Below are 53938 nucleotides of genomic sequence, written 5' to 3' on the forward strand. Positions count from 1 at the left end.
CCCACATGGCTGCCGGCCAGCGGCCGGCACTACCGATCGGCGCCACCGTCTCCACGAGGTCGCGCCGCTCCTGCATAATCGGGGCATGAGTGTCCTGCGCTTCGACAATGTCAGCAAACAGTACGCCGGTGGCCACGAGGCGCTGATCGATGTCAGCTTCGAGGTCGCGCCGGGCGAGATGCTGTTCGTCACCGGCCATTCCGGTGCGGGCAAGAGCACCCTGCTCAAGTTGATCCACCTCGACGAGCGGCCCAGCCGCGGCGCGGTGGTGTTCGACGAGCGCAACCTGCTGAAGGTGCGCGGCGGCGACGTGCCCCGCCACCGACGCGCGGTGGGCGCGGTCTACCAGGACCACCGGCTGCTGATGGACCGCTCGATCGCCGAGAACGTGGCGCTGCCGCTGATCCTGCGCGGCACCCGCCGTGGCGACATCAGCAAGCGCGTGCGCTCGGTGCTGGAGCGGATGGGCCTGGGCCATCGCGAGAAGGCGCTGCCCTCGCAGCTGTCGGCCGGCGAGCAGCAGCGCGTGGGCATCGCCCGCGCCATCGTCGGCGAGCCCAAGCTGCTGGTGGCCGATGAGCCGACCGGCAACCTCGACCCGACCCTGGCGGCGGAGATCATGGCCCTGTTCGCCGAGCTGCCCTCGCGCGGCACCAGCGTGCTGGTGGTCAGCCACGACCTGCCGCTGCTGCGCCGCATGCGCAAGCGCGTGCTGATCCTCGACCATGGCCGGCTGGTGGATGACATCTCGCCGCAGGACCTGGCGGAGTAACCGATGGCGAAGAACGAAAACAGCGAAGCCGCCGCCCCCTCGCGCGTGGGCGTCTGGTTCCAGCACCACGTGCACAGCGTGGTGTTCAGCCTGGGCCGCGCCTGCCGCAAGCCATGGGCGACCCTGCTGACGGTGATGGTCATGGCGCTGGCGCTGGCGCTGCCGCTGGGCCTGTCGATCGCGCTGGACAACCTCAAGCAGTTCGCCGGCAGCGTGCAGCAGTCGCGCGACATCAACGTGTTCCTGAAGGGCAACGTCGATGCACCCGGCGCGCTGCGCCTGGCCGGCCAGCTGCGCGACCGCGACGACGTGGCCGAAGTGAACGTGCGCACGCCCGAGCAGGGCCTGCAGGAACTGCGCGATGCCGGCCTGGGTGAGGCGATCGACGCACTCAACGACAATCCGCTGCCTTCGCTGCTGGTGATCACTCCCGGCCAGGGCAAGGACGACGCACGCCTGGCGCGCGCGCTGGAAAGCCTGCCCGAGGCCGACCTGGTGCAGCACGATGCGCTGTGGCGCCAGCGCCTGGATGCCTGGCTTGCCTTCGGTGCGCGGCTGGTGCAGGTGCTGTCGGTCCTGCTCGGCGCAGGTGCCGCGCTGGTGGTCGGCAACACGGTGCGCCTGGACATCCAGGCCCGCCGCGAAGAGATCGGCGTGCTGCAGCTGCTCGGCGCCAGCGATGGCTTCATCCGCCGCCCGTTCCTGTACCTGGGCGCGTGGTACGGCCTGGGCGCCGGCGCGGTGGCGCTGGCCCTGATCGGCGCTGCGGGTGCCGCCCTGCGCATGCCGCTGGCCGAACTCTCGCGCAGCTACGGCAGCCCGTTCGTACTGCACGGCCTGGACCTGCTGCACGGCGGCCTGGTCCTGCTCGGCACGCTGCTGCTGGGTTGGCTGGGCGCCTGGCTGGTCACCGGCCACTTCCTCCGCCAGACCCGCCCGACCGACACCTGAGACCGGCATGCAACCGCAAGCGCTGAAACACCTTGAAGGGCCCGCGACGCGGGTGATGGTGGTCGATGGCTCGAAGCTGGTGCGCAAGCTGATCGCCGACGTCCTGCAGCGTGACCTGCCGGGCGTGGAGGTGATCGGCTGCGACAGCATCGAGGACGCACAGCAGGCGCTGGCACAGGGGCCGGTGGACCTGGTGACGACCTCGCTGACCCTGCGCGATGGCGACGGCCTGGCGCTGGCGCGGATGGTGCGCGAAGCGGCCGGCCAGGCCTATGTGCCGGTGATCGTGGTCTCCGGCGATGCCCAGCAGCACCTTGAGCAGCGCCGCTTCACCGAGTACGTCACCGACTATTTCGACAAATCGCTCGGCCATGAAGCACTGGCGACCTTCATCCGCGGCTACGTGCAGCCGCAGACCATCCCCGGTGCCACCATCCTCTATATCGAGGACAGCCGCGTGGTGGCCGAGGCCACCAAGCGCATGCTGGAACGCCAGCAGTTGAACGTGCTGCACGTGGTCAGCGCCGAAGAAGCGTTCACCCTGCTCACCGCCGAGTCGCTGGGCCGCAGTCGCCACCGCATCGACCTGGTGCTGACCGACGTCACCCTGAAGGGCGAACTGAGCGGTCGCGACGTGGTGCAGCGCGTGCGCGTGGATTTCGGCTACGGCAAGCGACGCCTGCCGGTGCTGGTGATGACCGGCGATGGCAACCCGCACAACCAGACCGGGCTGCTGCAGTCCGGTGCCAACGACCTGGTGCTCAAGCCGATCGAAGAACGGCTGCTGGTCACCAAGGTGCTGTTCCAGCTGAGGCTGGCCCGATTGAACGATGGACCTCTGTTGCGATGATGGATGAAGTAGCCGACACCCCGACGATCCAGCTGGAACCGAGCTGGAAGCAGCATGTCGGCGATTATCTGTTGCAGCCGCAGATGCGCGAGCTGTCCAGCTTCCTGCGCCAGCGCAAGGCCAGTGGCGCGGCGGTGTTCCCGCCCGGCCCGCAGATCTTCGCCGCGTTCGACGCCACGCCGTTCGAGCAGGTGAAGGTGGTGATCCTCGGGCAGGACCCGTACCACGGTCGCGGCCAGGCACATGGCCTGAGTTTCTCGGTGCCGCCGGGCGTGCCGGTGCCGCCGTCGCTGCTGAACATCTACAAGGAGATCGAGAGCGATCTCGGTATCCCGCGTCCGGACCACGGCTGCCTGATTCCGTGGGCGCAGCGTGGCGTGCTGCTGCTCAATGCGGTACTGACGGTGGAAGAGGGCAAGGCCGGTGCGCACCAGGGTCGTGGCTGGGAAGGCTTCACCGACCACGTGGTGGATGTGCTCAACCGCGAGCGCGAAGGGCTGGTGTTCATGCTCTGGGGCGCCTATGCGCAGCAGAAGGGCAAGGTGATCGACACCCGCCGCCATCGCGTGCTGAAGTCGCCGCATCCGTCGCCGCTTTCGGCCCATCGGGGCTTCCTCGGCTGTCGTCATTTCTCGATGGCCAACGAGTACCTGCAGCGCCGCGGCCAGGCCCCGATCGACTGGTCGCTGCCGCCGCGCTCGGCACTCTGAGGGCCGGCGGGCCGCTGGGCCTGAACAGCGGGCAACGTTCCCGGGCCTGAATGGGCCTTCAGAACGGCCCGTTCAGCTCCGCTTGACCGGAATCGGCCGCTTTACGGCAGGTAATTGCTTGAATTCCAAGGGATTGTGAATCCCGAAAACCATGCTCGCCACTGTCATCAAATCGCGCTACGGTAGGGCTCTGTTTGGGACCAGTGTTGCATCAATGGGATGCTGGAACTTTTTCCTCCTTTAGCAGTCCAAATCCCGGACTGCTAAGATGGGTGCCTATGAGCCAGAACACCTCTACTGCCCTTGTGGCAAACAATCTCCCGATTCCCAGTGCGCTCGGTTCGCTGGACGCCTACATCGGTGCCGTGCACCAGATCCCGGTGCTGTCGGTCGATGACGAACAGGACCTGGCCCGTCGCTTCCGCGACGGCAACGATCTGGACGCTGCCCGCGAGCTGGTGCATTCGCACCTGCGCTTCGTGGTGCACGTGGCCCGCGGCTACAACGGCTACGGCCTTGCCCTGGGCGACCTGATCCAGGAAGGCAACATCGGCCTGATGAAGGCGGTCAAGCGCTTCGACCCGGACATGGGCGTGCGCCTGGTTTCCTTCGCGGTGCACTGGATCCGTGCCGAGATGCACGAGTTCATCCTGAAGAACTGGCGCATCGTGAAGGTCGCCACCACCAAGGCGCAGCGCAAGCTGTTCTTCAACCTGCGCAAGTCGAAGACGCGCCTGGGCTGGATGAACGCGGCGGAAGTGAGCGCGGTGGCCAAGGACCTGAACGTGTCCGAGCGCGAGGTCATGGAAATGGAGTCGCGCCTGTCGGGTCGCGATATCGGGTTCGATGCGCCGACCGACGAGGACAACGAGCACGCGCCGCCGTCGCCGGCTGCGTTCCTGGTTGCCGATGACGAAGACCCGTCGATGGCCTACGAGCGCGAGGACAGCGAAGACAACCAGATGCAGCTGCTGCGCGAAGGCCTGGCGGAACTGGATGCCCGCTCGCGCGACATCATCCGCCGCCGCTGGCTGGACGCGGACAGCAAGGTGACGCTGCAGGAACTGGCCGACGAGTACGGCGTGTCGGCCGAGCGCATCCGCCAGGTTGAAGCGAACGCGCTGAAGAAGATGAAGGCGCTGTTCACCGCGTAAGCGGGGTGGCGTTGGATTGAAGAAAGGCCCGGCGGAGATGCCGGGCCTTTTTGTTTCTGGAGCGCATCCACGCATGGCGTGGATCAATCCTGGCGCCAGGGCGGCAGCTGCGCCGACCGGAGCATGCGCTGGACGCTGATTTTCGCGCCGTACCACTCGGTGGCACGGTATGATCATGTCACGTGTCTTCCGCACTCGAAGCTTCAACCGCAGTACACGACGTTCTTCACTGACCGATAGAGCCTTGTGCCGCGCAGCGGTGGAAATGCGTCAAGGACTGATTGATGCAGATATAGGGGCGGCCTTCTCAAAAAGCGGGTTGCGCTGCCGGGCCGCGGAAAGCGCGGTGGCGCCCGCGTTATTGTCGCAACTAGGGTGGGGCACTACTGGTTCTTTCTCTTCTGCTACGAGAAGAACGCGCGCGCGACCATCAGTATTGCGGAACGGGACGCCCTTCAGCTGTATGCGTCTGAGTTCTCGAGAATGAGCACTGAACAGTTGGACAGGGCAGTTATCTGCGGAGAACTGCAGGAGATTTGCCATGACAAAGACGGTTGAACATGGACGTGCAAAGAGTGCGATCCTCGATGCGGTGCATGAAGGCGCGGCGGGCCTTTACGCCAGCGGCTTCATCGACAAGCGGCGCATGAGCATGTACGAGGCGCTTTGTCTGAGGCCTGTGCCCGAATACAGCAGCGCCCAGATCCGTGCACTTCGCACGTCGTTGGAACTTAGCCAGCCGGTGTTCGCAGGTGTGCTCAACACCAGCGTTTCGACGGTCCGTAGCTGGGAACAGGGCGGGAAGAAGCCGAGCGGGCCGTCGCTGAAGCTTTTGAACCTGATTGATCGGAAGGGTCTCGAAGCAGTCCTGTAAAGCAAAGGCCCGGCAATGCCGGGCCTTTGCTTTACTGTGGTATTCAATCCGCGCCATGCATGGAAGCGGGGGTGTGCCTCACCCCTCGCGTGCGATCGCGCGCCAACCGATGTCGTTGCGGTGGAACGCGTTGGCCCAGCTCACCTTGGCCACGCCGGCATAGGCATTGGCCTGCGCGTCGCGCACGCTGTCGCCCAGTGCGGCCACGCACAGCACGCGACCGCCCGCACTGACCACGTGGCCCTGCGCATCCAATGCCGTACCGGCATGGAACACCTTGGCACTGGCCGGCACGTCGTCCAGGCCGGAAATCACGTCACCGGTGATCGGCGCTTCCGGGTACGGCCTGGCCGCCAGCACCACGCCCAGCGACGGGCGCGCGTCCCACTGCGCTTCGACCTCATCCAGGCGGCCATCGATAGCCGCTTCCACCAGCTCGACCAGGTCCGACTGCAGGCGCAGCATCACTGGCTGGGTTTCCGGGTCGCCAAAGCGCACGTTGAATTCGATCACCTTCGGTGCGCCGCTGGCATCGATCATCAGGCCGGCGTAGAGGAAACCGGTGAACGGGATGCCGTCGGCGATCATGCCCTGCACGGTGGGGTTCACCACCTCGCGCATCACCCGTGCATGCACCTCCGGCGTCACCACCGGGGCCGGCGAATAGGCGCCCATGCCGCCGGTGTTCGGGCCGGTGTCGCCGTCGCCGACGCGCTTGTGGTCCTGCGAGGTGGCCATCGGCAGCGCATGCACGCCGTCCACCATCGAAATGAAGCTGGCTTCCTCACCGTCGAGGAATTCCTCGATGACCACGCGCGCACCGGCATCGCCAAACGCGTTGCCGGACAGCATGTCACGCACCGCGTCCTCGGCCTCGGTCAGGCTCATCGCCACGATCACGCCCTTGCCGGCGGCCAGGCCATCGGCCTTGACCACGATCGGTGCGCCCTTCTCGCGTACATACGCCAGCGCGGCGTCCACGTCGCTGTGCACGGCGTAGTACGCGGTGGGGATGTTGTGGCGGGCCAGGAAGTCCTTGGCGTAGGCCTTGCTGCCTTCCAGCTGCGCGGCGGCGGCGGTCGGCCCGAAGATGCGCAGGCCGGCGGCGCGGAAGCGGTCGACCACGCCGGCCACCAGCGGTACTTCCGGGCCGACCACGGTCAGCGCTACGCCTTCGGCCTGGGCCAGCGCCAGCAGGCCGTCGATATCGGTGACCTTGACTGCCACGTTGCGGCACGTGTCTTCGCTGGCGGTACCGGCGTTGCCGGGCGCCACGATCACTTCGGTGACACGGGAGGACTGGGCCAGCTTCCATGCCAGGGCGTGTTCGCGGCCGCCAGAGCCGATGACGAGGATCTTCATGGGACAGGGTTCTCGGGTACGGAAGAGAAAAGCCGGGCAGGGCCCGGCTTGGTGATGCGGATCAGTGGCGGAAGTGGCGCACGCCGGTGAACACCATGGCCAGGCCATGTTCGTCGGCGGCGGCGATCACTTCGGCATCGCGCATCGAACCGCCCGGCTGGATGACCGCCTTGATGCCGGCGGCTGCAGCGGCATCAATGCCATCGCGGAACGGGAAGAAGGCGTCGGAGGCCATCACCGAGCCCTCGACCACCAGGTTCGCATCGGCGGCCTTGATGCCGGCGATGCGGGCCGAGTACACGCGGCTCATCTGGCCGGCACCGACACCGATGGTGCGGTTGTCCTTGGCGTAGACGATCGCGTTGGACTTCACGAACTTGGCCACGTTCCAGGCGAACAGCAGGTCGGTGAACTGCTTGTCGGTCGGCGCCAGCCTGCTGACCACCTTCAGTTCGTCGCGGGTCATGCCGCGGTTGTCCGAGGACTGCAGCAGCAGGCCCGAGCCGACGCGCTTGCTGTCGAAGTTGTTCAGCCCGTCGCCGTGCGGGATGCGCAGTACGCGCACGTTGGCCTTCTTCTGCGCGTACTCCAGCGCGGCCGGCTCGTAGTCCGGGGCGATCAGCACTTCGACGAACTGGCGGTCGAGGATCACCTTGGCGGTGGCGGCATCCAGCGGCTTGTTGAAGGCGATGATGCCGCCGAAGGCGCTGGTCGGGTCGGTGGCGTAGGCCAGCTCGTAGGCATCGCCGTTGCCGGCACCGACGGCCACGCCGCACGGGTTGGCGTGCTTGACGATGACGCAGGCCGGCGCATCGAACTGGCGCACGCATTCCCACGCCGCATCGGCGTCGGCCAGGTTGTTGTAGCTCAGCTCCTTGCCCTGCAGCTGCTGGAAGGTGGCCAGCGTGCCCGGCACCGGGTACAGGTCGCGGTAGAACGCGCCGCTCTGGTGCGGGTTCTCGCCATAGCGCAGGTCCATCACCTTCACGAAGGTGGAGTTCATCTGCGCCGGGTACTCGGCACGGGCCGGCACGGCGGCGTCAGTGGCGGTGACCGCCGACAGGTAGTTGCTGATCGCCGCATCGTACTGGGCGACGCGGTTGAACGCGGCCACCGAGAATGCGAAGCGGGTGGCCGCCGTCATCTGGCCGTTGTTGGCCTCCAGCGAGGCCAGCAGCTCGGCGTACTGCGACGGATCGGTGGCCACCGCCACGCGGGCGAAGTTCTTGGCCGCCGAGCGCAGCATGGCCGGGCCGCCGATGTCGATGTTCTCGACCGCGTCGGCCAGGGTGCAGTCGGCCTGGGCGGTGACCGATTCGAACGGGTACAGGTTCAGCACCAGCAGGTCGATGGCACCGATACCGTGCTCGGCCATCACTGCGTCATCCAGGCCGGAGCGGCCCAGCAGGCCGCCGTGCACCATCGGGTGCAGGGTCTTGACCCGGCCGTCCATCATTTCCGGGAAGCCGGTGACCTCGGCCACGTCCTTCACGGCCAGGCCCGCATCGCGGATCGCCTTGGCGGTGCCGCCGGTGGACAACAGCTCCACGCCGCGTGCCGCCAGCGCAGTGGCCAGCTCGACCAGGCCGGTCTTGTCGGAAACGGAGAGGAGGGCCCGGCGGACGGGCAACAGATCAGCAGTCATGGGACAGAATCGGCAGCGGAGCGGGGCCGATATTGTAGGCGGTGGGGGCCGGTGGCGGGCGCCGGCGGGGAAAATCGACCCGCACCCACGGCCTGTGGCCGCCTTCAGCACAGCCTGGCCGGGGACGGTCCGCCAGCAATTCGATGGGGCGCGCTGCTCCAATCGGGTAGGCTGTGCCGGAACTGCCAAGGATCAGCGGGTTCGGATCGTGTCGATCTATGCATTGAAAGGACGTTTTCAGGACCTGTTGCGTCCGGCCGTACGCGGTCTGTACCGCATGGGGATCACCGCCAATGCGGTGACCGTGACCGCGGCCGTGGTCTCGCTGCTGGTCGCTGCCGCCGTCTGGTGCTGCGCGCCGGCCCAGCCCCTGCTGTACCTGCTGCTGCCGCTGTGGATGCTGCTGCGCATGGCGCTCAACGCCGTGGACGGCATGTTGGCCCGCGAGTTCGGCCAGCAGTCGCGGCTAGGCGCCTATCTGAACGAGCTGTGCGATGTGATCGCCGACGCGGCGCTGTACCTGAGCCTGCTCAGCGTGCCGGGCGTGCGCCCGGAAGTGCTGTGGCTGCTGGCCTGGACGGCGGCGCTGAGCGAGTACGCCGGGGTGCTGGGGCTGATGGTCGGTGCCAGCCGCCGCTATGACGGCCCGATGGGCAAGAGTGACCGCGCCTTCGTCGTCGGCGTGCTGGGTCTGCTGCTGGCGTCTGAGTGGGTTGGCGCGATGACGGTCACTGGCGTGGCTGCGGCCATGGCGGTGCTGTGCATGCTGACCATGATCAACCGCGTCCGTCGCGGACTGCGGGAAACGGCGGTTTCGTCGAATTAATCAAGCAGATACAAAAAGACAATCAGGAGATTGCATGCGTCAGGCGCAGGAACGGGAATTCCACAGCTTCGACCAGGTACCGCTGTTCTACCGGTACTGGGCGGGCACCACCGCCACCCCGGCCACCCGGGCCATCGTGCTGCTGCACCGCGGCCACGAGCACTCCGGGCGTGTCACCCACCTGGTCGATGAGCTGGACCTGCCCGACACCGCCTTCTTCGCCTGGGATGCGCGCGGCAATGGCCGTTCGCCGGGTGCGCGTGGCGATGCACCGGGCTTCCCGGCGCTGGTGCGCGACCTGGACAGCTTCATCGCCCACATCGGCGCCGAGCACGGCATTGCGGTGGAAGACATCGTGGTGATCGCGCAGAGCGTAGGGGCGGTGGTCGCCGCGACCTGGGTGCACGATTACGCGCCACGCCTGCGTGCGCTGGTGATGGCTTCACCGGCGTTCAAGGTGAAGCTGTACGTGCCGTTCGCGCGGCCGGGCCTGGCCTTGATGCAGAAGCTGCGCGGCAACTTCTTCGTCAACAGCTACGTCAAGCCGCAGTGGCTGACCCATGACCCGGCGCGGGTGGAAAGCTACCGTACCGATCCGCTGATCACCCGGCCGATCTCGGTGCGCGTGCTGCTGGGCCTGTACGAAGCGGCCGACCGCATCGTGGCCGATGCGCAGGCGATCAGCGTGCCGGTGCAGCTGCTGGTGTCCGGCTCGGATTTCGTGGTGCACCGTGGCCCGCAGGATCGCTTCTATGAGCGCCTGTCCAGCCCGATCAAGGAGCGGGTGCACCTGCCGGGCTTCTTCCACGACACGCTGGGCGAGCGCGATCGGGCACCGGCACTGGCGCGCATCCGCAGCTTCATCCAGGCGCGTTTCGCCGAACCGTTGCGCGAGCTGTCACGGCGCGACGCGCACCGCCATGGGCCGACCTTCGAAGAGTCGGAGATACTGGCCTGGCCACCGGAACGCAACAGCCTGGCCGACCTGCGCTGGCGCGTGGTACGTGGCGGCCTGCGCTTCGGCGGCACGCTGTCCGAAGGCATCGCGCTGGGCCTGCAGACCGGTTTCGATTCCGGTAGCACGCTGGACTACATCTACCGGAATGAGGCGCGCGGCAAGGGCCCATTGGGGCGGATGGTCGACCGCAACTACCTGGATGCGATCGGCTGGCGTGGCATCCGCGTGCGTGGCCAGCACCTGCAGGAACTGCTGCGCGACGCCGCACAGCGCCTGCGCGGGCAGGGCACGCCGGTGCGGGTGCTGGACGTGGCCGCCGGCCATGGCCGCTATGTGCTGGAAGCACTGGGCCAGGGCGAGCAGCGCGCCGACCGCATCGTGCTGCGCGACTTCAGCGATCTGAACGTGACCCAGGGCCAGGCGTTGATCCAGCGCCTGGGCGCGGCCGACATCGCGCGCTTCGAGCAGGGTGATGCGTTCGACCCGGCACAGCTGGCCAAGGTCGATCCAGCGCCGACGCTGGCGGTAGTCTCGGGCCTGTACGAACTGTTCCCCGACAACGACGCCGTGCTGCGCTCGCTGCAGGGCATTGCCGCAGCGGTGCCGGTGGGTGGCTACCTGGCCTATACCGGCCAGCCCTGGCACCCGCAGCTGGAATTCATTGCCCGTGCCTTGACCAGCCACCGCGGTGGCGCGGCGTGGGTGATGCGCCGCCGTACCCAGCAGGAGATGGACGAACTGGTGCGCCTGGCCGGGTTCGAGAAGGTGGCGCAGCGTATCGACGACTTCGGCATCTTCACCGTATCGCTGGCGCGCCGGACCGCGTGATGGCGACGCTCGCCGCATCCCCACTGGCCGCAGAGGGGCGCCCCTGGCGGCGCGCCCTGTTGTGGCTGGCCCTGCTGGGTCCGTTCTTCTTCGCCAGTTATGGCTTCGCCAACTGGATGGCCGGCCGCCACGCCACCCTGCCGGTGATGGCGTTCGGCTGGGAGACCCGCATCCCGTTCGTGCCATGGACGATCGTGCCGTACTGGTCGATCGACCTGTTCTACGCGGTCTCGTTCTTCCTGTGCCGGCAACGGCTGGAGCTGGACCGGCACGCATTGCGGCTGTTCAGCGCACAGCTGATCGCCGTGAGCTGCTTCCTGCTGTGGCCGCTGCGCTTCAGCTTCGAGCGTCCGCAGATCGGCGGTGTGTTCGGCTGGCTGTTCGATGTGCTGCTGGGCTTCGACAAGCCGTTCAACCAGGCACCGTCGCTGCACATCGTGTTGCTGATCGTGCTGTGGGTGAAGTTCGCACAGTACCTGCACGGCGTGTGGCGCTGGGTGCTGCATGTGTGGGCGCTGCTGATCGGCGTATCGGTGCTGACCACGTTCCAGCATCATTTCATCGATATCCCGACCGGCCTGCTGGCCGGCTGGTTGTGCGTCTGGCTGTGGCCGGAGCAGGGCACGCCACCGCTGCGTGCATGGCGCACGGCACGTGATGCCAAGCGCTGGCGCCTGGCGGGGGTGTACCTGCTGGGGGCCGCTGTGCTGCTGGTGCCGGTGGTGCTTCTGCGTGGCGCCGCGTTGTGGCTGCTGTGGCCGGTGGTGTCGCTGCTGCTGGTGGCGCTGGCCTATGCCGGGCTGGGTACCGCGGTGTTCCAGAAGCGCGCCGATGGTCGCCTGACAATGGCGGCACGCTGGCTGCTGGCGCCGTACCTGGGCGCAGCCTGGGTCAATTCGCGGCTGTGGACGCGGCGTGCGCCGCATCCGGTGCCGGTGATGGATGACGTGTGGCTGGGACGCATTCCCTGTGCTGCGTTGCCAACACCGCTGGTCGGCGTGGTCGATACCTCTGCTGAACTGTCCTGCCGCGCGCCGGGCGCGGTGTATGCCAGCGTGCCGATGCTGGACCTGGTGGTGCCCACGCCGGAACAGCTGCGCGAGGCGGCCGATGCCATCGAGCGTCTGCGCGTGCAGGGGCCGCTGCTGGCGTGCTGCGCGCTGGGCTATTCGCGCAGCGCCGCCAGCGTCGCCACCTGGCTGCTGCGCAGTGGTCGTGCCGCCGATGCGAACGCGGCAGTGGCGATCGTTCGGGCTGCACGCCCCGGCATCGTGCTGCACGCGGCGCATCTGCATGCCATCACTGCTGCGGCAGGAGCGCGCGCATGAGCACGGTTCCCGATCTGGTGACCATGCAGCTGCTGCTGCGCCAGGGGCGTTGGCCGGCGCTGCTGTCGCTGGGCCTGTTGCTGGTGGCACTGCTGCTGCTCGGCACCGAGCCGGGGCTGGCGATGATCGCTGCCGGCCTGTTGCTGCTCAGTGTTGCCGCGGGCATCGCACAGGCCTACCACGCGTGGCGGGTGGGGCTGGATGCCAGCCTGCTGCAGCTGCTGCGCGATGAAGGACTGGAGGGCGAAGCCGCCGCACGCCGCATCGATCAGCTGCTGCACGACAGTGGCCTGCGCCGCGCGTCGCCCGATGCGCCACTGCGTGGCTGGGATGCGCGCTGGTCCGGCATGCGCCGCCTGCTGCTGCGCCAGTACCTGCTGACCGCAGTGCAGTTCGCACTGCTGGTGCTGGCCGTGGTTTGGCCGCAGACGTGAATGGGAGTGACCGATGTTTGCCGAACTGATTGCCCGCGCCTGCAGTGGCGCGATCCATGTGGTGACCGGCGCACGCGCGCTGTGGACCGGTTGCGCGCCGTCCAGCGAGCGCCGCGTGTACTACGGCAACCACGCCAGCCATGGTGACTTCGTGCTGATCTGGTCATCGATGCCACCGGCACTGCGGCGCCAGGTGCGCCCGGTGGCCGCGGCCGAGTACTGGCAGCGTGATGGCCTGCGTCGCTACCTGATCGATGCGGTGTTCAACGGTGTTCTGGTCGAGCGCGAGGCCGGCCATCGCCAGCAGGACCCGTTGCAGGTACTGCGCGATGCGGTGGACGAAGACTGCTCGCTGATCCTGTTCCCGGAAGGCACGCGCAATATCGGCGATGAACCGCTGTTGCCGTTCAAGAGCGGCATCTACCATCTGGCGCGGCAACGGCCGGAGCTGGAGTTCGTGCCGGTATGGATCGACAACCTGAAGCGGGTGATGCCGAAGGGGCGGTTCCTGCCGTTGCCGCTGCTGTGCACGGCCACCTTCGGCACGCCGCTGCGGCTGCAGGCCGACGAGGACAAGGCCGCATTCCTGGCCCGCAGCCGGCAGGCGCTGCTGGACCTGGCGCCGAATGGAGGTCGTGCATGAGTTTCGTGCTGGATGTATCTGGCGATCTGGCAACGCAGAGTGTCGGCCAGCAGACCGGCCTGCTGTTTGCCGGCGTCGGCGCGGTGCTGGTGCTGGCCACGCTGGTGGCCGAGACCCTGCGCTGGCGCCAGCGCGGTCAGCCCAGCGCGGTGATCGCCAACCTGGTGTCGCGTATCCGTGCATGGTGGGTGATGGCGATCGTGGTCGGGCTGGCGCTGTTCTTCGGCCGCGCCGGGGTGATCGTGCTGTTCGCGATCATTTCGTTGTTCGCGCTGCGCGAGTTCATCACCCTGGCGCCGACCCGTTCAGGCGACTACTACGCGCTGCTGGCTGCGTTCTACATCGTGCTGCCGTGGCAGTACTACCTGGTGTGGATCGACTGGTACGGCATGTACACGCTGCTGATCCCGGTCTATGCGTTCCTGTTCCTGCCGATCCTGTCGACCATCGGTGGCGATACCACGCACTACCTGGAGCGCACCGCGAAGGTGCAGTGGGGGTTGATGATCTGCGTGTTCTGCATCTCGCACGTGCCGCTGCTGCTGAACCTGCACGTGCCCGGTCACGACCCCTCGCGCAACGTGCTGCTGTTCGCCTTCCTGGTGATCGTGGTGCAGTCCTCGGACGTGTTGCAGTACATCTGGGGCAAGCTGCTGGGCCGGCACCTGATCGCGCCGAAGCTGTCGCCGTCGAAGACGGTGGAGGGCTTCGTGGGTGGCGTGCTGAGCGCCAGCGCGCTTGGGGCGGCGCTGTGGTGGATCACCCCGTTCACGCCGCTGCAGGCGTTCGGCCTGTCGCTGCTGATCAACCTGATGGGATTCTGGGGCGGCCTGGTGATGTCGGCGATCAAGCGCGACCGTGGGATCAAGGACTGGGGCCACATGATCGAGGGCCATGGCGGCATGCTCGACCGGCTAGATTCGGTGTGCTTCGCCGCGCCGGTGTTCTTCCATGTGGTGCGGTACTACTGGAAGGCGGGCGGCGGCGGGTGATCCCGCCGGGGCTGCATCCACGCATGGCGTGGATCTACCGGTAGTGCCGGCCGCGGGCCGGCAACTGCGACATCCTGCCATCGTTCATGGGGTTGCCGGCGAGCGGCCGGCACTACCCGCGCGCGCTCAGGCGCTGATGCCGTATTCCTTCAGTTTCTTGCGCAGGGTGGCGCGGTGGATACCCAGCATCGCGGCGGCGCGGCTCTGGTTGCCTTCGCAGTGGTTGAGCACTTCCACGAACAGCGGGATTTCCATCTCGCGCAGCACGATCTCGTAGACATCGTCCGCGTCGCAGCCATCAAGATCACGCAGGTAGCGGCGCACGGACTGGGCGACGTGTTCACGCAGCGGTGGCCGGGGAGCGCCACGACTGTTGTCAGGACGAGAGAGGACAGCGTTCAAGGGGGTTCCCGATTCGGTTGGCCCGTGCGCGCGGAGCGCGCGGCCGGACGAGGTGGTGGCGGCCAGTCTAGCGCGAGCGTGCCCGACCTGCCACGGCTGGTCGCCTCTACCCTGGTCAGAGGAAGTCGAAGGTGAATGCGACGGTGGACGCGGCGGGTTCCTGCACGCGGAACGCGATGCGCGCACTCTGGCCCGGTTCCAGCACGGTCGTGGCCGGGCTTTCGCCAAGGTATTGCGCGGGCGTGAACACGCCGCTGCCGATCACCCGGCCATCGGCATCGGACAGTGACAGGCGCAGGTCCGGCCAGGCCTGTGCCCAGCGCGCATCGTTGCGGATGCTGGCCTGCACCTGCAGCACACCGGCCTGGCCGGGCAGGGGGCGGATCTCGCGGCTGGTCATGGTGAACGCGGTCGGATCGTGCCAGGCCGGCAGGCTGCAGCGCAGCACGCCGCACAGTGCGCCCAGCCAGGTGCGGTTGTCGGCGTCGGCGGCCAGTCGCGCACGATCGGCCAGCACGCTCTGCAGTACCAGCAGCAGTGCCAGCCCGGCGACCAGCACCCAGTGCCAGCGCGGCGTCGGCAGCGCGCGCGGCCGCGAAGTGCCCAGGAAGCTCGGCGCATCGCCGGCCACCGCCTGCGCGGCCGGGCCGGCAAGGACGGGTTCGATCACGGTCGCTTCGTCGAGGATGACGGTGTCATCGAGCTGTCGCGTCTCCGCCATCGGCGGCAGCGCCGCGTCGACCGGGTCCCCGGACTTCGCGGCAGGGATGTCATGCGCCGACGGGTCGGGCGTGCGCGCGTCGGTCGCAGGTGCGGCCTCGCCTTCCGACGCGGGGCGCAGGAAGGTGGCCAAAGGGCGGCGCGGCGGGTTCGGCTCGGACATGCTCAGGGCGCGGACTCGGATCCAGCGGTCATTCAATCACGATCAGGCGCGGCGCGTGCCGGTGATGCGCATCCAGTCGCCATCCTGGGTGGCCTGCAGATCGTCGAACCACGCGGCATAACGCTGCAGCAGTTCGCCTTCCTGACCCTGCAGGATGCCCGACAGGGCGATGCGACCGCCGGCGGCGACGCGTGCGGCCAGCAGCTCGGCCAGCGCATCCAGCGCCGAGGCAAGGATGTTGGCGACCACGATCGGGTAGGTGGCGACCGGTTCGTCCTGCGGCAGGTACACCTGCATGCGGGCCTGCTCGCCATTGCGCTCGGCATTGTCGGCGGTGGCGACCAGCGCCTGCGGGTCGTTGTCCACGCCGATCGCTTCGGCGGCGCCCAGCTTCAGCGCGGCCAGCGCGAGGATGCCCGAGCCGCAGCCGAAGTCGAGCACGCGCTGGCCCTGCAGCTGGCCGTCCACGGCCAGCTGGTCCAGCCAGCGCAGGCACAGGGCGGTGGTCGGGTGGGTGCCCGAGCCGAAGGCCAGGCCCGGGTCCAGCCGCACCACGGCGGCATCGGCGGCCTGTGCAGCGTCCGGCAGTTCATGGTTCCACGGCACGATCCAGGTGCGGCTGCCGAAATCCATCGGCTGGAACTGGTCCAGCCATGCGCGCTCCCAGTCTTCGTCTTCGACGGCGCGGAAGCTGCCATTGCTCCAGTCCAGTTCCGGGTCGAAGGATTCCAGGGCGGCCAGCAGCAGCAGCGCATTGCTGTCGGCGGGGAACAGCGCGCTCAGCACCAGGGTGTCCCACAGCGGCGTTTCCCCCACGCCGGGTTCGAGGATGGCCTGTTCGTTGCTGGTGTCGGCTTCGGCATCAAGCAGGGTCACGGCCAGTGCGCCGACGTCCTCCAGCGCATTTTCATAGCGGGGCTGGGTGGCTTCGGTGCAGCGCAGGGTCAGTTCCAGGAACGGCATGGCGGTGGGGACAGTCGCGGGAAAGGGGGCAATGCTAGACCATCGGGGCGTCTCCGTATTGCCTGAGATGCCGCTTTGAGATGAATGGGGGCAGTTCAGACAGGCCTGTCGGGCCTTGCTAAACTCGGCGCTTTCCTGTGTGCCGTGAACGCTCACCACCGCCGATGGCCTTCGCTCCGACCCTGAAAACCTGGTTGCTCGTGCTGCCGGCGGTGGCCGTGCTGGGCGTGGCCGGGTATCGGGCCAGCGGCCATGCTGCGGGCGTGGCGTCGACGTCGGCGTCGTCGGACCTGCCGCTGGCCATGGCCAGCCGTGACGGCGGAGCGCCGCTGCCGGTGGTGCCGGAAGCCCTGGCGCGGCGGCTGGCGACTTTCGAGCGCGGCAACACGCTGCCGTCGGGCCTGCCGCTGGACCTGCGCGCCGACATCGAAGACGCCAGCGACCTGTATGCCTACGCCCAGCGCCTGCGCGCACAGGCCGACACCGGCAATCACGAGGCGCGCTGGATGCTCAGCCGCGTCTATGACTATTGCGCGCAGTACGCACTCGATCCGGGTGGCTACCGCCTGGACAACAACGTACTGAGCGGGTTGGGCCTGACTGCGGCGCCGGCGATGATCGAGGCACGCGAGCGGGTGGCACAGCGGTGTGGCGGTTTCGTGCCGGGCGACAAGCTGGGCGCGGCGCTGGTGCTGGCCGAACGCCGCAAGGCGGCCGCGCAGGGCAACCTGGCCGCGGAAGCGTCGCTGTTCGCCGAGGGCGAGCCCTTGCATGACAGTGCCGAGTACCGCCGCGACCTGGTCGAGCGCGTGCGCACCTCGCGCGACCCCGAGGCCTACATGGCCATCGCGCCAGGCATGGGCGTGCGTGCGGCCGGTGACCGCGCGCTTGACGGGCTGGTGGCGGGTGAGCAGCTCAGTGAACTTGCATGGCGGCTTGCGGCCTGTGAACTCGGCCTGGCCTGTGGAGCGGACAGCGTGCTGGTCAACAATTTTTGTGCGAACGGAGGGATCTGTTCGCAGGATGGAGCGCAGGATTTCCGGGATTTCGTGTATGACGCTGCGGTATCGCGGCAAGGTGCTGGGAAAATGAAGGAATGGATCAAGCGATTGGTTGGAAAGAGGGACGGGCGATGAATTACCGTCGATTCCTGCATGGGGCCAAGTTCTGGTTCTGGGTGGCGCTGTTCGTGGCCTACTCGGCTGGGGCGGTTGGCCTGCTGATGATCGATACCTACGAGGACCGCTACCGGCATCTGTCGAAGGTGGAGCTGACCACGGTGAAGGCGCAGGAAGACGTGCGCCGCGCCGGTGCCAGCCAGGTCGCTGCGGTCTACCGCGCGCAGAGTGGCATGCCATTCGCTTCACTGCCGGCCGGCAGCACCTTCCAGGTGGTGTGGCCCGATGGTTCCACCGAAACCATGGTGATCGTCGATCCGACTTCGCCCAATGGCGTGCGGCCGCTGGCCCATTCGCAGATTCCGGCCGACGTGGCCGACAAGCGCTGACGTGCTCGCTGTGGAGCCGAGCCCATGCTCGGCTGTGCTTGGCGGCAAGCCGAGCATGGGCCCGGCTCTACAGGAACAGAAAAGGGCGGGGAGATCCCCGCCCTTTTCATGTCCAGCACCTGGCGCCGATCAGGTCAATGCAATCGGCTTGTTCTTGCGCTCGGCCAGGCGCTTTTCCAGGTAGTGGATGTTCTGGCCACCGGCCTGGAAGCCCTTGTCACGCATGATCCGCTGCTGCAGGGCGATGTTGGTCTTGATGCCATCGACCACCATTTCGCTCAGTGCCACCCGCATGCGGGCAATGGCGGTTTCGCGGTCCGGGCCGTGCACGATCAGCTTGCCGATCATCGAGTCGTAGTTCGACGGCACGCGGTAGCCACTGTAGATGTGGGTGTCCACGCGCACGCCGGGGCCACCCGGCGGATGGAAGCCGGTGATGGTGCCCGGGCTCGGCACGAAGGTTTCGGCGTCTTCGGCGTTGATGCGGCACTCGATGGCATGGCCGGTCAGCACCACGTCGCTCTGCTTGATCGACAGCTTCTGGCCGGCGGCGATCTTCAGCTGCTCGGCCACCAGGTCGATGCCGGTGACCATTTCGGTGACCGGATGCTCCACCTGGATGCGGGTGTTCATCTCGATGAAGTAGAAGCGGCCGTCCTCGTACAGGAACTCGAACGTGCCCGCGCCGCGGTAGCCGATGCGGATGCAGGCTTCCACGCAGACCTTGCCGATCTGCTCGCGCTGCTCGGCGGTGATGCCCGGCGCCGGTGCCTCTTCCACCACCTTCTGGTGGCGGCGCTGCATCGAGCAGTCGCGCTCACCGAGGTGGATGGCATTGCCCTGTCCATCGGCCAGCACCTGGATTTCCACGTGGCGCGGATTCTCCAGGAACTTCTCCATGTAGACCTCGCCATTGCCGAACGCGGCCTTGGCCTCGCTCTTGGTGGTTTCGATCGAGGTCTTCAGCGACGCTTCGGCGTGCACCACGCGCATGCCGCGACCACCGCCACCGCCGGCCGCCTTGATGATGACCGGATAACCGATCTCGCGGGCGATCTTGGTGTTGGCGACGATGTCCTCGCCGAGCGGGCCGCCCGAGCCGGGCACGCACGGTACGCCCGCGGCCTTCATCGCGCGGATGGCTTCGACCTTGTCACCCATCATGCGGATGGTGTCGGCCTTGGGGCCGATGAAGATGAAGCCGGATTCTTCCACGCGTTCGGCGAAGTCGGCGTTCTCCGACAGGAAGCCGTAGCCCGGGTGGATGGCCTGGGCGTCGGTGACTTCCGCCGCCGCGATCAGGGCCGGGATGTTGAGGTAGCTCTGCGGCGACGGCGCCGGACCGATGCAGACCGACTCGTCGGCCATGGCCACGTGCTTGAGGTTGCGGTCGACCGTGGAGTGCACGGCCACCGTGCGGATGCCGAGGGTATGGCACGCGCGCAGGATGCGCAGCGCGATCTCCCCTCGGTTGGCGATGACGACTTTGTCGAGCATGGCGCGCCCCTCAGCCGATCACGAACAGCGGCTGGTCGAATTCCACCGGCTGGCCGTTCTCGCCGAGGATGGCAACGATGGTGCCGGAGGTGTCGGCTTCGATCGGGTTGAACATCTTCATCGCTTCGATGATGGCCAGGGTTTCGCCTTCCTTGACCTGCTGGCCCACGGTGACGAAGGCCGGCTTGTCCGGGGCGGACGAGGCGTAGAAGGTGCCGACCATCGGCGAGCGCAGCACGTGGCCTTCCGGCAGTGCCGGGCCCGGCTTGGCGCTGCCGCCGGTGGAGGCTTCGGTCGGCGACTGCATCGGCATCGCCTGCGGCGCCGGGGCGGCCGGAGCGGCATACACCGGCGCGGCGACCGGGGCGGCATAGCCGGCCACCGGGGCGCGCGACAGGCGCACCGACTCTTCGCCTTCCTTGATTTCGATTTCAGCCAGGTTCGACTCTTCCAGCAGGTCGATCAGCTTCTTGATTTTGCGGAGATCCATGGTGGCCTCTTTGCTCGTGATGTCAGTGTGGTGGAGAGTGCGGTTGCACTCGGTTCAAAGCAGTTCGTAGAACTCGCGCAGCTGCCGCGTACGGTCGCGCGTCTGGGTGATCAGGCATTGCATCTTCGCGGGGTTGCGCGAGGTGCCGTCTGCATTGAAGGCATACACCGCCTCGCAATCTGCATCGCGCAAGGTGATCCAGATGCGCTGGGCCTTCACCAGCTGTTGTTCGGCCGCCGCGCAGCGGCTGCAGCTGCCATCGGTTGCCTGCGCCTTCAGTTCGCCACGCGCCTGCGCGTAGACGGCGTTCATTGCGCTGTCGGCATCATCCAGGCGATCGGAATCGCACATGTCGCGCTCGTAGCCGCCGCTTGCCTGTGCGCAGTCGATGCCCGCGGCCGCGCGCTCGGCAGCGACACTGGCGCCGCACAGACCGGCCCACAGCAGGATGCCGGCAAGCACACGCGGCGGCATCTTCACGCGCTGGCCGCCTGCACGCGCAGCAGCGCCGCGTCCATCGCGTAGCGGTAGCTGTCGGCACCGAAACCGCATACCACGCCCACTGCCTTGTCACTGAAGTAGCTGTGCTGGCGGAACGGCTCACGGGTATGCGGGTTGGACAGGTGGATCTCGATGAACGGCACCGCCACCGCCGCCAGCGCATCGCGCAGGGCGACCGAGGTGTGGGTGAAGGCGGCGGGGTTGATCAGGATGAAAGCGGTTCCGTCGCTGCGCGCAGCCTGCACGCGGTCCACCAGCACATGCTCGGCGTTGGACTGCAGGCGTTCCACGGTGTGTCCGGCGGCCGATGCCTGGGCAGCCAGGGCCTGGTCGATGTCGGCCAGCGTGGTGTGGCCGTAGACCTCCGGCTCGCGGGTGCCGAGCAGGTTGAGGTTGGGGCCGTGCAGGACCAGCAGCTTCGCCATGGGATCCGGAAGACGGGAAAGGGCGGCAGTCTGGCGGAACCGGCGGATGCTGTCCAGTTCGGCGAAGTTTGCAGCGTTTCAATCGTATGTTTGAAATCTGCCGGAGCGCTTGCGGCCGTATGGCGGGCGCTGGATCAAGGCGCGCTGAACGTGGTGCTGGACGGGGATGCGTGCACGTAGGCCGACGATGCCGGCATCCACGCCATGCGGGGAGACGGGGTTCGGTGGGCAGCACACTGCGCCTCCACATGGAGCTGTCCGGCACCCGGCCGCTCAGATCTCCAGCGGCACCGTCGGCACCACGTTCGGGAACACCTCTTCCAGCGGTTCCGGCTGCCCGGGCTTCGGCGCCGGCCAGTTGTAGGCATTGACCGGCTGCGCGCGGTTCACCCACAACGCGTAATGCAGATGGTCAGCGCGGCCATCGCCGGTATTGGGGTGGATCAGGATGGTCAGGCCCAGGCTGTTGAGCTGCAGCCAGGGCACCAGCACCGGCAACAGGTCGTTGGTGAAGCCGAAATAGAACGACGGGGTGACGTGCGGCCCGCGTGGCTCAAGGTTCCAGTTGCCCAGCTCCACAGGGAAGCGCTCGGCGGCCCAGCGCCGCAGCAGCGCGGCCTTCTCGAAGCTGTCCTCGTCGAAGTAGATGTGGGCGTGGTAGCTCTTGATGGCGGTGTAGGCACGTGGCCGGGTGGGCAGCGTGGCCTCGCCGGGGCGCACGCTGGCCGGCCGCGGGGTAGGCTCGCTGGCCGTGGCCTGGCCCCAAGGGCTGCGGCCCTCGGGCGCTGGCGGAACGATGGCGCGGAAGCCGGGTCGCCCGGGTTCGGTGGTGTTCACGGCGTTGTCGCTGCGCGCGGCTGCGGTGGCAGCCGACGCGCTGGCCAGGCCGCCAGCGGCCAGCCCGGCCGACGCGATCAGGCGACGGCGCGCGGGTGAAAGCAGGTCGGCCCAATGGGCGTCATCGTCGCCGGCGTCGATCAGGGTCTGCGGGTCCGGGTGCATCTGGGGCTCCGTGGGGCACTGTGTGGCAGGCAAGCACGCTCGGGCAGCGTGCACGGTGGTGTCCAATAAGCAGCCGGCATCACCTCATGCGCGTTGGCCCACGCCGTGATTGAGTGCCGCCGCAGCGTGGGCTAGGGTGCAGGTCCGCCGCCCGGGAACCCGCCATGACCCCGCTTGATGCCGACACCCAGCGCAAGCGCGCGCGTTTCCGCCAGCTGCATGCGCGCGGTTGTTTCGTGCTGCCCAATCCGTGGGACGTGGGCAGCGCCCGCTACCTGCAGCGGCAGGGCTTCCAGGCACTGGCCACGACCAGTGCCGGCTGCGCCTGGAGTGAAGGGCGGCCGGATGGGGCGGTTTCGCTGCAGGCCACACTGGAACATCTGCGGCTGATGGCGGCCGCGACACCGCTGCCGTTGAACGCCGATTTCGGTGATGGCTTCGGCGCCACGCCACAGGCAGTGGGCGAGGCGGTGGCGGCGGCCATCGACACCGGTATCGCGGCGCTGTCGATCGAGGACGCCAGCGGCGTGGCCGATGCGCCGCTGCGGCCGATCGGGCAGGCGGTCGAGCGACTGTGTGCGGCACGTGCGGCCATCGACCGCGCGGGGGGCGATGTGCTGCTGGTCGCGCGGGCCGAGAATTTCTTCGTTGGCGTGCCGGATCTGCAGGACACCCTGCAGCGCCTGCGCGCCTATGCCGAGGCCGGCGCCGATGTGCTGTATGCACCGGGCATCAGCACGCCCGAACAGATCAGCGCGGTGGTTGCCGCTGCGGGGGCGAAGCCGGTGAACCTGCTGGTCGGTGGACCGACACCGCTGAGCCTGCAGGACATCGCCGCACTCGGCGTGCGACGGGTCAGCCTGGGCGGTGCGCTGGCGCGAGCCGCGTGGGGTGGGCTGATGCAGGCCATCGAGCCGATCATGCAGGACGGCCGCTTCGATGGCCTGCAGCAGGCGGCTTCGGGCGCGGCGTTGAACGCGCTGTTCCGCTGACACACGCCCAGGCCTGCAATGGATCGAGCCCGGGCGTGGATGGACGCGCGCCTGCGACTACAGCGCTTCCATCCCGCCCCTGGGCAGCGTCACGCCCGGCTCCAGCGCCGGCAGCAGTTGCCGCAGCAGTGCCGGGTTGTCCAGCATCGCCGCGCCGTCCAGATAGCGCCATTGCGTTGTACCGACGCGTCGCACGGCAACCATGAATGACGTGCTGCGCATCGGCGCTTCGCGCACGCGCAGCAGTGACTGGCGCGGTACGAAGCAGACTTCCTCGTCACCGGCCGCATAGGTGCGGCCCGGCACGCCTGCCTCGTCGCTGATGATGCTGACGCCGGCCCTGCGCAGCGCCTTCACGGTGTCGCGGGTCGCCCGCGCATAGGCCTCGTCGCCACCGGCCAGCTGCTTCAGGCTGGGATGGGTACGCGCGATGATCAGCTCGGTATCGCCACGGGCGAAGGCGCCCATCATCGCCTGCACCTCCTTGCGCAATGCGGCCGAGTCTTCCGGACTGAGTTCACCGGCCAGCGCGGGCGTAACGTCCATTGCCATCGGCAGGGCCAGCAGAAGGGCAAGCAGAAGGGCAAGCAGATACCGGTGCATCGTCGGGCAGCTCAGTGGGAACCGCCGCACTATACGGTGGATGCGGAAACAGCGTCCCACGCATGGCGCTGGTATCCCGGGCGACACTACTTACTATTGGTAGTTAGTGAACTCCGGACATGCCCCATGCACACCCTCATCGTTACCGCCCACCCTGAACCCGGCGCGTTGACCCATGCCATCGCCAGGCGCATCGGCGAAGCCATCACCGCGTCGGATGCCGCCAACAGCGTGACCCACGCCGATCTGATGGCTGAAGGCTTCGATCCGCGCTTCAACATGCAGGACCAGGCGCTGTTCCGTGGCACCGGCGCGACTCCGGCTGACGTCGCCGCCGAGCAGGCGCGGCTGCAGGCTGCCGACACGCTGGTACTGGTCTATCCCCTGTACTGGTGGTCCTTCCCCGCGCTGCTGAAGGGCTGGATCGATCGTGTGTTCACCCAAGGCTGGGCCTACCAGGACGGCGCCGATGGCAAGGTGCAGAAAAAGCTGCAGCGGTTGGGCGTGCATCTGGTCGGCATCGGCGGGGCTGGCGCGGACATGATCGAACGGCGCGGCTACGGTGCGGCGATGAAGACCCAGATCGACATGGGCATCTTCGACTACTGCGGCGCGCGCGTGCTGTCGTCCGACCTGCTGCTGGACGCCGATTCCGGTGCAGCCGAAGCGCATCTGCAGACCGCGCTGGCGATCGGCCGTAAAATCGGTGCTCCGATGCGCTGACCGCCGTGCTCCACCGATGCCTGCCAACGCCGCTCCCACGCGCCGCCGATTGACCCGCGAGCAACGCGCCCGCCAGTTGCTGGACGTGGCCTGGGCGCTGGTCGGCGACGAAGGCACCGACGCATTGACGCTGGGGCGGCTGGCCGAGGCGGCCGGTGTGACCAAACCGGTGGCCTATGATCACTTCGTGACCCGCAACGGGCTGCTGGCCGCGCTCTACGATGACTATGACGGGCGGCAGACGGTGGTCTTCCACGAGCGTATCGGCCGTGCCAGGGCGCAGCTGGCCGATCGTGCGGCGGCCATCGCCTCCGGCTACATCGACTGCGTCCTCAGCCAGGGCAGTGAAGTGCAGGGCATCCTCGCTGCGCTGGTGGGCGCGCCGGAACTCCATGAAGTGCGTCGGCGCTACCAGCAGGACTTCATCGACAACTGCGACACCTGGCTGGGCCCGTTTGCGGCCGATGGCACGGTCCCCCTGGCCGGACGCTGGGCGATTCTCGGTGCGGCCGAAGCCCTGTCCGAAGCCGTGGCGGCAGGCGCGCTGGACAAGGTCGGCGCCGAGGCCGAGCTGCAGCGCTTGATCATGGCGACGGTCAAGCGACGCTGATCCGCTCAGGCGTCGGCGGTGGTGTCGGCCAGCGCCGCAAACCCGGCGGCCAGACGCTCGCGCACAAGGGCATCGCGTGCGTCGCGGCTTTCAGCGCCCAGCACCACGGTGATCAGGCGTACCGGCAGGTTCCGCCCGGGCACAGCCCGGCAGGCAGTGGCGGCCAGGCAGAAGCCTGCGGCCTGGGTGTAACCGGTCTTCAATCCATCCACGCCGTCTTCGCCAAGCAGTGCGTTCTGGTTGCTGCGGCTGAAGCGGCCATGCGCGAACGTGCGCTGCGCGGTGATTGCCAGGATCTGCGGATGGTCATTCAGCAGGCAGGCGGCGAGTACCGCCATGTCGCGCGCGCTGGAGGCATGGTGCGGGGTGGTGATGCCGGACACGCTGGCGAACCGCGTGCTGCGCAGGCCAAGCTGGCGCGCGTGCCAGTTCATGCGGCCCAGGAACGCAGGCTGTGATCCGTCCAGATGGCGTGCGATGGCCAGCGCCGCATCATTGCCGGAGACGATCATCAACCCTTCCAGCAGGCGCGCCAGCGTGACCGTTTCGCCGGGCACCAGGCCCATGCGTGTTTCATCATCGGCTACGGCATGCACATCCTCGGCGGCGATGGTGACCGCCTGGTCCCACGTGCCACCGTTCTCTTCGACGCATCCGTAAGCGGCGTAGGCGGTCATCAGCTTGGTCAGCGAGGCCGGTTGCCGCGCGATGTCCGCGTTGTGCTGGTGGACCACCGCGAAGGTTGCCGCGTCCAGGGTGATGGACGAGACCGGCAGGTGGGCAGGCGCAGGAGCAGGCATGGTGGCGGTGATGACAGCGACAGCCAGCAAGGATAGTCCGAAGCGGCTGCATGAAGCCGTACTGCCAAAGCCCTGCGGCGCCCACGGCAACGCCCGGTTGCGCCCGGGCTGCAGTGGAGGCAGCCTGCGCACATGCAGTCGCATATCCGCATCGACGGTCGTGTCTTCGCCTACGTCTTCCCCTGTGCGTGGGAGGACTACGCGAAGATCGGCTTTTCACGCGATCCGCTCGGGCGCATCAGCGCATTGCACCGGCGCTGGTTCGAGTTCTTCGACCTTGATGCCGGTACGCTGGTGGAAGCGGAGAGCGAGCGCGATGCGCGTGATCTGGAGCTGCAGCTGCGTTCGCCGTTCAAGGCGCACCGCGCGCCGGCGCCGATGACGGTCCAGGACAAGGCCGGAGGTCGCACCGAATGGGTGCGTGGTGCCAACCAGGCGTTGTCGCTCGCGGTTGATGCGTTGGGCGCACAGGGCTATCGCTGTTTCCAGCTCAAGGCTTGGCTGCAGGCCGCCCAGCGCCTGCGCATGGACCGGCTGCACGACTGGGCGGCGGTGCAGCTACCGGAAGAGGATGGCCTGCGCATGCCCGGTGGCCCCGGCGAGCGCGTGCTGCGTGACACCCTCGACGGTTGCCGGGCGCTGGATATCGACCCAATGCCATGGCTGCCTGAACACGTCCAGCGTTGGTATGCAGGTTGAGCCGTGTTCAACGGCCACGCGGTTTCTGAACCGGCGCGGCCGGTTGCGGCGCACCCGTGGGGGAGCCGGTGGACGGGCGGGCCAGCTGCCGGGCCAGTTCGGCGTTGGCCACGTGGCCCTGCAGGAACAACAGGCTGCCGTAGATGTTCATGAGCGTCCCTCCACTTGAGTGGATTGCACGATACGGGCAGCATGGACGCGGAAAAAGCGACATTTCCGCAAGCATGCCTTGAGAGGAATTCAAGCCTGATGTCCCGTCCGCCCCTTCACGCCCTGCAGGGCTTCGTGGCCGCCGCGCGGCTGGGCAACCTGTCACGCGCAGCGGCGTCGATGAGCCTGACCGTCAGTGCGCTCAGCCATCAGATGCGCCAGCTGGAAGAGCGGCTGGGGCAGCCGCTGCTGGTCCGCCAGCCACGCGGCGTCACCCTCACCCTGGAAGGGCAGCGCCTGCTCGACCAGGTAGGCCCGCATCTGGATGCGATCAACGAGGCCTTCCAGCCCTATGCCGCACGCGCCGAGCACGTGCTGACGATCAGCGCGGTACCGTCGATGGCGTCGGCGTGGCTGGTGCCGCGCTTGGGGCACTTCGTTGCCGAGCATCCACAGATCGAGATCAACCTGCAGTCGAGTGAACGCCTGATTGACTTCGAGCGACAGCGCCAGTTCGACGCCGCGCTGCGGCTGGGCAGCGGGCAGTGGCCGGGCCTGGTGGTGGAGCCGCTGTTCGACGAGTGGCTGCTGCCGATGGCCAGCCCGGCGCTGATCGAACGCATGGGAGGGATCGACCGCGTGCCGCTGAACCAGTGGCCGCTGCTGGGGGATCCCGATGGCGCGTGGGGCGCCTGGTTCGCGCTGAGTGGGCAGAACCCGCCGCCGCGCTTCGTGGCGGTGCTGGATGATTCGGAGGCGCATCACCGTGCGGCGCTGGACGGGGTGGGCGTAGCGCTGGGACGGGTGACGCGGGCGCGCCTGCTGCTGGATTCCGGCCAACTGGTGGCGCTGTCCAGCCTGCGACTGAAAACCGCCTGGCCGCATTGGCTGGTCTACCCGCAGCGCTCGGCCCGCCATCGCGGCTTCCTGGCCTTCCGCGACTGGCTGCACGCTCAGGCGGCCGAGCACGTCCGGCACATGGCAGACGCGCATTTATAGCGTCGAGCCATGCCCGACTGCGTGTGTCCGGCAGTCACCGTACCAACGTAACCGCCTGCCCTGCACGCGCGAAGGCTTCGCCCAGCAACGAGCCTGCCTTGATCGCCTCCACTTCCTCGAACAGCGCCTGCAATGCATCGGCCGGGCGCGAGGCCGGCGCCGCGACCGCCTGCTGGATCACGGTGAAACGGTCGGCCAGCACGCGGTGGCCGGGATGCGCCTGCGCCCAGGCGGCCAGCGGCTGGCGCACGCCGGCGGCGGCATCCAGGCGCTGCAGATCGAACAGGGTGATGGCAGCGGCCGACGTCTCGGCCCGCTCGATCATGGCGTGGCGCAGTTCGCGGCTGAGGAACAGGTCGTAGGCGGCGCCACGACCGACCGCGATGCGCAGGCCATCGCGGTCCAGGTCGGCCACCTGCTGCGCAGGGCTGTCCTCGCGCACCAGGTAGGTGCCTTCGATCTCCACATAGGGGGCGCTGAAGGCGATGCGGTCGGCGCGCGCCGGATCGATGGCCAGGAAGGCCAGGTCCCAGGCCTCCTTGCTGGCTGCAGCGACCACCGCGGCCGCGGCGTCGTGGCAGGTGAAGCGTGCCTGCACGCCCATGCGCTGCGCCAATGCCGTGGCCAGTTCCAGTGACGGCCCGCGCGGTGAGTGCGCGTCCCCCTGCGCCAGTACTGGATTGCCCAGGTTGATGGCCACGCGCAGGAAGCCCAGCGGTGCCAGCGCACCACGATGATCGGCCAGGGACATGCAGGACTCCGCGGGGAAAGGGCGGTCCAGCATGCCAGTACGGACCTGCAAGGCAGTGTCAGCATCCGGTTATCCTGCGGACATGAACCCCATCCTGCACGTCGAGATACCGGTCACTGACCTGGGCCGGGCCATCACGTTCTACCAGCACTGGCTGCAGGTGGCGGTGGACGAACCGATCCTGCTGCACGACTGCAGGATGGCCTACCTGCCGTTTGCCGATGAGGCCACCGGTGCCAGCATGGCGCTGGTGCGGGGGGCCGACTATCTGCCCTCCGTCCACGGTGCGCGCATCTACATCGGGGTTGATGACCTGGATGCCAGCCTCGAGCGTGCGCTGCAGGCCGGGGCCGAGCTGCGCTTCGGCCCGGCCGATGCCGGTGACTGGCGCGTGGCCGAGATCGCCGACAGCGAAGGCAATCGCATTGCGCTGCAGGCGCGCGTGGTTCTGTAGGGCCGAGCCCATGCTCGGCTGAGCTGGAGCGGCTGGGCCAACAGCAGCCGAGCATGGGCTCGGCTCTACAAGGGCGCGGCGCGCGAGCGCTGCAGCCAGTCGTTGATCGCCGGGTCCAGCCGTGGGTCGTCCGGCAGCTGCATGCCGAAGCGCTGCTGCAACACCTCGCGCACGTCGCCCACATCGCGCAGCGGACGCTTGTCCGGTGCCTGGCCGGGACGGTACTCGGTGTAGTTGCCACTGCCGATGGTGCGTCGCCAGTCCGGCCCGGTCAGGGATGCGCGCAGCTGGCCGGGGAAACTGGAATCGGGATGGGTGCACACGTACCAGTTGCCCACGACGTTGTCGATCGGTGCCGGCGCGTGCAGGTCGAAGCGATACATCGCCCGCCAGCCATCGCCGGACTCGGCGGACAGCACGAAATCCCCCTCGCCGGGCAGGCGCTGCAACAGGAAGCGCTCGTGGGGCGTGGCCTGCGGCTGCGGATCATGCAGCCGCAGCGGCACGGTCGGGGTCAGGCTGCCGAAACCGGCATCCACCAGCCAGTCATCGCCGTCCACCTGCACGCGCAGCAGCAGGTGGGTGCGTGCGGTCAGTTCGCCGTCCTGGGCGGCCAGCAGCACGCGCGCGCTCAACGGCTGTGCATCGAAGCCCAGCGCCTGCAGCAGTGCCAGCAGGCCGCCATTGAGTTCGAAGCAGTAGCCGCCACGACGGTCGTCGAGCAGCTTGCGCTGCACGCTGTCCAGGTCGATCGGTACTGCATCGCGCAGCAGGCAGCTGAGGGTTTCGAACGGAAGCAGTGCGTTGTGGCGCTGCTGCAGCAGGGTCAGGCCCGCCAGCGTCAGCGGTGGCGGTGCATCCAGCTTCAGGCGTTGCAGGTAGCGGGGGACATCGAGCGTCGTCATGCGCGCGCCGGGCGGGGGAGGGAGATCTACTGTGCTCTCCCAACCGGGGTTGAGGTCAAGCATTGCGCGGGTGTCATCCCCCCGTCGCCTGTGCCGGGTACAACGGCCGCGTCCGCCAGCAATCGGTGGGAGTGAACCAGGAGCGCCCTAAAGTTGCGCCATTTCCCGCCGATACAGGTGCGTCCTTCCGCCTGGAGCCTGTCATGCCGGCCGTCGTCCCCCACCTCCGGTCCCTGCGCATGCGGCTTGCCGCACTGCGCTCGGCGTCCCCCGGCCTGCTGCTGTGGCTGCAGCCGCATCGGCTCAGTGTGGCCAGCAAGCTCAAGGCGACCCTGTGGGTCTGTGGGCTGGGCCTGATCGCGATCGCCGCCGTCTACGCCTGGACCGGCCATGCCAGCACGCAGGCGGCGCGCAGCCAGGCCAGCTACCAGCACGGCAGCGATCTGGCCGCGAGCGTGGCCACGCGTGTGGCCGAGGCGCGTCGTCTGCAGACCCAGTATGCACGTAGTTTCGACGATGCCGACCGCGCGCAGCTGCTGGCGACGCAGAAGGCGCTCCAGGCCGATCTTCAGGCGCTGCGCGCGATGCCGATGGATACCGGCCGGCGCGAGGCGCTGCAGGCACTGACCGAAGCCGCCGGCGCGTTCTCGCAGGGTGTGGCCGCCCTGTTCGAACGCGTCGATGAGATGGGTCGTGGCGATGCCGGCCTCGCCGCGCAATTGCAGCAGGCCGCCGACGCCCTGCAGGCGCAGGTGGATGCGTTGCAGCGGCCTTCGTTGGCGTTGTCCCTGCAGAAGATGCGCCGCCAGGAGGCACTGCTGCTGCTCGATGGCGACTCCACCCATGCCGACCGTGCGAGCGAAGAAAAGCTGCCGTTCGATCTCGCACTGGTGGGCCTGCCGACCGATGCGCAGGATGCCCTTCGTAACGGCATGGAGGCCTATCAGGCCGCATTGCTGGGCTATACCGCCGCCCGCGTGGGCCTGGATGTAGAGGCGCAATCGCTGCTGGATACCGCCGCCGGCGTGGCGCCGGCGCTGGCCGTCTTCCAGCAGGCCCAGGTGGCGGCGCTGGCCAAGGCACAGGCGCGCCAGCAGGCCGGCGCACGCACCATGAGCGTGCTGTTCGCGGTGACCCTGCTGCTGGTCGCCGGTGTGTTGATCACCAGCCTGGTGCTGGTGCTGCGTGCGGTGCGCCAGCCGATCCAGGACACCCTGCGTTTCGCCAGCGACATCGCCGACGACCGACTCGACACCACCCTGCGCGTCTACAACGCCAACGATGAAATCGGCCAGCTGGCGCAGCGCCTGGTCGACATGCAGCAGCGCCTGCGCGCGCGCATCGAGGCCGAGCGTGCCGTGGCGCGCGGCAACACCCGTGTGCGGCAGGCATTGGACAGTGCGCAGACCGGGCTGATGGTGATCGATGCCGAGGGCCAGGTGGCCTACGTCAATCCGGCACTGCTGCAGCAACTCGAGCGCGAGGCCGAAGATCTGGTGGGCAGCGATGCCGTGCGCCTGCATCCGGCGCTGGCCAGCCTGGCCGGCGCGCGCCAGCGCGAGGAGCGCGAGATCGGCCATGCCGGCGTGCGCTACCAGCTGATTGCCAACCCCATCATCGACGAAGGGCAGTTCCTCGGCGTAGCGGTGGAATGGCGCAGTCGTGCGCTGGAGACGCTGCTGGAAACCGAGGTCGCTGCCCTGGTCGACGCCGCCGCACATGGCGACCTGCACGGCCGCATCGCGATGGAGGGAAAACAGGGCTTCGTGCGCACCTTGTCGACCAGCATCAACCGCCTGCTGGCCACCTTTGAAACCAACCTTGGTGACCTGCAGGCACTGCTGGCTGCGCTGGCCCGCGGCGACCTCAGCGTGCGCATGGAGGGGGACCTGCAGGGCGTGTTCGCGCGCATGCGCGACGATGCCAATGCCACCGTCGCGCAGCTGGGCCGCATCGTCACCCGCATCCAGCAGGCCACCTCCAGCCTGGATACCGGCGTTGGCGAGATCGTCGCCGGCCATCACGATCTGTCGCGGCGCACCGAGCAGCAGGCCGCCAACCTGGAAGAGACCGCGGCGTCGATGCAGGAGCTGACCGATACCGTCGGCCGCAACGCCGATGCCGCAGGCCGCGCCGATGCACTGGTGCAGGGCGCGGCGGCGGTGGCCCAGCGGGGTGGCGAGGCGGTCGGCCAGGTGGTCGCGACCATGCATGGCATCAGCGAAGCCTCGCGACGGATCGGCGACATCACCCAGTTGATCGACGGCATCGCCTTCCAGACCAACATCCTTGCCCTCAATGCGGCGGTGGAAGCTGCGCGTGCCGGCGAGCAGGGCCGCAGCTTCGCCGTGGTGGCCGCCGAAGTGCGCCTGCTGGCGCAGCGCAGTGCCGAGGCGGCCAAGCAGATCAAGGGGCTGATCGAGGATTCGGTGGCGCGTGTCGGCCAGGGCAACCAGCAGGCCGCGCAGGCCGGCACCACGATGGGCGAGATCGTCGGCAGTGTGCAGCAGCTGGCCGAGCTGCTGGCAGGTATCCGCAGTGCGTCGCAGGACCAGCATGCGGGCATCGCTCAGGTGAACCAGACCATCGTGCAGATGGAAGCCAGCACCCAGCGCAACGCCAGTCTGGTGGAAGAGGCCAGTGCCTCCACGGCGCAGATGCAGGCGCAGGTGCGTGCCTTGGCAGAAGCCGTGGGCTCGTTCCGCTTGCAGTCGATGCCGCAGGCGCGCGCGGCGGCCTAGTCAGGCGAGCGTGGGCTCGGCGCTACATCGGCTGCACGAACACTGTAGAGCCGAGCCCATGCTCGGCTCACACCAGCGTTCGGCGGCAGGAATCAATACACGTCGCGGCGGTAGCGCCCGTTTTCCAGCAGCGTTTCCACCGCTTCATCACCCAGCGCAGTACGCAGCACCTGGTCCACGCCTTCGGCCATGCCCTGCAACGACCCACAGACATGGATCACCGCACCGCGCTGCATCCAGTCGCGCAGCGCATCGACGGCCGCACGCAGGCGATCCTGCACGTAACCACCCTCGCCATCGCGCGAGAACGCCAGGTCCACCCGCGTGAGATGGCCATTGGCCTGCCAGGCTTCGATCTCGTCGGCGAACAGGAAGTCGTGTGCGCGCTGGCGTTCACCGAACAGCAGCCAGTGCCCGCGCTCGCCTGCGTGGGCAGCTTCGCGCAACAGGCTGCGCAGCCCGGCGATGCCGGTGCCGTTGCCGATCAGCACCATCGGCGCGCCGCTGACGCGATGGAAACCGGGGTTGCGATGCACGCGGGCGACGATGCCGGAACCGATCGGTGCATGCAACGACAGCCAGCCCGAGCCCAACCCGGCGCGACCGGAGGCGTCATGCACCAGCCGCACCACCAGCTCCACCACGCCATCATCCGTGCAGGAGGCGATCGAATACTCGCGGCTGGGCAGCAGCGGCAGCCCGGCCAGCCACAGGCAGGCATCCTGCACCGCCAGCGCGGCATCGGCCTCGGGCAGCTCGCGTTCACTGGCCAGCGCCAGCAGCGTGCGCGGATGGCCATCGACCAGCAGGGGCTGCAGCGGATCCAGACCGTGTCCCTTCAGCACGGCACCGGCATGCCGCGCGTTGTGGCGGGGTGCGATGTGCAGGATGTCACCCGCCTGCCACTGCACGTCGGCCGGTGCGGCAAGACGGATACGCCAGATGGCTCCGCCGACGCTGCCCGGGTTGAGGTGGTCGCGGCCGAGCAGGCGCCACTCATGCATCTGCGTAGCCGCAGGCAGCACGCTGTCATCGGTGACGATGCCGGTGAGCGTACCCAGCTGCTGCTGCCATTGGCGCAATGCCGGCACCGAAGCGGCATCGACATCGATGCGCTCGAACAGCGGGCGCGCGCCGTTGCCGATCAGCCAGCCATCGAACTGGCGGCCGAAGCCGCAGTAATGCGGGTACTGGCGGTCGCCCAGCGCGAGCAGGCCGAACTGCAGGCGCGACAGGTCCAGGCGTTGTGCGAGCAGCAGCCGCGCCGCGCGGCGCGTGGCATCCGGTGGCTCGCCGTCGCCGAACGTGCTCAGCACGAGCAGCGCCTGGGAGGTGGCCTGCAGCGTCGCGGCACCGACGCGGGCCAGCGATAGCACCTGCACCGCATGACCGGACGCCTGCAGCTGCGCGGCCGCACGCCACGCCAGTTGTTCGCCCAGTCCGCTCTGGCTGGCATGCACCACCAGCCACGGCGGACCACGGCCATCGGTGGTCGTGGCCGGCAGCGCGCGGCGCAGCCCTCGCGCTGCACGCTGGCTGCGGCGGCGGTCCAGGTACAGCATCCAGCCGGTGATGAAGAACAGGCTCATGCCCAGGCTGCTGAGCATCACCACCACGCGCCCGGGCACACCGAAGTAGCTGCCCGAATGCAGCGCGAACACGCTGGTGGCCAGCTGTCCGCCCGCGCCCTGGCGTGCGTACGGGCGGGCATCGAGAACCGCGCCGCTGGCCGGATCGAGCTGCAGCAGGTCATGCGCACGGTCGTGGTGGCCGCCGCGCTGCGACGGATCACCGGCCATCACCCGCACGTTCAGCGCCTGCCCCGGCTTCTCCGGCAGGCGCAGGTCGATGAAGCCGGTGCGCACGCCGGGTAGCGCGTACAGCGTGGCCTCGATGCGATGGACGTCCAGTGCCGCGTCGGCGGCAACCGTGTGCTTTGCCGCCGGCGCCACACCGAGCAGCGTGTTGGCCGCGTTGCGGTACCAGTCGAACGACCACCACAGGCCGGTCAGCGCACTCATCAGGTAGATCAGCAGCACCCAGGTGCCGACCACCGAGTGCAGGCTCCACAGGAAGCCTCGGCCGCTGCGCGTCCACTCCACCGCCAGCCAGCTGCGCCAGTGCCACCAGCGTCGTGGCCAGCGCAGGTAGAGACCGGACAGGGTGAAGAACAGCAGCGCGATTGCACAGCTGCCGGTGATCCACTTGCCGCGCTCACCGGCAGCGAGGTGGCGATGCAGGTCCTCGACGACGTCGAAGAATGCCTGCCCGCGCAGGGCGCTGAAGCGCTCGCCGCTGTACGGATCGAAGTACACCCAGTGTTCCTTGCCGCCGGCAAAGCGCGCGACCGACGGCCGCTGTCCGGTGGCATCCACGCGCAGGCGTTGCAGGGGGCGCTCGCTGCCAGCCTGCAGCAACGGCACCAGTTCGCTGAGTGCAAGGGGATGCTGGCCGTCCGCATGGTGCTCGGCGATCTCAGCGAAGCCAGGATTGGCCGCGCGCAGCAGCTCGTCCTCGAAGGACAGCATGGCGCCGCTGAGGCCCATCAGGGCCAGGACGGCACCGGCGGTAATGCCCAGCAGCCAATGCAGTTGGAACAGGACGTTCTTGAACATCGAAGGAGAGGGGCCCGGGAGGCTGCCGCCCGCATCCTGCGCAACAGCAAATGAGAATTAGTCGCGGAATTCTCCGCGGCGCCCCGGCTGCGGTCAAGCAGGGGTTGCCGGCCGGGCTGCGCCCGGCACCCGCGGTAGTGCCGGCCTGGCCGGCAACCTCAGAAGCAACAGCCGAAGCAACAGCGGGTTTCCTGTGAGGAAGCGGGGCGGGTCCGGTTGCGGGGGACGGCGCAAGTACGTCCCTGTAGCCTTGGCCGCGGCATCCATGCCGCGGACACCCCCTCAACCGGACCCACCCCGCCTTCGACAGTTCCTGCGATCTGTCGGAACGAGGTTCTGCTTTGGTGGGTGCCGACCGTTGGTCGGCACGGGGTCTGATTCCGTTCTGAATATCGATATCTGACAGATGTGTCGACCAAGGTCGACACCTACCAACAGCCGCCGGAATCTGTCGAAGGTGGGGCGGTGTGGCTGTGCAGGACCGTTGGCGCCATGGATGGCGCCATCGAGCCCCCACGGACGGGTTTACGGCGTGTCCTGCACAGCCACAGCGCCCCGCCATCCCACGGAAAGCCCGCTTTGGCTGTTGCCGTTGCATTGAGCAGGGTGCAGGGCTCCAAGCCCTGCAAAAAACACCCTCACTTCACCCAGCCGTCGATCTCGCCGTGGGCGAACGGCCCCAGCTTTGCCTTCACCCGCCGCCCCTGTGCATCGAACAGCACGCTGTAGGGCAGCAGGCCCTGCGTATTGCCCAGTTGCACGCTGGCATCGCCTGGCCCCGGCGTCTCGACCACGATCGGGTAGTCCACCGGTACCCGCAGCACGAAAGCGCGCACGTCGTCCGGGGCATCCAGCGCAATGCCCAGCACCTGCACACCGTTGTCGCCCTGGGCTTCGGCGAAGCGGGCCAGTTCGGGCATCTCTTCCACGCAGGGCGCACACCAGCTGGCCCAGACATTGATCAGCAGCGGCCGGCCGGCGAAGCGGGCGCGCAGGTCCAGCGGTTGTTCCGCCAGGTCCGGCAGGATCAGCGCCGGCAAGGGATCACCCACCTGCAGGGCAGGCTTCACGGCCGTCGCTGTGGAAGCCGTCGTTGGCGCGGCCGGTGCAGACGGGCCGGGTGAGAATCGATGCCCGGCCCACAGGCCGAGGCCGGCGGCCAGCACCGCTGTCCACAGCAGCGCTGGCCGTTGCCACTTCATCGTGCGGTGCGCAGCAGCGCTTCCTCGACCACCGCCTGGGTCAACAGGGTCGGCAGCACGGTCGGCGGCGCACCCGGGCCGTACACCACGTACAGCGGCACGCCCACGGCCTTGTGCTCTTCAAGGAACGTGGTGATCTGCGGGTCGACGTTGGTGTAGTCACCGCGCATGTACACCGCGTTGGTGCGCTTGAGCAGTTCCTTGAACTCCGGCCGCGACAGCACGGCACGTTCATTGGCCTTGCAGCTCACGCACCAGTCGGCAGTCATGTTGACGAACACCACGCGGTTGTCCGCACGCAGGCGGTCCAGCAACTGCGGCGAATACTCGACCACGTTCTCGCTGGCGGCCTGTGCGGCCCGCGCCGGTGGTGCCAGCTGGGTCACGCCCCAGGCAGGAACCAGCGCGCCGATCGCCAGCAGCACGCCGAGCAGGGTCACCGCACGCGAGCCGGTCCAGCGATTGCGCTCGAACAGCCACAGGCCGAAGGCGAACAGCAGCAGGCCACCCAGCACCAGTGCCATGCCGTCCACGCCGCGCTGTTTGCCCAGCACCCACAGCAGCCACAGTGCGGTGGCATACATCGGGAAGGCCAGCACGTGCTTGAGCGTTTCCATCCACGGGCCGGGCTTGGGCAGGCGGCGTGCCAGCGCCGGCACGAAGCCGATCAGCAGGAACGGCAGCGCCAGGCCCAGGCCGAGGAACAGGAATACGGTCATCGCCTTCAGCGGCGGGGCAATGAAGGCATAGGCGATCGCCCCGCCCATGAACGGGCCGACGCAGGCGCTGCCGACCAGGCAGGCCAGCGCACCGGTGAAGAAATCGCCGGCCGGCCCGCTGCGGCTGGCCAGCGACTGGCCGAGGTTGCCGATGCCACCGCCGAGGGTAAACACGCCGGACAGGCTCAGGCCCACCGCGAACATGATGTAGGCCAGCGCCGCCACCACGCCCGGGTGCTGCAGCTGGAAGCCGATGCCGACGGCGTTGCCGATCGCGCGCAGGCCCACCATCAGCGCGCCGATCACCGCGAACGCGACCAGCACGCCCAGCGTGTACCAGAGGGCATGGCTGCGTGCCCGCTCAGGGCTTTCGCCACTCTGCGCCAGGCTCAGCACCTTCAGCGACAGGATCGGCAGCACGCAGGGCATCAGGTTCAGCACCAGGCCACCGGCCAGCGCCAGCAGCAGCACCCAGACGAACGAACGGTCCGGGTTCGGGGTTGTCGCCGGTGGGCGCGTGCGCAGTGCGTTGCCATCGCGCGCGTCGGCGGCGAACTCATTGCGCGCACCCTCACTGCCGCTGGCGGCGGGAGTGGCAATGCCGTCGTTGGGGACGGTCGGCAGCAGGCGCAACGGTGCGCCGTTGGCGGATTCACGTGGCACGCCGGCGGCGGGCAGCGGGCTGATCACCTCGTTGCGCGCTGGCTCCTGGTCAATGCTGGCGGACAGCTTGCCAGCGGGAATCGACAGCTTCACCCGGCGGGTCATCGGCGGGTAGCAGATGCCATCGGTCTGGCAGCCCTGGAAGGTCACCACCAAGGTGCTGTCGACGGCATCAGTGACAGTGCGCCGCAGCGGCAGCGGCACTTCCACCTGGTTGAAGTAGACCGAGACATCGCCGAAGTGCTCGTCGCGATGCGATTGCGCGGCCGGCCAGCGCGGCTTGCCGGCCAGCACGCCGGCGCTGCCTTCCAGCTTCAGCGAGGTGCGGTCGCGATACAGGTAATAGCCGGGCGCTGGGCTGAAGCGCAGCAGCAGGGTGTTGCCGTCACTGGCGATGGCATCGAAGCCGAACGCCTGTTCCGACGGCAGCGGCAGGGCCTGGCTGTTGTTGGCCGCGCCCGGCAGGCGCAGGCCACCGCTGTTGCCGGCACCGGCCAGCGGGTTGTTGAACGGGTTGGCCGCACCGGCACGCGCGGCAGGCACCGCCGCCGCCGCACCGGCGCCCGGCAGGGTGACCTGCACCACGCGCTTCTGCGGCGGGTAGCAGACACCGGCATCGGCGCAGCCCTGGTAACGCACTTCCAGGCTGATGGTGCCGGCAGCCTCGGACGGCGTGCCGGGCAGGGTGGCCTGCAGGCGCTCGCGATAGGTCTCGACTTCGCCGAAGAAATCGTCGTGGTGCTTGTCGCCCTTGGGCATCTGCAGCGCGCCGGCATTGAAGGCCGGGTCGGCCTTGACGCTGGTGCGGTGGCGATAAAGGTAATAGCCCGGTGCGATCTTGAACTGCAGTTGCACCTGGCCCCGTTCGGGGGCACTGGCGGTCAGCGCGAACGCCTGGTCCACCGGCAGCAGGTCCTTCTCATCCAGCGCGAAGGCCGGCAGCGAGAGCCACAACAGGGCGCACAAGGCGGCGCCGCGCGCAAACAGAGTCTTCAATCAGTGTCCTCCCGGGTCTGTGCCCGGATCCAGTCCAGATACGCCGGCAGGCCGGCCCGGGTTTCGACCGCGATGCACTCCGGGAGTTCATACGGATGCAGTGCGACGATCCGGGCAATTGCGTCATCGACGCGGCTCGCGGTGGTTTTCACCAGCAGCTGCAGTTCGGCGTCGGTGGTCACCTCGCCCTGCCAGCGGTAGGTCGACTGCGCGCCATCGAGGCGGGTCACGCATGCCGCCAGGCGCTCGCCGACCAGCGCGTGCGCGATGCGCTCGGCACTGGCCCGGTCCGGGCAGGTGGTCAACAGCAGCAGGACGGGATCGACGGTCGACATGACCGCCGAGTATAGGGCCGCCGCCGGGTCAGGGCCCGGCGGCGGCAGTGGACCGCTGCGTTGCGCGGTCAGTTGGCCAGCTGGCAGGTGGCCGGCTTGGCCGAGGTGAACAGGGCCGGGGTTGCCCACTCGGGGTGGTCGATGAACGGGTTGCGGTTGCCCTGGAAGCTGTAGATCACGTCATTGCGCGCACGCTCGGCATCATCCGGCGGATCGGACAGGTGCCAGTCGATCAGCGTGGACAGCAGGCCCATGTAGGCCGGCGAACTGCTGGTCTTGACGATTTTGCTGCGGTCGTCGGTCAGCTCCAGGTCCGGCTCGGACTGGCCGGTGGCCGCATCCTTGCCGCCCTCGTAACGGATCGCCATGTACATCACCGCACGCGCCATGTCGCCCTTGCGCTTGCCCCACACCTCGAAGGTGCCGGTGTTGCCGTCCGGCGTGCGCACCCAGTTGGAGTTGCCCGGATAGCCGCCGCTGCCGCCGCCCTGGCCGTTGTTGGCCTCGGTGGCGCGCTCGCCGCAGTTGGCGTCGCACTTGCCGAACGGCTTGTTGCCACGGTCGGCGTTCCACTGCGCGTCGGTCAGGTACAGCATGTGGGTGTCGGTATACGGCGCGTACGGCAGGCCCTTGTCACCGGTGGTGGTGGCAAAGCCCAGCGAGTTCGGCCAGGTGTGCTCGCGGTTGTACTTCAGGCCACTGCCACTGCCGGCGCGATCGGTCACCTTGGCGTAGCTGTGGTTGCGATATGCATCGAGGATCCTGCCGGAATTGTTCGGATCCTCGTCGGCGATTTCCAGAATGGTCCAGGTACTGGTGCCCGAGCCGCTGTAAGGGTAGGCGGTGTGGCCCTTGATGGTGGCATGCAGCGAGCAGCGCAGCTGGCTGGGGCTGCTGGTGTTGACCTTGGAGTAGTAGCCGGCCGGCACGCCCGGGTTGCCCGGGTCCGGATTGCCGCCGGTGCTGGCCACGGTGAAGGCGATGCGGCTGTCGGCGGCCGGGTGCGCGCCCTGCAGGTCGGTGATGCGCGCGGCGCGGATGTCGAAGCGGCAGGCCTCACCGGCCACCAGCGCAGTGTTGGTGGACAGCTTCACGCTGCGGCCGCTGGCCGGGAAGGTCAACGGCACGCTGCCGGAGGTGCCGCAGCTCAGGGCGAAGGCGCCACTGGCCAGGTTCACCGTCTCGCTGAACACCACTTCCAGGTCGGCGGCGGCCGGGAAGGTGCTGCTGCCCTGCGCCGGGGTGGTGGTGGAGACCGACGGCGGTGTGTTCGGGCCCGGCGTGCCGCCGCCACTGAAGGTCTGGCCGTTGTTGCAGCTGCCGAAGGTCTGCCTGGCCGACTCGGCCCAGGTGAAGTGGGTGTACTGGCTGCCGCTGCCGGTCAGCTGCAGCGAGGTGCCCGCGGCCGTGCTGTTGGTCTCGGCCACCGGGATGTTCTGGCTGGTCATGCCGGCGGCAGGGCCACCGGAGGCGGTGATGGCGCCCTCGTAGCTGAGGAACTGGACCACCTTGCCGCTGGCATCGACCAGGGCGATGCCGTCGTTGGGGCCGTTCTGGATGCCGTTGGTCGGGTAGTTGACCACGGCGATGGTCGCGCTGCCGCAGCCGGCGGCGGTGCCGGCCGGGACCGGGTTGTTGGCGTAGACCGCGGCCGCCGAAGGATTGCTGCCGTTGTAGAGGTAGAGGCGGTAGCCGGACAGGTCCTCGCCCGCGGTGGCGACCACTTCGATGGCTTCGCCGACGTCACCGGCGGCGGTGCTGTCGTCGTAGTGCAGTTCGTTGATGAAAACCTCGGCCTGGGCCGGCGCGGCGGCCAGTGCCAGCAGGCAGGCGGCGGCAAGCGGGGACAGCAATCGCATCGACTACTCCTTGTGATTGGGAATGCCTGACCGAGCCTAAGGCCGATCCAGTGACACTTTGTCGTAAATGAACGTCAGATATCTGACAGTGCGACGCTTGTCACCGAAATTGTCCAAGACCGACGCCTTGGCCGAGGCGCGCGGGCGGAAAAATTTTTTCATTTCGCCCTTGAAAGGGGGCGGCGGGGCTCCATCTCTGCCCTGCTCCCGACGTTGTCGGGTTTCTTCACGTGCGGTTCTGGCACTCGCCTGGGGTGAGTGCTAACATCGCCGGACTTTTTTAGACCAATCAATCACTTAAGAGGTCTCCTATGAGCATCAAGCCGCTGCACGACCGCGTTGTGGTCAAGCCGATCGAAGCCGACGAAATCTCCGCCGGTGGCATCGTCATCCCCGACTCGGCCAAGGAAAAGTCCACCAAGGGTGAGGTCGTGGCCGTCGGCCCCGGCAAGCCGCTGGACAACGGCAACGTGCGCGCGCCGTCGCTGAAGGTCGGCGACAAGGTCATCTACGGCCAGTACGCCGGCAGCTCGTACAAGAGCGAAGGCGTCGAATACAAGGTCCTGCGCGAAGACGACGTGCTCGCCGTCATCGGCTGAGCCCCGGCGCGACCTGTTTCAACCTGATCCCAAACTCCCAGCCGCCGGGCATCGTCCGGCGCTACCAATGAGGTAAATGCAATGGCTGCCAAGGATATTCGTTTCGGTGAAGACGCCCGTTCGCGCATGGTGCGCGGCGTCAACGTTCTCGCCAATGCCGTCAAGGCCACCCTGGGCCCGAAGGGCCGCAACGTCGTGCTGGAAAAGAGCTTCGGCGCGCCGACCATCACCAAGGACGGCGTCTCCGTCGCCAAGGAAATCGAACTGGCTGACAAGTTCGAGAACATGGGCGCGCAGATGGTGAAGGAAGTTGCTTCGCGCACCAACGACGATGCCGGCGACGGCACCACCACCGCCACCGTGCTGGCCCAGGCCCTGATCCGCGAAGGCGCCAAGGCCGTTGCCGCCGGCATGAACCCGATGGACCTCAAGCGCGGTATCGACAAGGCCGTCTCGGCCGCCGTCGCCGAGCTGAAGAACATCTCCAAGCCGACCGCCGACGACAAGGCGATCGCCCAGGTCGGTACCATCTCGGCCAACTCGGACGAGTCGATCGGCCAGATCATCGCTGACGCGATGAAGGAAGTCGGCAAGGAAGGCGTCATCACCGTTGAAGAAGGCTCGGGCCTGGACAACGAACTGGACGTGGTCAAGGGCATGCAGTTCGACCGCGGCTACCTGTCGCCGTACTTCATCAACAACCAGCAGTCGCAGACCGCTGACCTGGATGACCCGTTCATCCTGCTGCACGACAAGAAGATCTCCAACGTCCGTGACCTGCTGCCGGTGCTGGAAGGCGTCGCCAAGGCCGGCAAGCCGCTGCTGATCGTGGCCGAGGAAGTCGAAGGCGAAGCGCTGGCCACCCTGGTGGTCAACACCATCCGTGGCATCGTCAAGGTCGTGGCCGTCAAGGCCCCGGGCTTCGGCGACCGTCGCAAGGCGATGCTGGAAGACATGGCCGTGCTGACCGGCGGCACCGTGATCTCCGAAGAAGTCGGCCTGTCGCTGGAGAAGGCCACCATCAAGGACCTGGGCCGCGCCAAGAAGGTGCAGGTCTCCAAGGAGAACACCACCATCATCGACGGCGTCGGCGACAAGGCCAACGTTGATGCACGCGTGGCGCAGATCAAGACCCAGATCCAGGACACCTCCTCGGATTACGACCGCGAGAAGCTGCAGGAACGCGTGGCCAAGCTGGCCGGCGGTGTTGCCGTGATCAAGGTCGGCGCCTCGACCGAAATCGAAATGAAGGAAAAGAAGGATCGCGTCGACGACGCCCTGCACGCGACCCGTGCGGCCGTTGAAGAGGGCGTGGTTCCGGGCGGCGGCGTTGCCCTGGTCCGCGCGATCACCGCGCTGGCCGGCCTGAAGGGCGCCAACGAAGACCAGAACCACGGCATCCAGATCGCCCTGCGCGCGATGGAAGCCCCGCTGCGCGAGATCGTGGCCAACGCCGGTGACGAGCCGTCGGTCATCATCAACAAGGTCAAGGAAGGCACCGGCAGCTTCGGTTACAACGCCGCCACCGGCGAGTTCGGCGACATGCTGCAGTTCGGCATCCTGGACCCGACCAAGGTGACCCGTTCGGCGCTGCAGAACGCCGCCTCGATCGCTGGCCTGATGATCACCACCGAAGCCATGGTTGCCGAAGCTCCGAAGAAGGACGAGCCGGCCATGGGTGGCGCCGGTGGCATGGGCGGCATGGGTGGCATGGGCGGCATGGACTTCTAAGTCCACGTCCCCGGCGGTCGTTGCCGACCCTGGTCGGCACGCCCTCCCGATGCAAGGAAGAACCCCGCCGCAAGGCGGGGTTTTTCGTTGCCCGGTTGCCGCCGCAGCAGCGCAACGCTACGCTCGGTGGCCATGCCTACCTCCTTCATCGTCGTCGACGACTTCCTTTCTCCTGCCGATGCGCAGGGGCTGCGCCAGGCGGCGCTGGGCCTGACCTATCCGGTGCAGGAGGGTGCATTCCCCGGCCGCAATTCGCAGCAGCGGCTGGAACTGGATGGGCTGTCCGGCGCGGTCTCGCGGCTGGTCAACGAACCGCTGCGGCCGGTCAACCCACTGCAGTCGCATGGCAAGTTCCGCCTTACCCTGGCCGGTGACACCGGCCGCGCCAAGGTGCACGCCGATCACTCGCACTGGTCGGGCATCCTCTACCTGAGTGCACCGGAGCACTGCGAGGGCGGCACCGAGTTCTTCCGCCACCGCCGTACCGGCACCGAGCGCATGGCCCTGGATGCAGCGGAGCTGGCCGCATTGGGCTATGCCAACGGCGGCGACATGCATCGTGACATCATCGAGCGCGACAGCAACGACGACAGCCAGTGGGAAATGACCATGCGCATCCCGATGCGTTTCAACCGGCTGGTGCTGCTGCGGCCCTGGTTCTGGCATACCGCCGGGCCAGCGTTCGGCGACCGCCCGGAGAATGGCCGGCTGGTGTACCTGATGTTCTTCGAGCAGGCGCGCTGAGCGGAGCAGGCATCCACGCGTGAGGTGGATCCACACGCCATGCATGGTTGCTCCCATCCCTCCGCACTCCCCGCCCAGGGATCATCGCGCCTTCATTCGACGAAGGCCTTCGCCGCGCCGTACTCCCACTGCCATGGCACGCCGGTATCACCCAGCACGAACGCCACCAGTGCCGGGAAGGTGGCCTCGGCCCGTACATCGTTGCCCAGGATCACCACGCAGCGTTTGTGCCGCTCGATGCACACCAGGGTGTTGCCGACCGCATCGTCGTGGCCGCCCTTGTAGAAGCCTGCACCCTGGGGGCCACGGAAGGTCACCACGCCCAGGCCCGCGGCCAGATCCCGGTGCTGCTGCGCAACGGGCAGCTCCGGCTGCAGCGTTGGGAACTGGCTGGCGGTGGTGATCGGCAGCTGCGGCCGCACCAGTTCCCTGCGCATTGCCGCAGACAGCCCATCGCCGCGCACATAACCGGCGGCGAAGTGGGCCATGTCGGTGATGGTGGTATCCATCGATCCTGCCGCCCGCACACGGCTGCGTTGATCGTGCGGCTCTGTATTGCCTTCGACGGTCCAGCCATCGGCCAGGTTGCCGGCGAAATCCGCGCGCCACGACATGCTGGTGCGCGCCATGCCGAAGCGATCGAACACGCGCTGCTGCATCAACGCACCCACATCCTCGCCCAGTCGCCCACGTTCGATCACGAACTGCAGCAGGATCAGGCCCTCGCCGGAATAGCCGTAGCGGCTGCCGGGCTCGAAGTGGAACTTCAACCGGCCATCCGGTTCCAGAAAGCCGAAGTTGGCAAAGCCGCTGGCGTGATTCAGCAGCTTTCGGGGCGTGAGCCGGCGCCAGCGTGCATCACTCGCCAGCACGCTGTAGTCGGCGTACTTCTTCGGTTCGGGCGGGTAGTCTGGCAGCGGCACGTCCAGAGCTGTGGCGATGCTGGCATCCAGATCGATCACCCCGTCCTGCGCCAGCTGTGCGACCAGGTGGCCGAAGGCCATCTTGGTGAGCGATGCGGCATACATCACGGTGTCGGTGCGCAGCGGCTCGCCTGCGGCGTTGCGTTCACCGTAGGCGGCCACATGCACCACCTTGCCGTCATCGATCACCGCCAGCGCCATCCCGCGCGCATGGGCCGCCTGCATCAGCCGCCGTGCTTCGGCATCGATGCGAGTGGGCGAGGGCACGGGTGGCGGCGCGGCCAGTACCGCCAGCGGGAGCAGCGTCAGCAACATCAGGGTGGCACGGCACATGCGTGGAACTCCTGGTGGGGCGCACGGTGATGCTACGCCGGGCTGCCGCTGGCGTCATCGCCAGATGTCAGCTGGCCTGCGGCCGGCGCAGGCAGATCCGCGCCGCGCCGGCACCGATGTCCACCTGGCCGCCGCGCATTGCATCGGCACCGAGGATCAGCGCCGGCCGGCCCTCCAGGCCGATCGCCTTGAACACCGGCAGTTCGCTGATGCGGATCTCCATCGACGGGTGCTGCCAGCCGCCGCCGGTCATGCCGGGCAGGGTGTACAGCCAGGTTGCCTGCTTGCCGCCGCCCAGGCCTTCGGTGCCCTTTTCACGCACCCGCACCCGCGCGTCGCTGCCGTCGGTGCGCAGCCCCAGTGCGCGGGCGGCTTCGGCGTTGAGGACGGTCTGTGCGGCACCGGTGTCGACCACGGCGATGGCGTCCACCGCAGGCGCGCCCAGTGCAAGCGTGATGAAGCCGAACTGGCGCAGGCCGCCAGTGCGGCCGGGCAGCGCATTGGGCTGGCAACCCGGTCCTTCCAGGTTCAATCCGCCGGGTGTCCACAGCGCCAGTTGATTGCGGCCGAAGTCCCAACGGGTGTCCCAGCGCCCGGTCAGATCGTTGCCGATCAAGCCGTCGATGGCTGGATCATCATCCTTCGGCAACGATGACAGATCGACGTTCATGGCTTGGGCCTGCAGCTGCCAGCTGCCCAGCTGCCAGGACGTGCTGCGCATGCGCTGCAACCGCGCCGAAGCTGCACTCGCCCCTTGCGCCTGTGATACCTCTGCATCCGCATCCTCCAGGCCATAGCGCCGCACGACGCGGGCATCGACCAGCGTTGCCCCCGCGGCACTGTCGACCACGAAGCGCAGCGGTTCGGCGCGCCCGTCCAGCGAGACGGCCACCGCCGGATGACCGCCCTGCATCCACATCGGCAGGATGTGCGCGGCGGCGTTGGAGGCGAGCGCAGGCAAGGGAGCGGCGAACAGGGGCAACAGGAAGAGGCGCAAGGGAAGACTCCGCAGTGATCGTGGGTGACCATTGGCGCACGGCGGCGTATCGCCGGAATATCGGCGTTGATACCGTCCTGATACACAGGTGCTGGATACTGTCCGAATGAGTACTCCCATCCGTGTCATCGTCGTCGACGACGATGCCAGCATCCGCGACGCCATCGCCGACCACCTGCTGCTGCACGGCTACCAGGTACGCCTGGCGGCGGATGCGGCGGCACTGGACGTGCTGCTGCAGGCCGAACGACCGGACCTGATCATCCTCGACTGGATGATGCCCGGTGAGGATGGGCTGTCGGTCTGCCGCAGGCTGCAGGCGAGGGCGATCCCGATCCTGATGCTGTCGGCGATGGGGGCTGCACCGGACCGCGTGATCGGCCTGGAGATGGGCGCGGACGACTACCTGGCCAAACCCTTTGATCCGCGTGAACTGCTGGCGCGGGTACGCGCACTGCTGCGCCGTCAGGACAAGCTGCGCACGCAGGTGGCCAGCGAGCTGCGGTTTGATGGCTGGCGATTGCTGCCCGACCAGCGTCGCCTGTTCGCACCGGACGGTGCCGAGCTGGTGCTGAGTCGTGGCGAGTTTTCCCTGTTGCTGGCGCTGGCCGAACGTCCCGGGCGGGTGCTGGGGCGTGAGCAGCTGCTGCAGTTGAGTCGCGGAGAAGCCAGTGACAGCGTGGACCGTGCCATTGACCTCGCGATCAGCCGCCTGCGCCGCAAGCTCGGGCAGGCCGCGTCCGGGGCAGAAGCCCTCGTGCAGACACTGCGCGGGGAAGGGTATCGCTTCGACGCTGAGGTACAGGTGCTGTGAGCAGCCGGTGGTCGACCACACGCTGGATCGCGATGCTGGCGCTGGCCAGCCTGCTGCTGGCAACCCTGGTCAGCGTTGCAGTGGTGGGTTGGATGCCCCGGCCCGCGCCGCCACCGATGCGGCTGGACCATGCGATGCAGGTACTGCGTGGGGAACAGGCGCCGGCGTCACTGGGATTGCGCAGGGCGACGCAGGACGCGCCTCCCCAAGGTAGCGCCAGCGACTGGCTCGCGCAGCTGGCGGCCGCGCAGATGGGCATGCCGGCCGAGGATGTACGCCTGGCATGGACGGGGCAGGGCAGGGCGCCCGATGTGCAGGTCATCGAGGGTGGCGCGGTACTGGACGCCTCCGGTCGTGCTGGCGTGCTGAAATCACAGGCCGCGCTGCTGACCGCGATGCAGTGGCCGCCGTTTGAACTGGGGATGCGCCAGGCCGACGGCCGCTGGCGGGTGGTCGGCAGCGACCATAGTGACCTGGCGGCCTGGCGCCGCCAGGTGATGCTCGCCCTGTTGGGCGGTGCGATCCTGCTGGCGCCGTTGGCGGCGTGGGCGTCGATCCGGTTGGGGCGCCCGCTGCGGCGCCTGGCCGAAGCGAGCGCACGCGTCGACCTGCAGGCCGAGTCGCCATTGCCCGACGATGGCCCACGCGAAGTGCAGATGCTGGCCGCCGCGATCAGCACCGGTCGCGAACGCCTGCGGGTCCAGGCACAGGACATGACCCATATGCTGGCGGCAGTGGCGCATGACCTGCGCACGCCCCTGACCGGCCTGCGCCTGCGCGCCGAGTTCGCTCCCGCACCACAGGCCGCCCGGATGGTGGCGGACATCGAACGCATGGACGCGATGATCGAGCAGGTGCTGGACTATGCACGCGGCGAGCTGCAGCCCTTGCAGATGCGCTCGCTGGATCTGGCTGCCCTGCTGCAGGAATGCCTGCAAGGGGCGCTGCTGCGCGGGGTCGACATTTCGCTTCAGTGCCCGGATACGCTGCCGTGGCATGGCGACGCGCTGCTGCTCCGGCGCGCGGTCGACAATCTCATCGACAACGCCGAGCGTTACGCGGGCGCCGTGGAGCTGCATGTCGCCGTGTGGGGACATGGGGTGCAGCTGGATGTGATGGATCGCGGGCCGGGCATCGCCGAAGCTGATCGTGTCCGCCTGCTGCAACCGTTCCAGCGCAGCGAAAGCTCGCGCAGTCGCGCTACCGGTGGGACCGGGCTGGGACTGGCCATGGCCGCCAACGTGGCCAGGCGTCACGCAGGCGAACTGCAGCTACTGCACCGCGAGGGCGGCGGGCTGATCGCGCGCCTGCTGCTGGGAAAGCTCCCCTGATATCGGCTGTGGTTTACAGATGGCGGCTATCCGGTGATATGATTAGGCCCCTAACCATATCGTGTTCGTGAGATGATCGAAGCCAAGCATCAGGCCCTGCTGGAGGAATCGCAGCGACGCGGCCACGCCAACATCGCGCAACTGCGCCTGTGCTTCCAGCTGCTCTCGTTGTCCTCGTCGATCGATCGCGACTGCGCCGCGCGGCTGGCACCGCATGGGCTCAGCGAGGGCCGCTTCATCGTGCTGTTCCTGCTGCACGGGGCCGGTGGCACGCTGCCGCCGCACCTGCTGGCCGAGCGTGCCGGCGTGACCCGTGCCACCATCAGCGGCCTGCTCGATGGCCTGCAGCGTGAAGGCCTGCTGCAGCGTCGCAGCGATGACGGGGATGGCCGCCGTCTGCAGATCGTATTGACCGCACCGGGAAAGCGCTTGGCCGAGTCGTTGTTCGAGCAGCACACGCAATGGATCAGCGGCCTGTTCGACGGCCTGGATGCGGGTGAACAGCAGCAGCTGTCGCAGCTGCTGCACAAGGTCTGGCAGCACACGGACGGTGGGCGGGAATCGGCAGCATGAGCACGCCCGTTCCTGCGCAAAGGCTGCATGCACTCAACAGTGGCAGCGCTGCTGCCACCCATCTGGCCGAATGCCTGGCCGTGGATTTCACCGCGCTGCTGCAGGTGGTGGCGCCTGCCCTTGAGCCGGAATCGCTGCAATGCATGCGCGACGCCTCAGGCAAGGGCATCACCCAGCGCATGGCGCTGGCGGCGCGGTTGCTGCACGAAGCCGGACAGGGGGAGCCTGCGCGCTGGCAGGCGCATACGTCAGACACGGTGCGTGGCTGGGCCTGCTACCTGATCGGCGGCGACGCCAACGCGACGCTGCCGGCCAAGCTGCAGGCGATGCGGCCACTGGCTGACGACCCGCACTTCGGCGTGCGCGAATGGGCGTGGCTGGCGCTGCGTGCCGACATTGTTGCCGCACCACTGCAGGCGCTGGAGTACCTGCAACCATGGACGCAGGAAGGATCGCCGTACCTGCGCCGCTTCGCCTGCGAAGCGCTGCGCCCGCGCGGCGTGTGGGCCACACATGTCGCGCTGTTCAAGCGGCAGCCGGAACTTGCAGAGGCGATGCTGGAAGCACTCGCCGACGACCCGGAGCGCTATGTGCAGGACTCGGTCGGCAACTGGCTCAATGATGCCGGCAAGACACAGCCGCAGTGGCTGCGTGCGCTGTGCGCGCGCTGGCAACAGCAGCACCCTGGTGATGCCAATGCCTACATCCGCAAACGCGCCATGCGCTCGCTCCGGTAGTGCCGGCCGCTGGCCGGCAACCCCCCAAACCTTCAAGGAAGAAGCAGCATGTCGCACACCTTCATCGAGCTCTACACCGCCACCCCCGCCTGGACCACGCTCCAGCCCGAGCAGCGGAATGCCTTCTTCGCCCGTATCGGTGCAGGCATGCAGCAGTTCGATCCAGTCCGCATCACACTGCTGGCGATGGGCCGCGTTGCCAGGGGCGTACAGCACGGCAGCGATGAGCAGTTCTATGCGGTCTGGCGCTGTGCAAGCCGCGCGGACGCCGATGCGCTGGTGGCCGGCATTGCCGCCACCGGTTGGCATCAGTACTTCGCCACCATCAACGCCGTCGGCGCAGACGATGGGATGGGGCAGCACCTTGCCGACCTGGCCGCCTTGTAGCAGCGTCTCCGGACGCGCATGGCACATGCGCCTGTCACCCGGACGCGGTAAACAGGACATTGCCCATGTCCATCCGCAGGGAAGTTGATCATGCAGAGCACGCTCCAGGTCACGCTGTTCGGCCCGCTTGGCGACAGCCCGGCATTGCAGTTGCCGGGGCGGGAAGGGCCGTCGGTGGCCATCCCGGAGGCGGCCCTGCGGCGGTTGGTCTCCGACCTCTACACCACCCGTTCCCTGCTCAATCCCGAGCAGCTGGACGAGGCCAGGCAGGAGCTGGACCGCGTGCTGGAGCGCTGGGCCGACATCCACGAAGGCCTGCTGCTGGACGTGGAAGTGCATGGCAAATGAGCAGCTTTGCGTGGCTGCTGCCGCGTGGGCAGCGCTGGCGCGCGCCTCGCTGAACCGCACCCCCGGTTGCGGATGAAACATTTTGCACTGCGCAAAAGCTGTGCTATCAATACACCCCATGAACGCAGCCGCCACCCGCTTTTACTGGTATTACTTTCCGAAGCCACTGGCGGAGGAAGGACTGCGCTCACCCTGAAGAAAGCTTCAGACGCATTCCCGAAAGCCGCCAGCGAACCTGGCGGCTTTTTTCATGCCGCCACGCTGGGGACCCCAACGTTCCGGAGATCTCCTGCAATGCCCCCGCACACCGACGACCTGCGTATCCGCACCATCGAACCGCTGACACCGCCTGCCCAGCTGCTGGCGATGCTGCCCTGTGACGATGAAGCCTCCGACACCGTCAGCGCCTCGCGCGCGGCCCTGCACCAGATCCTGCACGGCCGTGGCGACCGCCTGGCAGTGGTGGTGGGCCCGTGCTCGATCCACGACCCGAAGGCCGCCATCGAATACGCCCAGCGCCTGAAGCCGCTGCGCGACGCGCTGGCCGGCGAACTGGAAATCGTCATGCGTGTGTACTTCGAGAAGCCGCGCACCACGGTGGGCTGGAAGGGCCTGATCAACGACCCGGACCTGGACGGCAGCTTCAGGATCGACAAGGGCCTGCGCATTGCCCGCGGCCTGCTGCGCGACATCAACAAGCTCGGCCTGCCGGCCGGTGTCGAATTCCTCGATGTGATCTCGCCGCAGTACATCGCCGACCTGGTGGCGTGGGGCGCGATCGGCGCGCGTACCACCGAAAGCCAGGTGCATCGTGAGCTGGCCTCGGGGCTGTCGTGCCCGGTCGGCTTCAAGAACGGCACCGATGGCAACGTCAAGATCGCCGCTGACGCGGTGGGTGCGGCGTCCAATCCGCATCACTTCCTGTCGGTCACCAAGCAGGGCGGCACCGCCATCGTGTCGACCACCGGCAATCCGGATTGCCATGTGATCCTGCGTGGCGGCAAGCAGCCGAACTACGACGCCGGCAGCGTCGCCGACGCCTGCCAGGTGCTGGCCAAGGCCAAGCTGCCGACGCGCCTGATGATCGACGCCAGCCACGCCAACAGCCTGAAAAACCCCGAGAACCAGCCGAAGGTGATCGAAGACATTGCTGTTCAGCTGGAAGACGGCGAACAGCGCATCGTTGGCGTGATGATCGAGAGCCATCTGGTCGGTGGCCGCCAGGAACTGGTGGAAGGCCAGCCGCTGGTTTACGGGCAGAGCATCACCGATGGCTGCATCGACTGGGACACCACCGTGACGGTGCTGGAGCGTCTGGCTGCGGCCGTGCGCGTCCGTCGCGACGTGAAGGTGTCCGAAGCAGCCTGATCGAAGCCGCCTGAGTGCGGCACGTGTGTGGATGGCGGCCAGCGCCTGCGGGGGTGCGGCCGCGATCAGGGCCGGTCGGAGTTGGAGGCCGGCCCATCTGCACCGGCGATGCGCCTGGCGCTGCGCATGAGCGACAGCGCCAGGTACATCGCCGGGGTGGTGATACCGCTTCCTGTAGCGTCGAGCCATGCCCGACCTGCGCGCGAAGCGCGTTGGTTTCCTGCAAAGAGCAGTCGAGCATGGCTCGACTTTACGAAGAGGCTCAATGCACTTCGTCGTGGTACACGAACTTCGGCATTTCCCAGCGGTAGTGGATCGCCAGCAGGCGCAACGCGAAGCCGCCGCCGAGGCAGCACAGGATCGCGGTGGCATCGGCCACGCCCCAGTGCAGCAGCAACAGATAGGCCGCGCCGGTCAGCAGCGCGATGATCGCGTACAGCTCCTTCTGGAAGATGAGTGGCACCTCGTTGCAGAGGATGTCGCGCAGCACCCCGCCGAACGCGCCGGTCAGCATGCCGGCGATCAGCACGATCGGCATCGCATGGCCGGCTTCGCGCGCGATCGAGCAGCCGATCAGGGTGAAGGCGATCAGGCCCAGCCCGTCGAGCACCAGGAAGGTGCGGCGGAAGTGATGCATCCAGCGCGCCACCCAGGTGGCGATCAGCGCCGCGCACACGGTGAAGCCCAGGTACTCGGGGTGCTTCACCCAGCCCAGCGGGTAGTGGCCGAGCAGGATGTCGCGCAGCGAGCCGCCGCCGAGGGCGGTGACACAGGCGATCATGACCACACCGAACAGGTCCATGCGTCGGCGGCCGGCGGACAGTGCGCCGGTCATGGCTTCGGCGGAAATGGCAATCAGGTAGATGATGGACAGCAGCATGGGACAGGCTCCGGGCGCGGTGGGGCCGGCCATGCGCCTACACCGCCACTGCCTGCGCAATGACGGGATGACGATGACCGGTGCCGCTCCCGCTGTCCTTTTGCCTGAGAGTTCAGCGGCATGGGCCGCGTGCCCCTTCGGCGGATCGTCCCGGGCGTGCCCGGTGACCTCTCTCCAGCTCGGCGAGTCGAATGCATGGTTGGTGGGATTCCAGCCCACCGGCCTGAGCGATCATGGGAGCCTGCGCCTTCGGCGGGCGCCAGCGCGGCGCCTCTCTCCTGCATTCGGTCGCCAGTATATCCGCTGCAGTGCAGCACGGCATAATCCAGGCATGGCCCCATCCCTCCGCCCGTGGTTCCTGTACCTGCTCGAATGCCGCGATGGCAGCTATTACGCCGGCATCAGCACCGATGTGGAGGCGCGTTTCGCCGCCCATCAGGCCGGCAAGGGCGCGCGCTACACCCGGGCCCGGCCGCCGCTGCGCGTGCTGGCCGTGCGCGAATACCCGGACCGGGCCGCCGCCTCGCGGGCCGAGTGGCAACTCAAGCAGCAGCCCCGCGAACGCAAGCTGGCCTGGCTGCAGACGCTTCTGTAGAGCCGAGCCCATGCTCGGCTGCTGCTGGCATGGCCGAGCACGGGCTCGGCTCTACAGTAGATCCACGCCCTGCGTGGATGGGCTACCCGGTCCATGCGATGATCGCCCCGCGCCCAGAGCTGGAGACCCGGATGTCCACGATCGCCCTGCTGTTCGCTCTCTCCGCAGCAACGAGCCCTGCCGCCGACCCCGCCACGATCGCGGCCGTCGAAGCCACCTGCCACGACTACGTCGATGGCCAGCTGGAGGCCGATCCGCAGCGCGTCGCCCGTTCGCTGCACCCGGACCTGGCCAAGCGCGCGGTCCTCGGCGATACACCCGACGAGCGCCTGGGCCTGCGCCGGATGTCGAAGGAAGAGCTGGTCTCGCTGACGAAACAGGGCGCGCTGAAGACCCCGAAGGATCAATGGGATCGCCGCTGCACGGTGCTGGACGTGACCGGCAACGCGGCCTCGGTGCGGCTGGAAACCCCGTGGTTCGTCGACTACTTCCACATGGGGCGTTTCGACCAGCGCTGGGTCATCGTCAACGCACTGTGGTACCCGAAACCGAAGGCGCACTGAGCGATGCGTGCCGCCGGCAACGCATGGATCTCCGTCGTCGTGCTGGTCGCCGGCATCGCGCTGCTGCCTGGCCTGCTGTATCTGCTCGGGCTGGCATTGGTGGACGGTCGGCCGAAGCCGGCCGACCGCGCGCCCAGTGGCGTGGCTGCGTGCAGCGGTGAGCCACGGGCGGGATACCAGCCGATGAACCCCTGGCGCTTCA

57 protein-coding genes, 1 pseudogene and 2 riboswitches (1 of these 60 cut by a window edge) are annotated in these 53938 nt (G+C 67.9%); of the genes and pseudogenes, 35 read left to right on the top strand and 23 right to left on the bottom strand.

What is annotated here, in order from left to right; all coding sequences use genetic code 11:
- Positions 1-85 precede the first annotated feature (85 nt).
- From ftsE to VG561_RS16760, 7 genes and pseudogenes are all read left to right on the top strand, one after another.
- Complete coding sequence (ftsE, locus tag VG561_RS16730) at positions 86-772, top strand: cell division ATP-binding protein FtsE (protein WP_014648630.1); 687 nt, start codon at positions 86-88, stop codon at positions 770-772.
- Positions 773-775: 3 nt separating this feature from the next.
- Entirely contained in the window at positions 776-1723 is a 948-nt protein-coding gene (gene ftsX / locus VG561_RS16735; protein WP_032961674.1) for a permease-like cell division protein FtsX, read from the top strand.
- A 7-nt stretch (positions 1724-1730) separates the two neighbouring features.
- Positions 1731-2573 (top strand): response regulator, encoded by an 843-nt coding sequence (locus VG561_RS16740; RefSeq protein WP_019660837.1) that lies wholly within the window; start codon positions 1731-1733, stop codon positions 2571-2573.
- Positions 2570-3283: a uracil-DNA glycosylase gene (ung, locus tag VG561_RS16745; protein ID WP_005419723.1), complete on the top strand. Its 714-nt coding sequence runs from the start codon at positions 2570-2572 to the stop codon at positions 3281-3283. Before VG561_RS16740 ends, ung begins: the two co-directional genes overlap by 4 nt.
- 278 nt (positions 3284-3561) lie before the next feature.
- A complete protein-coding gene (gene rpoH / locus VG561_RS16750) occupies positions 3562-4437 on the top strand; it encodes an RNA polymerase sigma factor RpoH (RefSeq protein ID WP_005411269.1) in 876 nt (291 codons plus the stop codon).
- A 175-nt stretch (positions 4438-4612) separates the two neighbouring features.
- Positions 4613-4995: pseudogene (locus VG561_RS16755) on the top strand (type II toxin-antitoxin system RelE/ParE family toxin).
- Positions 4979-5311, top strand: a complete 333-nt coding sequence (locus VG561_RS16760) for a helix-turn-helix domain-containing protein (protein ID WP_014648626.1) — start codon at positions 4979-4981, stop codon at positions 5309-5311. The pseudogene VG561_RS16755 and the gene VG561_RS16760 overlap by 17 nt, the downstream one beginning before the upstream one ends.
- 78 nt (positions 5312-5389) lie before the next feature.
- On the opposite strand, the gene purD is transcribed toward VG561_RS16760, so the two are convergent.
- Both purD and purH read right to left on the bottom strand, forming a co-directional pair.
- Positions 5390-6673, bottom strand: coding sequence for a phosphoribosylamine--glycine ligase (gene purD, locus VG561_RS16765; RefSeq protein ID WP_014648625.1), 1284 nt, complete (start codon positions 6671-6673; stop codon positions 5390-5392).
- Positions 6674-6734: 61 nt separating this feature from the next.
- Positions 6735-8318 (bottom strand): bifunctional phosphoribosylaminoimidazolecarboxamide formyltransferase/IMP cyclohydrolase, encoded by a 1584-nt coding sequence (gene purH, locus VG561_RS16770; RefSeq protein ID WP_423179810.1) that lies wholly within the window; start codon positions 8316-8318, stop codon positions 6735-6737.
- 208 nt (positions 8319-8526) lie between these two features.
- On the opposite strand from purH, the gene VG561_RS16775 reads away from it, so the two are divergent.
- Genes VG561_RS16775 through VG561_RS16800 form a run of 6 tightly spaced genes read left to right on the top strand, consistent with a single transcriptional unit; the run spans position 8527 to position 14327 of the window.
- The gene (locus VG561_RS16775; protein WP_111205601.1) at positions 8527-9144 is read left to right on the top strand and encodes a CDP-alcohol phosphatidyltransferase family protein; all 618 of its coding nucleotides are present in this window, start codon (positions 8527-8529) and stop codon (positions 9142-9144) included.
- A 34-nt stretch (positions 9145-9178) separates the two neighbouring features.
- Positions 9179-10930: a bifunctional alpha/beta hydrolase/class I SAM-dependent methyltransferase gene (locus VG561_RS16780; RefSeq protein WP_049439322.1), complete on the top strand. Its 1752-nt coding sequence runs from the start codon at positions 9179-9181 to the stop codon at positions 10928-10930.
- Positions 10930-12258, top strand: a complete 1329-nt coding sequence (locus tag VG561_RS16785) for a phosphatase PAP2/dual specificity phosphatase family protein (protein WP_423179811.1) — start codon at positions 10930-10932, stop codon at positions 12256-12258. The genes VG561_RS16780 and VG561_RS16785 overlap by 1 nt, the downstream gene beginning before the upstream one ends.
- A complete protein-coding gene (locus VG561_RS16790; RefSeq protein ID WP_111205600.1) occupies positions 12255-12692 on the top strand; it encodes a hypothetical protein in 438 nt (145 codons plus the stop codon). Before VG561_RS16785 ends, VG561_RS16790 begins: the two co-directional genes overlap by 4 nt.
- Before the next feature lie 13 nt (positions 12693-12705).
- Positions 12706-13335: a lysophospholipid acyltransferase family protein gene (locus VG561_RS16795; protein WP_423179812.1), complete on the top strand. Its 630-nt coding sequence runs from the start codon at positions 12706-12708 to the stop codon at positions 13333-13335.
- Positions 13332-14327: a phosphatidate cytidylyltransferase gene (locus VG561_RS16800; protein WP_014648618.1), complete on the top strand. Its 996-nt coding sequence runs from the start codon at positions 13332-13334 to the stop codon at positions 14325-14327. The genes VG561_RS16795 and VG561_RS16800 overlap by 4 nt, the downstream gene beginning before the upstream one ends.
- A gap of 126 nt (positions 14328-14453) precedes the next feature.
- On the opposite strand, the gene fis is transcribed toward VG561_RS16800, so the two are convergent.
- The 3 genes from fis to prmA all read right to left on the bottom strand — a co-directional run bounded on the left by fis (position 14454) and on the right by prmA (position 16575).
- Complete coding sequence (fis, locus tag VG561_RS16805) at positions 14454-14729, bottom strand: DNA-binding transcriptional regulator Fis (RefSeq protein WP_005419706.1); 276 nt, start codon at positions 14727-14729, stop codon at positions 14454-14456.
- Positions 14730-14844: 115 nt separating this feature from the next.
- On the bottom strand, positions 14845-15612 hold the full coding sequence (locus VG561_RS16810) for a DUF3426 domain-containing protein (protein WP_423179813.1): 768 nt from the start codon (positions 15610-15612) through the stop codon (positions 14845-14847).
- A 42-nt stretch (positions 15613-15654) separates the two neighbouring features.
- A complete protein-coding gene (gene prmA, locus VG561_RS16815) occupies positions 15655-16575 on the bottom strand; it encodes a 50S ribosomal protein L11 methyltransferase (RefSeq protein WP_014648616.1) in 921 nt (306 codons plus the stop codon).
- A gap of 164 nt (positions 16576-16739) precedes the next feature.
- On the opposite strand from prmA, the gene VG561_RS16820 reads away from it, so the two are divergent.
- A complete protein-coding gene (locus tag VG561_RS16820) occupies positions 16740-17711 on the top strand; it encodes a hypothetical protein (protein WP_423179814.1) in 972 nt (323 codons plus the stop codon).
- Positions 17708-18082, top strand: a complete 375-nt coding sequence (locus VG561_RS16825; protein WP_032959077.1) for a hypothetical protein — start codon at positions 17708-17710, stop codon at positions 18080-18082. The genes VG561_RS16820 and VG561_RS16825 overlap by 4 nt, the downstream gene beginning before the upstream one ends.
- A gap of 129 nt (positions 18083-18211) precedes the next feature.
- Here VG561_RS16825 and accC read toward each other — a convergent pair whose 3' ends face one another.
- From accC to VG561_RS16850, 5 genes are all read right to left on the bottom strand, one after another.
- Complete coding sequence (gene accC, locus VG561_RS16830; RefSeq protein ID WP_014648613.1) at positions 18212-19579, bottom strand: acetyl-CoA carboxylase biotin carboxylase subunit; 1368 nt, start codon at positions 19577-19579, stop codon at positions 18212-18214.
- Positions 19580-19589: 10 nt separating this feature from the next.
- Positions 19590-20069, bottom strand: a complete 480-nt coding sequence (gene accB, locus VG561_RS16835; protein WP_005419696.1) for an acetyl-CoA carboxylase biotin carboxyl carrier protein — start codon at positions 20067-20069, stop codon at positions 19590-19592.
- Positions 20070-20123: 54 nt separating this feature from the next.
- On the bottom strand, positions 20124-20549 hold the full coding sequence (locus tag VG561_RS16840) for a lysozyme inhibitor LprI family protein (protein ID WP_423179815.1): 426 nt from the start codon (positions 20547-20549) through the stop codon (positions 20124-20126).
- Positions 20546-20995: a type II 3-dehydroquinate dehydratase gene (gene aroQ / locus VG561_RS16845; RefSeq protein WP_032959080.1), complete on the bottom strand. Its 450-nt coding sequence runs from the start codon at positions 20993-20995 to the stop codon at positions 20546-20548. The genes VG561_RS16840 and aroQ overlap by 4 nt, the downstream gene beginning before the upstream one ends.
- A 273-nt stretch (positions 20996-21268) precedes the next feature.
- Positions 21269-21997, bottom strand: coding sequence for a DOPA 4,5-dioxygenase family protein (locus VG561_RS16850; protein ID WP_014648610.1), 729 nt, complete (start codon positions 21995-21997; stop codon positions 21269-21271).
- A gap of 164 nt (positions 21998-22161) precedes the next feature.
- On the opposite strand from VG561_RS16850, the gene VG561_RS16855 reads away from it, so the two are divergent.
- Complete coding sequence (locus tag VG561_RS16855) at positions 22162-22989, top strand: isocitrate lyase/PEP mutase family protein (RefSeq protein WP_134966121.1); 828 nt, start codon at positions 22162-22164, stop codon at positions 22987-22989.
- Between the two features lie 57 nt (positions 22990-23046).
- Here VG561_RS16855 and VG561_RS16860 read toward each other — a convergent pair whose 3' ends face one another.
- A complete protein-coding gene (locus VG561_RS16860) occupies positions 23047-23592 on the bottom strand; it encodes a hypothetical protein (RefSeq protein WP_423179816.1) in 546 nt (181 codons plus the stop codon).
- A 126-nt stretch (positions 23593-23718) separates the two neighbouring features.
- Here VG561_RS16860 and VG561_RS16865 point away from each other — a divergent pair, with 126 nt between their 5' ends.
- Both VG561_RS16865 and VG561_RS16870 read left to right on the top strand, forming a co-directional pair.
- Positions 23719-24315, top strand: coding sequence for an NAD(P)H-dependent oxidoreductase (locus VG561_RS16865; RefSeq protein WP_049407909.1), 597 nt, complete (start codon positions 23719-23721; stop codon positions 24313-24315).
- Between the two features lie 16 nt (positions 24316-24331).
- Positions 24332-24925, top strand: coding sequence for a TetR/AcrR family transcriptional regulator (locus VG561_RS16870; RefSeq protein ID WP_423179817.1), 594 nt, complete (start codon positions 24332-24334; stop codon positions 24923-24925).
- A 5-nt stretch (positions 24926-24930) separates the two neighbouring features.
- On the opposite strand, the gene VG561_RS16875 is transcribed toward VG561_RS16870, so the two are convergent.
- Positions 24931-25725: a D-alanyl-D-alanine carboxypeptidase family protein gene (locus VG561_RS16875; protein ID WP_134967353.1), complete on the bottom strand. Its 795-nt coding sequence runs from the start codon at positions 25723-25725 to the stop codon at positions 24931-24933.
- Positions 25726-25857: 132 nt separating this feature from the next.
- Here VG561_RS16875 and VG561_RS16880 point away from each other — a divergent pair, with 132 nt between their 5' ends.
- Positions 25858-26424 carry a GIY-YIG nuclease family protein gene (locus VG561_RS16880; RefSeq protein ID WP_049439308.1) on the top strand — a complete coding sequence of 189 codons (567 nt, stop codon included), beginning with the start codon at positions 25858-25860 and terminating at the stop codon, positions 26422-26424.
- Positions 26425-26431: 7 nt separating this feature from the next.
- Here VG561_RS16880 and VG561_RS16885 read toward each other — a convergent pair whose 3' ends face one another.
- Positions 26432-26575: a hypothetical protein gene (locus VG561_RS16885; protein ID WP_167692587.1), complete on the bottom strand. Its 144-nt coding sequence runs from the start codon at positions 26573-26575 to the stop codon at positions 26432-26434.
- Positions 26576-26673: 98 nt separating this feature from the next.
- On the opposite strand from VG561_RS16885, the gene VG561_RS16890 reads away from it, so the two are divergent.
- Positions 26674-27573, top strand: coding sequence for a LysR substrate-binding domain-containing protein (locus VG561_RS16890; protein ID WP_032959086.1), 900 nt, complete (start codon positions 26674-26676; stop codon positions 27571-27573).
- 34 nt (positions 27574-27607) lie between these two features.
- Here the strand turns inward: VG561_RS16890 and VG561_RS16895 are convergent, their stop codons facing one another.
- Positions 27608-28324: a transporter substrate-binding domain-containing protein gene (locus tag VG561_RS16895; RefSeq protein ID WP_423179818.1), complete on the bottom strand. Its 717-nt coding sequence runs from the start codon at positions 28322-28324 to the stop codon at positions 27608-27610.
- Positions 28325-28406: 82 nt separating this feature from the next.
- On the opposite strand from VG561_RS16895, the gene VG561_RS16900 reads away from it, so the two are divergent.
- Positions 28407-28778 (top strand): VOC family protein, encoded by a 372-nt coding sequence (locus VG561_RS16900; protein WP_014648601.1) that lies wholly within the window; start codon positions 28407-28409, stop codon positions 28776-28778.
- Positions 28779-28843: 65 nt separating this feature from the next.
- On the opposite strand, the gene VG561_RS16905 is transcribed toward VG561_RS16900, so the two are convergent.
- Complete coding sequence (locus VG561_RS16905) at positions 28844-29683, bottom strand: arylamine N-acetyltransferase family protein (protein WP_032959088.1); 840 nt, start codon at positions 29681-29683, stop codon at positions 28844-28846.
- A gap of 203 nt (positions 29684-29886) precedes the next feature.
- Between VG561_RS16905 and VG561_RS16910 the strand changes: the two genes are divergently transcribed.
- Entirely contained in the window at positions 29887-32424 is a 2538-nt protein-coding gene (locus VG561_RS16910) for a methyl-accepting chemotaxis protein (RefSeq protein ID WP_423179819.1), read from the top strand.
- 92 nt (positions 32425-32516) lie between these two features.
- On the opposite strand, the gene VG561_RS16915 is transcribed toward VG561_RS16910, so the two are convergent.
- The 5 genes from VG561_RS16915 to VG561_RS16935 form a co-directional block, all read right to left on the bottom strand.
- On the bottom strand, positions 32517-35039 hold the full coding sequence (locus VG561_RS16915; protein ID WP_197621432.1) for a PepSY domain-containing protein: 2523 nt from the start codon (positions 35037-35039) through the stop codon (positions 32517-32519).
- Positions 35040-35677: 638 nt separating this feature from the next.
- Positions 35678-36241 (bottom strand): TlpA family protein disulfide reductase, encoded by a 564-nt coding sequence (locus VG561_RS16920; protein ID WP_423179820.1) that lies wholly within the window; start codon positions 36239-36241, stop codon positions 35678-35680.
- Positions 36238-38619, bottom strand: a complete 2382-nt coding sequence (locus VG561_RS16925) for a protein-disulfide reductase DsbD domain-containing protein (RefSeq protein WP_423179821.1) — start codon at positions 38617-38619, stop codon at positions 36238-36240. The genes VG561_RS16920 and VG561_RS16925 overlap by 4 nt, the downstream gene beginning before the upstream one ends.
- Positions 38616-38954: a divalent-cation tolerance protein CutA gene (gene cutA, locus VG561_RS16930; protein WP_014648595.1), complete on the bottom strand. Its 339-nt coding sequence runs from the start codon at positions 38952-38954 to the stop codon at positions 38616-38618. The genes VG561_RS16925 and cutA overlap by 4 nt, the downstream gene beginning before the upstream one ends.
- 68 nt (positions 38955-39022) lie before the next feature.
- Positions 39023-40813 (bottom strand): endonuclease, encoded by a 1791-nt coding sequence (locus VG561_RS16935; RefSeq protein ID WP_014648594.1) that lies wholly within the window; start codon positions 40811-40813, stop codon positions 39023-39025.
- A gap of 311 nt (positions 40814-41124) precedes the next feature.
- Here VG561_RS16935 and VG561_RS16940 point away from each other — a divergent pair, with 311 nt between their 5' ends.
- The 3 genes from VG561_RS16940 to VG561_RS16950 all read left to right on the top strand — a co-directional run bounded on the left by VG561_RS16940 (position 41125) and on the right by VG561_RS16950 (position 43887).
- Entirely contained in the window at positions 41125-41412 is a 288-nt protein-coding gene (locus VG561_RS16940; protein WP_005411227.1) for a co-chaperone GroES, read from the top strand.
- A gap of 81 nt (positions 41413-41493) precedes the next feature.
- Positions 41494-43143, top strand: coding sequence for a chaperonin GroEL (gene groL, locus VG561_RS16945; RefSeq protein WP_005411226.1), 1650 nt, complete (start codon positions 41494-41496; stop codon positions 43141-43143).
- A 132-nt stretch (positions 43144-43275) separates the two neighbouring features.
- Entirely contained in the window at positions 43276-43887 is a 612-nt protein-coding gene (locus tag VG561_RS16950) for a DUF6445 family protein (RefSeq protein ID WP_032958237.1), read from the top strand.
- A 92-nt stretch (positions 43888-43979) separates the two neighbouring features.
- Here VG561_RS16950 and VG561_RS16955 read toward each other — a convergent pair whose 3' ends face one another.
- Complete coding sequence (locus VG561_RS16955; protein ID WP_069117774.1) at positions 43980-45143, bottom strand: serine hydrolase domain-containing protein; 1164 nt, start codon at positions 45141-45143, stop codon at positions 43980-43982.
- A 67-nt stretch (positions 45144-45210) separates the two neighbouring features.
- Complete coding sequence (locus VG561_RS16960; RefSeq protein ID WP_014648591.1) at positions 45211-46140, bottom strand: pepsin/retropepsin-like aspartic protease family protein; 930 nt, start codon at positions 46138-46140, stop codon at positions 45211-45213.
- 106 nt (positions 46141-46246) lie between these two features.
- Here VG561_RS16960 and VG561_RS16965 point away from each other — a divergent pair, with 106 nt between their 5' ends.
- The 7 genes from VG561_RS16965 (at position 46247) to VG561_RS16995 (ending at position 51698) form a co-directional block, all read left to right on the top strand.
- Positions 46247-46954 carry a response regulator transcription factor gene (locus VG561_RS16965; protein ID WP_014648590.1) on the top strand — a complete coding sequence of 236 codons (708 nt, stop codon included), beginning with the start codon at positions 46247-46249 and terminating at the stop codon, positions 46952-46954.
- A gap of 32 nt (positions 46955-46986) precedes the next feature.
- Entirely contained in the window at positions 46987-48285 is a 1299-nt protein-coding gene (locus VG561_RS16970; RefSeq protein ID WP_032958242.1) for a sensor histidine kinase, read from the top strand.
- Positions 48286-48357: 72 nt separating this feature from the next.
- Positions 48358-48858 carry a MarR family winged helix-turn-helix transcriptional regulator gene (locus VG561_RS16975; RefSeq protein WP_032958244.1) on the top strand — a complete coding sequence of 167 codons (501 nt, stop codon included), beginning with the start codon at positions 48358-48360 and terminating at the stop codon, positions 48856-48858.
- A complete protein-coding gene (locus VG561_RS16980) occupies positions 48855-49595 on the top strand; it encodes a DNA alkylation repair protein (RefSeq protein ID WP_423179822.1) in 741 nt (246 codons plus the stop codon). Before VG561_RS16975 ends, VG561_RS16980 begins: the two co-directional genes overlap by 4 nt.
- 48 nt (positions 49596-49643) lie before the next feature.
- A complete protein-coding gene (locus VG561_RS16985; RefSeq protein ID WP_423179823.1) occupies positions 49644-49982 on the top strand; it encodes a DUF6616 family protein in 339 nt (112 codons plus the stop codon).
- 90 nt (positions 49983-50072) lie between these two features.
- Positions 50073-50330, top strand: coding sequence for a hypothetical protein (locus tag VG561_RS16990; protein ID WP_014648585.1), 258 nt, complete (start codon positions 50073-50075; stop codon positions 50328-50330).
- A 294-nt stretch (positions 50331-50624) separates the two neighbouring features.
- Positions 50625-51698, top strand: coding sequence for a 3-deoxy-7-phosphoheptulonate synthase (locus VG561_RS16995; protein WP_423179824.1), 1074 nt, complete (start codon positions 50625-50627; stop codon positions 51696-51698).
- A 262-nt stretch (positions 51699-51960) separates the two neighbouring features.
- Here VG561_RS16995 and VG561_RS17000 read toward each other — a convergent pair whose 3' ends face one another.
- Complete coding sequence (locus VG561_RS17000) at positions 51961-52578, bottom strand: trimeric intracellular cation channel family protein (protein ID WP_005411215.1); 618 nt, start codon at positions 52576-52578, stop codon at positions 51961-51963.
- A gap of 84 nt (positions 52579-52662) precedes the next feature.
- A riboswitch (glycine riboswitch) is annotated at positions 52663-52766 on the bottom strand.
- Positions 52767-52779: 13 nt separating this feature from the next.
- A riboswitch (glycine riboswitch) is annotated at positions 52780-52869 on the bottom strand.
- A gap of 40 nt (positions 52870-52909) precedes the next feature.
- Here VG561_RS17000 and VG561_RS17005 point away from each other — a divergent pair.
- The 3 genes from VG561_RS17005 to VG561_RS17015 all read left to right on the top strand — a co-directional run.
- Positions 52910-53173 (top strand): GIY-YIG nuclease family protein, encoded by a 264-nt coding sequence (locus VG561_RS17005; protein ID WP_069117779.1) that lies wholly within the window; start codon positions 52910-52912, stop codon positions 53171-53173.
- A gap of 131 nt (positions 53174-53304) precedes the next feature.
- Positions 53305-53736, top strand: coding sequence for a nuclear transport factor 2 family protein (locus VG561_RS17010; RefSeq protein WP_032958253.1), 432 nt, complete (start codon positions 53305-53307; stop codon positions 53734-53736).
- Positions 53737-53739: 3 nt separating this feature from the next.
- A protein-coding gene (locus VG561_RS17015) for a hypothetical protein (RefSeq protein ID WP_049408667.1) crosses the window boundary here: on the top strand, positions 53740-53938 show its 5' end (the start). 218 nt of this gene lie beyond the right edge of the window; only the first 199 of its 417 coding nucleotides appear in the window; the start codon lies at positions 53740-53742; its stop codon lies off the right edge, out of view.

Source organism: Stenotrophomonas sp. CASM110 (assembly GCF_049384345.1).
Taxonomy (GTDB): domain Bacteria; phylum Pseudomonadota; class Gammaproteobacteria; order Xanthomonadales; family Xanthomonadaceae; genus Stenotrophomonas; species Stenotrophomonas muris.

What these genes read in the sequence shown, in the direction of transcription:
- aroQ (WP_032959080.1), bottom strand. Translation starts at nt 20,995, where the DNA reads ATGGCGAAGCTGCTGGTCCTGCACGGCCCCAACCTCAACCTGCTCGGC.
- VG561_RS16950 (WP_032958237.1), top strand. Translation starts at nt 43,276, where the DNA reads ATGCCTACCTCCTTCATCGTCGTCGACGACTTCCTTTCTCCTGCCGAT.
- VG561_RS17010 (WP_032958253.1), top strand. Translation starts at nt 53,305, where the DNA reads ATGTCCACGATCGCCCTGCTGTTCGCTCTCTCCGCAGCAACGAGCCCT.
- prmA (WP_014648616.1), bottom strand. Translation starts at nt 16,575, where the DNA reads ATGCCGTTCCTGGAACTGACCCTGCGCTGCACCGAAGCCACCCAGCCC.
- ftsE (WP_014648630.1), top strand. Translation starts at nt 86, where the DNA reads ATGAGTGTCCTGCGCTTCGACAATGTCAGCAAACAGTACGCCGGTGGC.
- VG561_RS16880 (WP_049439308.1), top strand. Translation starts at nt 25,858, where the DNA reads ATGCAGTCGCATATCCGCATCGACGGTCGTGTCTTCGCCTACGTCTTC.
- VG561_RS16965 (WP_014648590.1), top strand. Translation starts at nt 46,247, where the DNA reads ATGAGTACTCCCATCCGTGTCATCGTCGTCGACGACGATGCCAGCATC.
- VG561_RS16860 (WP_423179816.1), bottom strand. Translation starts at nt 23,592, where the DNA reads ATGCACCGGTATCTGCTTGCCCTTCTGCTTGCCCTTCTGCTGGCCCTG.
- purH (WP_423179810.1), bottom strand. Translation starts at nt 8,318, where the DNA reads ATGACTGCTGATCTGTTGCCCGTCCGCCGGGCCCTCCTCTCCGTTTCC.
- VG561_RS16970 (WP_032958242.1), top strand. Translation starts at nt 46,987, where the DNA reads ATGCTGGCGCTGGCCAGCCTGCTGCTGGCAACCCTGGTCAGCGTTGCA.
- ftsX (WP_032961674.1), top strand. Translation starts at nt 776, where the DNA reads ATGGCGAAGAACGAAAACAGCGAAGCCGCCGCCCCCTCGCGCGTGGGC.
- VG561_RS16990 (WP_014648585.1), top strand. Translation starts at nt 50,073, where the DNA reads ATGCAGAGCACGCTCCAGGTCACGCTGTTCGGCCCGCTTGGCGACAGC.
- VG561_RS16780 (WP_049439322.1), top strand. Translation starts at nt 9,179, where the DNA reads ATGCGTCAGGCGCAGGAACGGGAATTCCACAGCTTCGACCAGGTACCG.
- VG561_RS16790 (WP_111205600.1), top strand. Translation starts at nt 12,255, where the DNA reads ATGAGCACGGTTCCCGATCTGGTGACCATGCAGCTGCTGCTGCGCCAG.
- VG561_RS16870 (WP_423179817.1), top strand. Translation starts at nt 24,332, where the DNA reads ATGCCTGCCAACGCCGCTCCCACGCGCCGCCGATTGACCCGCGAGCAA.
- VG561_RS16825 (WP_032959077.1), top strand. Translation starts at nt 17,708, where the DNA reads ATGAATTACCGTCGATTCCTGCATGGGGCCAAGTTCTGGTTCTGGGTG.
- VG561_RS16885 (WP_167692587.1), bottom strand. Translation starts at nt 26,575, where the DNA reads ATGAACATCTACGGCAGCCTGTTGTTCCTGCAGGGCCACGTGGCCAAC.
- VG561_RS16890 (WP_032959086.1), top strand. Translation starts at nt 26,674, where the DNA reads ATGTCCCGTCCGCCCCTTCACGCCCTGCAGGGCTTCGTGGCCGCCGCG.
- ung (WP_005419723.1), top strand. Translation starts at nt 2,570, where the DNA reads ATGATGGATGAAGTAGCCGACACCCCGACGATCCAGCTGGAACCGAGC.
- VG561_RS16910 (WP_423179819.1), top strand. Translation starts at nt 29,887, where the DNA reads ATGCCGGCCGTCGTCCCCCACCTCCGGTCCCTGCGCATGCGGCTTGCC.
- VG561_RS16855 (WP_134966121.1), top strand. Translation starts at nt 22,162, where the DNA reads ATGACCCCGCTTGATGCCGACACCCAGCGCAAGCGCGCGCGTTTCCGC.
- VG561_RS16980 (WP_423179822.1), top strand. Translation starts at nt 48,855, where the DNA reads ATGAGCACGCCCGTTCCTGCGCAAAGGCTGCATGCACTCAACAGTGGC.
- VG561_RS16915 (WP_197621432.1), bottom strand. Translation starts at nt 35,039, where the DNA reads ATGTTCAAGAACGTCCTGTTCCAACTGCATTGGCTGCTGGGCATTACC.
- VG561_RS16940 (WP_005411227.1), top strand. Translation starts at nt 41,125, where the DNA reads ATGAGCATCAAGCCGCTGCACGACCGCGTTGTGGTCAAGCCGATCGAA.
- VG561_RS16760 (WP_014648626.1), top strand. Translation starts at nt 4,979, where the DNA reads ATGACAAAGACGGTTGAACATGGACGTGCAAAGAGTGCGATCCTCGAT.
- VG561_RS16850 (WP_014648610.1), bottom strand. Translation starts at nt 21,997, where the DNA reads ATGCACCCGGACCCGCAGACCCTGATCGACGCCGGCGACGATGACGCC.
- groL (WP_005411226.1), top strand. Translation starts at nt 41,494, where the DNA reads ATGGCTGCCAAGGATATTCGTTTCGGTGAAGACGCCCGTTCGCGCATG.
- VG561_RS16875 (WP_134967353.1), bottom strand. Translation starts at nt 25,725, where the DNA reads ATGCCTGCTCCTGCGCCTGCCCACCTGCCGGTCTCGTCCATCACCCTG.
- VG561_RS16905 (WP_032959088.1), bottom strand. Translation starts at nt 29,683, where the DNA reads ATGACGACGCTCGATGTCCCCCGCTACCTGCAACGCCTGAAGCTGGAT.
- VG561_RS16975 (WP_032958244.1), top strand. Translation starts at nt 48,358, where the DNA reads ATGATCGAAGCCAAGCATCAGGCCCTGCTGGAGGAATCGCAGCGACGC.
- VG561_RS16865 (WP_049407909.1), top strand. Translation starts at nt 23,719, where the DNA reads ATGCACACCCTCATCGTTACCGCCCACCCTGAACCCGGCGCGTTGACC.
- VG561_RS17005 (WP_069117779.1), top strand. Translation starts at nt 52,910, where the DNA reads ATGGCCCCATCCCTCCGCCCGTGGTTCCTGTACCTGCTCGAATGCCGC.
- VG561_RS16920 (WP_423179820.1), bottom strand. Translation starts at nt 36,241, where the DNA reads ATGAAGTGGCAACGGCCAGCGCTGCTGTGGACAGCGGTGCTGGCCGCC.
- VG561_RS16820 (WP_423179814.1), top strand. Translation starts at nt 16,740, where the DNA reads ATGGCCTTCGCTCCGACCCTGAAAACCTGGTTGCTCGTGCTGCCGGCG.
- VG561_RS16900 (WP_014648601.1), top strand. Translation starts at nt 28,407, where the DNA reads ATGAACCCCATCCTGCACGTCGAGATACCGGTCACTGACCTGGGCCGG.
- cutA (WP_014648595.1), bottom strand. Translation starts at nt 38,954, where the DNA reads ATGTCGACCGTCGATCCCGTCCTGCTGCTGTTGACCACCTGCCCGGAC.
- VG561_RS16785 (WP_423179811.1), top strand. Translation starts at nt 10,930, where the DNA reads ATGGCGACGCTCGCCGCATCCCCACTGGCCGCAGAGGGGCGCCCCTGG.
- VG561_RS16995 (WP_423179824.1), top strand. Translation starts at nt 50,625, where the DNA reads ATGCCCCCGCACACCGACGACCTGCGTATCCGCACCATCGAACCGCTG.
- VG561_RS16955 (WP_069117774.1), bottom strand. Translation starts at nt 45,143, where the DNA reads ATGTGCCGTGCCACCCTGATGTTGCTGACGCTGCTCCCGCTGGCGGTA.
- VG561_RS16895 (WP_423179818.1), bottom strand. Translation starts at nt 28,324, where the DNA reads ATGTCCCTGGCCGATCATCGTGGTGCGCTGGCACCGCTGGGCTTCCTG.
- VG561_RS16800 (WP_014648618.1), top strand. Translation starts at nt 13,332, where the DNA reads ATGAGTTTCGTGCTGGATGTATCTGGCGATCTGGCAACGCAGAGTGTC.
- VG561_RS16740 (WP_019660837.1), top strand. Translation starts at nt 1,731, where the DNA reads ATGCAACCGCAAGCGCTGAAACACCTTGAAGGGCCCGCGACGCGGGTG.
- VG561_RS16985 (WP_423179823.1), top strand. Translation starts at nt 49,644, where the DNA reads ATGTCGCACACCTTCATCGAGCTCTACACCGCCACCCCCGCCTGGACC.
- VG561_RS17000 (WP_005411215.1), bottom strand. Translation starts at nt 52,578, where the DNA reads ATGCTGCTGTCCATCATCTACCTGATTGCCATTTCCGCCGAAGCCATG.
- purD (WP_014648625.1), bottom strand. Translation starts at nt 6,673, where the DNA reads ATGAAGATCCTCGTCATCGGCTCTGGCGGCCGCGAACACGCCCTGGCA.
- VG561_RS16795 (WP_423179812.1), top strand. Translation starts at nt 12,706, where the DNA reads ATGTTTGCCGAACTGATTGCCCGCGCCTGCAGTGGCGCGATCCATGTG.
- VG561_RS16935 (WP_014648594.1), bottom strand. Translation starts at nt 40,813, where the DNA reads ATGCGATTGCTGTCCCCGCTTGCCGCCGCCTGCCTGCTGGCACTGGCC.
- accC (WP_014648613.1), bottom strand. Translation starts at nt 19,579, where the DNA reads ATGCTCGACAAAGTCGTCATCGCCAACCGAGGGGAGATCGCGCTGCGC.
- VG561_RS16810 (WP_423179813.1), bottom strand. Translation starts at nt 15,612, where the DNA reads ATGTCCGAGCCGAACCCGCCGCGCCGCCCTTTGGCCACCTTCCTGCGC.
- accB (WP_005419696.1), bottom strand. Translation starts at nt 20,069, where the DNA reads ATGGATCTCCGCAAAATCAAGAAGCTGATCGACCTGCTGGAAGAGTCG.
- rpoH (WP_005411269.1), top strand. Translation starts at nt 3,562, where the DNA reads ATGAGCCAGAACACCTCTACTGCCCTTGTGGCAAACAATCTCCCGATT.